This is a genomic window from Streptomyces sp. NPDC001406, from assembly GCF_042895285.1.
Classification (GTDB): domain Bacteria; phylum Actinomycetota; class Actinomycetes; order Streptomycetales; family Streptomycetaceae; genus Streptomyces.
On sequence record NZ_JBIAWG010000012.1, the window covers coordinates 281,817 to 339,487 of the forward strand.

General features: G+C 72.2%; 44 protein-coding genes and 1 pseudogene (2 of these 45 cut by a window edge). 20 read left to right on the forward strand and 25 right to left on the reverse strand.

Annotated features, from left to right (window positions below):
• The 4 genes from ACFY1J_RS29060 to ACFY1J_RS29075 form a co-directional block, all read right to left on the reverse strand.
• On the reverse strand, positions 1-384 hold the 5' end (the start) of the coding sequence (locus tag ACFY1J_RS29060) for an RNA polymerase sigma-70 factor (protein ID WP_390708202.1). Its footprint begins 561 nt before the window's first position; the window shows 384 of its 945 coding nt (coding positions 1-384); the start codon lies at positions 382-384; the stop codon falls past the left edge of the window.
• Between the two features lie 96 nt (positions 385-480).
• Positions 481-2,754 carry a transglycosylase domain-containing protein gene (locus ACFY1J_RS29065; RefSeq protein ID WP_390732251.1) on the reverse strand — a complete coding sequence of 758 codons (2,274 nt, stop codon included), beginning with the start codon at positions 2,752-2,754 and terminating at the stop codon, positions 481-483.
• A 20-nt stretch (positions 2,755-2,774) separates the two neighbouring features.
• The gene (locus tag ACFY1J_RS29070) at positions 2,775-5,054 is read right to left on the reverse strand and encodes a bifunctional polysaccharide deacetylase/glycosyltransferase family 2 protein (RefSeq protein ID WP_390708204.1); all 2,280 of its coding nucleotides are present in this window, start codon (positions 5,052-5,054) and stop codon (positions 2,775-2,777) included.
• 14 nt (positions 5,055-5,068) lie between these two features.
• Complete coding sequence (locus ACFY1J_RS29075) at positions 5,069-5,809, reverse strand: hypothetical protein (protein WP_390732252.1); 741 nt, start codon at positions 5,807-5,809, stop codon at positions 5,069-5,071.
• 584 nt (positions 5,810-6,393) lie between these two features.
• Here ACFY1J_RS29075 and ACFY1J_RS29080 point away from each other — a divergent pair.
• Positions 6,394-7,026: an RNA polymerase sigma factor gene (locus ACFY1J_RS29080; RefSeq protein WP_390708206.1), complete on the forward strand. Its 633-nt coding sequence runs from the start codon at positions 6,394-6,396 to the stop codon at positions 7,024-7,026.
• A gap of 87 nt (positions 7,027-7,113) precedes the next feature.
• Positions 7,114-7,908 (forward strand): hypothetical protein, encoded by a 795-nt coding sequence (locus ACFY1J_RS29085; protein ID WP_390732253.1) that lies wholly within the window; start codon positions 7,114-7,116, stop codon positions 7,906-7,908.
• A gap of 48 nt (positions 7,909-7,956) precedes the next feature.
• Here ACFY1J_RS29085 and ACFY1J_RS29090 read toward each other — a convergent pair.
• Positions 7,957-8,324, reverse strand: a pseudogene (locus ACFY1J_RS29090) (phosphate ABC transporter ATP-binding protein); the annotation flags it as partial.
• Between the two features lie 72 nt (positions 8,325-8,396).
• Complete coding sequence (locus ACFY1J_RS29095; protein WP_390732254.1) at positions 8,397-9,446, reverse strand: chitinase; 1,050 nt, start codon at positions 9,444-9,446, stop codon at positions 8,397-8,399.
• A 337-nt stretch (positions 9,447-9,783) separates the two neighbouring features.
• Between ACFY1J_RS29095 and ACFY1J_RS29100 the strand changes: the two genes are divergently transcribed.
• Positions 9,784-11,802: a cell wall-binding repeat-containing protein gene (locus ACFY1J_RS29100; RefSeq protein WP_390732255.1), complete on the forward strand. Its 2,019-nt coding sequence runs from the start codon at positions 9,784-9,786 to the stop codon at positions 11,800-11,802.
• A 30-nt stretch (positions 11,803-11,832) separates the two neighbouring features.
• Here the strand turns inward: ACFY1J_RS29100 and ACFY1J_RS29105 are convergent, their stop codons facing one another.
• Together ACFY1J_RS29105 and ACFY1J_RS29110 are read right to left on the reverse strand one after the other, a co-directional pair.
• On the reverse strand, positions 11,833-13,251 hold the full coding sequence (locus tag ACFY1J_RS29105) for an MFS transporter (protein ID WP_390708210.1): 1,419 nt from the start codon (positions 13,249-13,251) through the stop codon (positions 11,833-11,835).
• Complete coding sequence (locus ACFY1J_RS29110; RefSeq protein WP_390732256.1) at positions 13,244-15,154, reverse strand: glycoside hydrolase family 15 protein; 1,911 nt, start codon at positions 15,152-15,154, stop codon at positions 13,244-13,246. The genes ACFY1J_RS29105 and ACFY1J_RS29110 overlap by 8 nt, the downstream gene beginning before the upstream one ends.
• Positions 15,155-15,429: 275 nt before the next feature.
• Here ACFY1J_RS29110 and ACFY1J_RS29115 point away from each other — a divergent pair, with 275 nt between their 5' ends.
• A complete protein-coding gene (locus tag ACFY1J_RS29115) occupies positions 15,430-16,473 on the forward strand; it encodes an alcohol dehydrogenase catalytic domain-containing protein (RefSeq protein ID WP_390708212.1) in 1,044 nt (347 codons plus the stop codon).
• Positions 16,474-17,135: 662 nt separating this feature from the next.
• Here the strand turns inward: ACFY1J_RS29115 and ACFY1J_RS29120 are convergent.
• Both ACFY1J_RS29120 and ACFY1J_RS29125 read right to left on the reverse strand, forming a co-directional pair.
• On the reverse strand, positions 17,136-20,012 hold the full coding sequence (locus ACFY1J_RS29120; RefSeq protein ID WP_390732257.1) for a SpoIIE family protein phosphatase: 2,877 nt from the start codon (positions 20,010-20,012) through the stop codon (positions 17,136-17,138).
• 8 nt (positions 20,013-20,020) lie between these two features.
• Complete coding sequence (locus tag ACFY1J_RS29125) at positions 20,021-20,356, reverse strand: hypothetical protein (RefSeq protein WP_390732258.1); 336 nt, start codon at positions 20,354-20,356, stop codon at positions 20,021-20,023.
• A 52-nt stretch (positions 20,357-20,408) separates the two neighbouring features.
• Between ACFY1J_RS29125 and ACFY1J_RS29130 the strand changes: the two genes are divergently transcribed.
• A complete protein-coding gene (locus ACFY1J_RS29130; RefSeq protein ID WP_390708215.1) occupies positions 20,409-20,666 on the forward strand; it encodes an acetyl-CoA synthetase in 258 nt (85 codons plus the stop codon).
• 51 nt (positions 20,667-20,717) lie between these two features.
• Here the strand turns inward: ACFY1J_RS29130 and ACFY1J_RS29135 are convergent, their stop codons facing one another.
• From ACFY1J_RS29135 to ACFY1J_RS29150, 4 genes are all read right to left on the reverse strand, one after another.
• The gene (locus ACFY1J_RS29135) at positions 20,718-23,360 is read right to left on the reverse strand and encodes a glycosyl hydrolase (RefSeq protein ID WP_390732259.1); all 2,643 of its coding nucleotides are present in this window, start codon (positions 23,358-23,360) and stop codon (positions 20,718-20,720) included.
• Between the two features lie 930 nt (positions 23,361-24,290).
• Positions 24,291-25,226, reverse strand: coding sequence for an MIP/aquaporin family protein (locus tag ACFY1J_RS29140; protein WP_390708217.1), 936 nt, complete (start codon positions 25,224-25,226; stop codon positions 24,291-24,293).
• A gap of 142 nt (positions 25,227-25,368) precedes the next feature.
• Complete coding sequence (locus ACFY1J_RS29145) at positions 25,369-26,034, reverse strand: SDR family NAD(P)-dependent oxidoreductase (protein WP_390708218.1); 666 nt, start codon at positions 26,032-26,034, stop codon at positions 25,369-25,371.
• Positions 26,035-26,109: 75 nt separating this feature from the next.
• A complete protein-coding gene (locus ACFY1J_RS29150; protein WP_390708219.1) occupies positions 26,110-26,808 on the reverse strand; it encodes a DUF4328 domain-containing protein in 699 nt (232 codons plus the stop codon).
• A gap of 228 nt (positions 26,809-27,036) precedes the next feature.
• Here ACFY1J_RS29150 and ACFY1J_RS29155 point away from each other — a divergent pair, with 228 nt between their 5' ends.
• A complete protein-coding gene (locus ACFY1J_RS29155; RefSeq protein WP_390732260.1) occupies positions 27,037-28,005 on the forward strand; it encodes a polyphosphate kinase 2 family protein in 969 nt (322 codons plus the stop codon).
• 58 nt (positions 28,006-28,063) lie between these two features.
• Positions 28,064-30,793: a cation-translocating P-type ATPase gene (locus tag ACFY1J_RS29160; protein WP_390732261.1), complete on the forward strand. Its 2,730-nt coding sequence runs from the start codon at positions 28,064-28,066 to the stop codon at positions 30,791-30,793.
• Positions 30,794-30,949: 156 nt separating this feature from the next.
• Here ACFY1J_RS29160 and ACFY1J_RS29165 read toward each other — a convergent pair whose 3' ends face one another.
• Together ACFY1J_RS29165 and ACFY1J_RS29170 are read right to left on the reverse strand one after the other, a co-directional pair.
• Positions 30,950-32,263 carry a diacylglycerol/lipid kinase family protein gene (locus tag ACFY1J_RS29165; RefSeq protein WP_390732262.1) on the reverse strand — a complete coding sequence of 438 codons (1,314 nt, stop codon included), beginning with the start codon at positions 32,261-32,263 and terminating at the stop codon, positions 30,950-30,952.
• Positions 32,264-32,270: 7 nt separating this feature from the next.
• Positions 32,271-32,645 carry an SHOCT domain-containing protein gene (locus ACFY1J_RS29170; protein ID WP_390708542.1) on the reverse strand — a complete coding sequence of 125 codons (375 nt, stop codon included), beginning with the start codon at positions 32,643-32,645 and terminating at the stop codon, positions 32,271-32,273.
• A 262-nt stretch (positions 32,646-32,907) separates the two neighbouring features.
• Between ACFY1J_RS29170 and ACFY1J_RS29175 the strand changes: the two genes are divergently transcribed.
• Positions 32,908-33,423, forward strand: a complete 516-nt coding sequence (locus ACFY1J_RS29175) for a hypothetical protein (RefSeq protein WP_390708543.1) — start codon at positions 32,908-32,910, stop codon at positions 33,421-33,423.
• A gap of 42 nt (positions 33,424-33,465) precedes the next feature.
• On the opposite strand, the gene ACFY1J_RS29180 is transcribed toward ACFY1J_RS29175, so the two are convergent.
• Positions 33,466-34,152 carry a DUF6445 family protein gene (locus ACFY1J_RS29180; protein ID WP_390708223.1) on the reverse strand — a complete coding sequence of 229 codons (687 nt, stop codon included), beginning with the start codon at positions 34,150-34,152 and terminating at the stop codon, positions 33,466-33,468.
• 202 nt (positions 34,153-34,354) lie between these two features.
• Between ACFY1J_RS29180 and ACFY1J_RS29185 the strand changes: the two genes are divergently transcribed.
• On the forward strand, positions 34,355-35,107 hold the full coding sequence (locus ACFY1J_RS29185; protein ID WP_390708544.1) for a DUF4142 domain-containing protein: 753 nt from the start codon (positions 34,355-34,357) through the stop codon (positions 35,105-35,107).
• Here the strand turns inward: ACFY1J_RS29185 and ACFY1J_RS29190 are convergent.
• Positions 35,104-36,753: a glycoside hydrolase family 13 protein gene (locus ACFY1J_RS29190; protein ID WP_390732263.1), complete on the reverse strand. Its 1,650-nt coding sequence runs from the start codon at positions 36,751-36,753 to the stop codon at positions 35,104-35,106. The two genes, ACFY1J_RS29185 and ACFY1J_RS29190, sit on opposite strands and share 4 nt — an antisense overlap.
• 280 nt (positions 36,754-37,033) lie before the next feature.
• On the opposite strand from ACFY1J_RS29190, the gene ACFY1J_RS29195 reads away from it, so the two are divergent.
• The gene (locus ACFY1J_RS29195) at positions 37,034-37,954 is read left to right on the forward strand and encodes an LAETG motif-containing sortase-dependent surface protein (protein WP_390732264.1); all 921 of its coding nucleotides are present in this window, start codon (positions 37,034-37,036) and stop codon (positions 37,952-37,954) included.
• 63 nt (positions 37,955-38,017) lie between these two features.
• Positions 38,018-38,254 carry a hypothetical protein gene (locus ACFY1J_RS29200; RefSeq protein WP_390708226.1) on the forward strand — a complete coding sequence of 79 codons (237 nt, stop codon included), beginning with the start codon at positions 38,018-38,020 and terminating at the stop codon, positions 38,252-38,254.
• A gap of 7 nt (positions 38,255-38,261) precedes the next feature.
• Here ACFY1J_RS29200 and ACFY1J_RS29205 read toward each other — a convergent pair whose 3' ends face one another.
• Positions 38,262-39,230 carry a nucleoside hydrolase gene (locus tag ACFY1J_RS29205; RefSeq protein WP_390708227.1) on the reverse strand — a complete coding sequence of 323 codons (969 nt, stop codon included), beginning with the start codon at positions 39,228-39,230 and terminating at the stop codon, positions 38,262-38,264.
• 60 nt (positions 39,231-39,290) lie between these two features.
• A complete protein-coding gene (gene thrS / locus ACFY1J_RS29210; protein WP_390732265.1) occupies positions 39,291-40,505 on the reverse strand; it encodes a threonine--tRNA ligase in 1,215 nt (404 codons plus the stop codon).
• A 312-nt stretch (positions 40,506-40,817) separates the two neighbouring features.
• Here thrS and ACFY1J_RS29215 point away from each other — a divergent pair, with 312 nt between their 5' ends.
• Positions 40,818-41,594 carry a hypothetical protein gene (locus ACFY1J_RS29215; RefSeq protein ID WP_390732266.1) on the forward strand — a complete coding sequence of 259 codons (777 nt, stop codon included), beginning with the start codon at positions 40,818-40,820 and terminating at the stop codon, positions 41,592-41,594.
• An 8-nt stretch (positions 41,595-41,602) separates the two neighbouring features.
• Here ACFY1J_RS29215 and ACFY1J_RS29220 read toward each other — a convergent pair whose 3' ends face one another.
• Positions 41,603-42,337 carry a GAF and ANTAR domain-containing protein gene (locus tag ACFY1J_RS29220; RefSeq protein WP_390732267.1) on the reverse strand — a complete coding sequence of 245 codons (735 nt, stop codon included), beginning with the start codon at positions 42,335-42,337 and terminating at the stop codon, positions 41,603-41,605.
• Between the two features lie 262 nt (positions 42,338-42,599).
• The gene (locus tag ACFY1J_RS29225; RefSeq protein ID WP_390708547.1) at positions 42,600-43,943 is read right to left on the reverse strand and encodes a tetratricopeptide repeat protein; all 1,344 of its coding nucleotides are present in this window, start codon (positions 43,941-43,943) and stop codon (positions 42,600-42,602) included.
• A gap of 156 nt (positions 43,944-44,099) precedes the next feature.
• On the opposite strand from ACFY1J_RS29225, the gene ACFY1J_RS29230 reads away from it, so the two are divergent.
• The 3 genes from ACFY1J_RS29230 (at position 44,100) to ACFY1J_RS29240 (ending at position 47,665) form a co-directional block, all read left to right on the forward strand.
• Positions 44,100-44,255 carry a hypothetical protein gene (locus tag ACFY1J_RS29230; protein ID WP_390708229.1) on the forward strand — a complete coding sequence of 52 codons (156 nt, stop codon included), beginning with the start codon at positions 44,100-44,102 and terminating at the stop codon, positions 44,253-44,255.
• A 73-nt stretch (positions 44,256-44,328) separates the two neighbouring features.
• Positions 44,329-45,570: an amidohydrolase gene (locus ACFY1J_RS29235; protein WP_390708230.1), complete on the forward strand. Its 1,242-nt coding sequence runs from the start codon at positions 44,329-44,331 to the stop codon at positions 45,568-45,570.
• Between the two features lie 127 nt (positions 45,571-45,697).
• On the forward strand, positions 45,698-47,665 hold the full coding sequence (locus tag ACFY1J_RS29240; RefSeq protein WP_390708231.1) for a YncE family protein: 1,968 nt from the start codon (positions 45,698-45,700) through the stop codon (positions 47,663-47,665).
• Positions 47,666-47,705: 40 nt separating this feature from the next.
• Here the strand turns inward: ACFY1J_RS29240 and ACFY1J_RS29245 are convergent, their stop codons facing one another.
• Together ACFY1J_RS29245 and ACFY1J_RS29250 are read right to left on the reverse strand one after the other, a co-directional pair.
• Positions 47,706-48,761 carry a hypothetical protein gene (locus tag ACFY1J_RS29245; protein ID WP_390732268.1) on the reverse strand — a complete coding sequence of 352 codons (1,056 nt, stop codon included), beginning with the start codon at positions 48,759-48,761 and terminating at the stop codon, positions 47,706-47,708.
• A gap of 86 nt (positions 48,762-48,847) precedes the next feature.
• Positions 48,848-50,041, reverse strand: a complete 1,194-nt coding sequence (locus tag ACFY1J_RS29250) for a PP2C family protein-serine/threonine phosphatase (protein WP_390708233.1) — start codon at positions 50,039-50,041, stop codon at positions 48,848-48,850.
• An 80-nt stretch (positions 50,042-50,121) separates the two neighbouring features.
• Between ACFY1J_RS29250 and ACFY1J_RS29255 the strand changes: the two genes are divergently transcribed.
• The 3 genes from ACFY1J_RS29255 (at position 50,122) to ACFY1J_RS29265 (ending at position 52,853) form a co-directional block, all read left to right on the forward strand.
• The gene (locus tag ACFY1J_RS29255; protein ID WP_390708234.1) at positions 50,122-50,568 is read left to right on the forward strand and encodes a hypothetical protein; all 447 of its coding nucleotides are present in this window, start codon (positions 50,122-50,124) and stop codon (positions 50,566-50,568) included.
• A 318-nt stretch (positions 50,569-50,886) separates the two neighbouring features.
• Positions 50,887-51,810 carry a hypothetical protein gene (locus ACFY1J_RS29260; protein ID WP_390708235.1) on the forward strand — a complete coding sequence of 308 codons (924 nt, stop codon included), beginning with the start codon at positions 50,887-50,889 and terminating at the stop codon, positions 51,808-51,810.
• 116 nt (positions 51,811-51,926) lie between these two features.
• Positions 51,927-52,853 (forward strand): endonuclease/exonuclease/phosphatase family protein, encoded by a 927-nt coding sequence (locus tag ACFY1J_RS29265; protein ID WP_390708548.1) that lies wholly within the window; start codon positions 51,927-51,929, stop codon positions 52,851-52,853.
• Positions 52,854-52,937: 84 nt separating this feature from the next.
• Here the strand turns inward: ACFY1J_RS29265 and ACFY1J_RS29270 are convergent, their stop codons facing one another.
• Positions 52,938-55,010 carry a PhoX family protein gene (locus ACFY1J_RS29270; protein WP_390732269.1) on the reverse strand — a complete coding sequence of 691 codons (2,073 nt, stop codon included), beginning with the start codon at positions 55,008-55,010 and terminating at the stop codon, positions 52,938-52,940.
• 217 nt (positions 55,011-55,227) lie between these two features.
• On the opposite strand from ACFY1J_RS29270, the gene ACFY1J_RS29275 reads away from it, so the two are divergent.
• Both ACFY1J_RS29275 and metG read left to right on the forward strand, forming a co-directional pair.
• A complete protein-coding gene (locus ACFY1J_RS29275; RefSeq protein ID WP_390732270.1) occupies positions 55,228-56,916 on the forward strand; it encodes a VWA domain-containing protein in 1,689 nt (562 codons plus the stop codon).
• Between the two features lie 150 nt (positions 56,917-57,066).
• On the forward strand, positions 57,067-57,671 hold the beginning of the coding sequence (gene metG / locus ACFY1J_RS29280) for a methionine--tRNA ligase (protein WP_390708238.1). 1,111 nt of this gene lie beyond the right edge of the window; 605 of the gene's 1,716 nt are visible here — the first part of the coding sequence; its start codon is at positions 57,067-57,069; its stop codon lies beyond the right edge, outside the window.

Consider the following 57,671-nt stretch of genomic DNA (forward strand, 5'->3'; position numbering starts at 1 on the left):
CACGTACACCGCCCGCTCGCCCGGGGTCAGGCGCTCCAGCAGGGCGAGGACCGCGTACGAGACCGACTCGCGCTGTTCGGCGGTGTCGGCCGGGCCGAGCATCGGGTCCCCGGCGAGCAGCGGCTCGGGGAGCCACTGGCCCACATAGGTCTCGCGCCGCGCGCGGGCCGAGGTGAGCTGGTTGAGGCACAGGTTGGTGAGCACCTTCGTCAGCCAGGCCTCGGGGACCTCGATGCGGTCGACGTCGGCGCCCTGCCAGCGCAGGAACGTCTCCTGCACGGCGTCCTCGGCCTCGCTCGCGGAGCCGAGGAGACGGTAGGCGATGGCCTCCAGGCGGGGCCTGGAGGCCTCGAACCGGTCCACGTCGTTCATGGTCAGGGCCATGGCCCGGATCCTAGCCCGCGCGATGCGCGTCGGCCGCTGGATTGCGGCCCCGCGCCGGACTGCGGCACGCCCATCTCTGTCTGTCGGCCGCCTGTGTCAACGGCACCTGTGGCCATGGCACTTGGGACCTGGTGTCGGGGCGCCCGGAGTGGAGCCGGCCGTGGGGGTTCCCTGCTTGCCGCCGTTCTTGGCGCCCCGTTTGTCGTGGGGTGTGGACGGGGACGGCTTGGCGGCGCCGGGCTCGTCGGCGCCGCGGCCGAGGGAGGCGGGCACGGGGAAGGGGGTGTCGGGCAGGCCGGTGAGGGCGTCGCGCATGTACTGGGTCCAGATCGAGGTGGGGATGTCCCCGCCGAACACCTTCTCCAGGCCGCCGACGCCCGCCATGGACAGCAGTTGCGGGTGCTTCGGGTCCTCTCGGAAGAGGACGACGGAGGTGGCGAGCTGGGGGGTGTAGCCGATGAACCAGGCTGAGCGGTAGTCGTCGGTGGTTCCGGTCTTGCCCGCCGCGGTCCTGCCGAGGGCCTGGGCCCGGGTGCCGGTGCCCCGGGCTATGACGCCCCGGAGTACGTCGGTCACGTTGTCGGCGATCGCCTTGGGCAGGGCCCGTGCGGGGGCGGGGGCCGTGAAGCCGGGCCGGACGGAGCCGTTGTGGGTCACCTTGGTCACCGAGTACGGGGTGGCCTGCTCACCGGAGGCGGCGAAGGTCGCGTAGACGCCCGCCATGCGAATGGCGCTCGGTGTCGAGGTGCCGATGTAGAAGCCGGCGCTGGGGGCGGCGAGGCTGCCCGGACGCAGGCCCAGGGCCTGGGCCGTGCTCGCCACGTTCTCGGGGCCGACGTCCTCTCCCAGTTGCACGTACGGCGTGTTGACCGACTGCTCCATCGCCTTGCGCAAGGTGATGTAGCCCCAGCGGTCGCGGGTGTCGTTGCGCTGGTGGAGCAGGCCGGTGGGGTCCTTGTCGTCGGTGACGTAGTTGCCCTGCTGGTCCTTGATCTTGATGCCGTCGTCGCCGTTGAACCTGCTGGCCGGGGTGATCGGCTCCGGGGGCTTGCCGGGTCGCAGTACGGCTCCGTGCTGGAGTGCGGCGGCGAGGACGACGGGCTTGAACGTCGAGCCCACCGGGACGCCGGAGGTGTCGGCGTTGTCCGAGAAGTGGGAGTGGTCGAAGCCGGGGCCGCCGTAGACGGCGAGGATCTTGCCGGTTCTGGGTTCCACCGACGCGGCTCCCACCTGGACGTCCCGGTCGACCGATCGGTGGGTGGGGTCGAGGCGTTCCCGGCGGGTCCGTGCGACGGAGCGTTCCAGTGCCGCCGTCTTCTTCCGGTCGAAGGTGGTGTGGATCTGGTAGCCGCCCCGGCTCAGGCTGCCGTCGGTGACGGTCGGGTCGTGCTGCTGGACATACGCCCTGGCCAGCTGGACCAGATAGCCGGTCTGGCCGGTGAGCCCCGCGCCCGGCGCCCACTTCCTCGGCATCGGGAATCCGGCGGCGGCGTACTTGGCCCGCTGCGCCGCTGTCAGCTTGCCGGTGTCCACCATCCGGTCGAGCACCCAGGACCAGCGCGCCACCGCCTGCCGTTTCGCCGCGGGGTCGGAGTCCACGTGCTGGAAGAGGCTCGGCTCGTTGACCGCCGCGGCGAGGAAGGCTCCCTGGCTCACGTCGAGCTTCTCCACCGGAAGGTTGTAGTACGCGCGGGCCGCGGCCTGCACGCCGTTGGCCTGACGGCCGAAGAAGCAGCTGTTCAGATACCCCTGGAGGATCTGCTCCTTGGTCATGGAGGCGCCGATCTTGGTCGAGATCAGCAGCTCCTTGAACTTGCGCGAGACCGTCTGCGACTGATCCAGGTAGGTGTTCTTCACGAACTGCTGGGTGATCGTCGATCCGGACTGCACGGAGCCGCCCCCGGCCATGTGGACGACGGCGCGCAGGATGCCCTGCGGATCGATGCCCGGGTCGGTGTAGAAGGAGGCGTTCTCCGCGGCGATGAAGTCCCACTGCACCGCCGCGGGTACCTGCGCGAGGGTGACGTTCTGGCGGTTGACGCTGCCGTCGGTCGCCAGGACCGTACCGTCCGACCAGTAGTAGACGTTGTTCTGCAGCAGCGTCGTGGGGTTGGGGTCGGGGATGGTGACCGTGGCGTAGGCATAGCCGACGAGCGCAGCGGTGCTGCCGAAGAAGAGCAGGAAGAGCGCCAGCACTTGGCGCCACGACGGCAGCCAGCGGCGCGGGCCCTGCTTGCCGCGGCGCGGGTAGTCGAGCCAACGTTTCTTCTGCGGTGGCCTCCTCCGGGCGCCGCGTGACGTCGCCTGCTCACCCGCGGCACGGAGGCCGGCGGTGGAGCGCTGCGGCGGTCGTCGCCGGTGTCCGCTCATGGGCTCGGATCACTGTCCCTTCAGTACCACTGGGTGGCGTCGTGCGGTGCGGGCTGCGGATGGGAGGTGTACGGCGCCGGATACGCGGAGTCGGCGTACGGCGCCGGATAGGCGGAGTCGGCGTACGGCGCCGGAGGCGAAGGGGCCTCTGTGGCCGCCGGCGCCCGCAGGCTGCCGTACCGCTCCATGCGCTGCCATCTCAGCCGTGAGCCGGACACGGCGGTGAAGACGGACTGGATCACCACGAGGTACATCAGTTGGCGGTAGACGAACTGCTGCAACGGCAGGCTCCACAGCGGCCCCGGGCGTTCTCCGTCCATGCGGAACGCGTACAACCCCATCAGCAGTTGCAGCAGCAGGAAGGCGAGCCACAGCCCGATGATCCGGACCGGGTCGAGGAAGACCAGGCCGTACAGGGCGAAGACGTCCACGGCGGGTGCGAGAAGCGGCACCAGAACCTGGAAGAGCAGTAGATAGACCAGGCCCCGGCGGCCCAGTTTGCCGGCGGCGCCGCGCTGCACGAGCGCGCCGCGGTGCTTCCACATCGCCTGCAGGGTGCCGTAGCACCAGCGGTATCGCTGCCGCCACAGGGCGTTCAGGGTCGCGGGTGCCTCGGTCCAGGCCCTCGCGTCCTCCTCGTACACCACGCGCCAGCCGGCGCGGCACAGCGCCATCGTGAGGTCGGTGTCCTCGGCGAGGGTGACGTCGCTGACGCCGCCGAGCCCGAGGAGTGCCCGGCGGCGGAACGCGCCTACGGCGCCGGGTACGGTCGGCATGCATTCGGCGAGGTCGAACAGGCGGCGGTCGAGGTTGAACCCGACCACGTACTCGATGTGCTGCCAACGGCCCAGCAGGCCGCCGCGGTTGACGACCTTGGCATTTCCCGAGACGGCGCCCACACGGGCGTCGGCGAAGGGCTGCACGATCGTGCGGACGGTGTCGCGTTCGAAGACGGTGTCGCCGTCGACCATGACCACCAGGTCGAAGGAGGCGGCGGCGAGCCCGGTGTTGAGCGCGGCGGGCTTGCCCGCGTTCCGCTGCCGGATCACCCGCACCGGCAGGCGGAGCGACTCCACCAGGTCGGCGGTGCCGTCGGTCGAACCGTCGTCGACCACGATGATCTCGACCGGATGGTCCGAGGCGAGCAGGGAGCGCACGGCTGCCTCGATCCCGGCGCTCTCGTTGTAGGCGGGGACGATGACACTGACCGGCTCGGTCACCGGCGGTCCCCAGGACCCGCCGCGGCCCTTGGCCCGCAGCCGCCGGTGCCGGCGGGCCGCGAACAGCACGACCGCCGCGCGCAGCACACTGAGCGCCCCGGCCGCGTACATCAGCACGCCCAGCAGCCATACGGCCCAGTCGCCGGCCTGCAGCGCCTTGATGAGAGCAATTCCCTGAAGATGTTCACCGAGCCCGGCGGGCTGGACAGGTCCGGCCATGCCGACCGCGGCACCGACCGTCGCGAACCGGAAGCCGTGTGCCTTGAGCCGTGGGATCAGGGCACTGAGCGCCGCGACGGTCTGCGCTCGGTCACCGCCGCCGTCGTGCATCAGCACGACCTGCCCGGCGTGGCCGTGCGGGGTCGCGTTGGCGAGGATGCGGTCCGCTCCGGGACGCTGCCAGTCCTCGGCGTCCTGGGTGGAGAGCACCGTGACGTAGCCCGCTTCGTCGGCCTGCTGGAGGACGGACCAGTCTGCGTCGTCCAGCGCGCCGTTCTTCGAGGAGTACGGCGGTCTCAACAGCGCGGTGGTGACGCCCGCGGCACCGGCCACCGCCAGCTGCGTCTCGCGCAGTTCCAGCGAGCGCTGCCACGGGGCGAGCCGGGCCAGGTCGGGATGCGTGAACGTGTGGATGCCGATCTGGTGGCCCTCGGCGACCATCCGGCGGACCAGCTCCGGGTGGTCCACGACCTCCGTGCCGACGACGAAGAAGGTCGCGTGCACATGGTTGCGGCGCAGCACGTCCAGGATGCGCGGAGTCCAGACGGGGTCGGGGCCGTCGTCGAAGGTGAGGGCCACGGTGTCGGCCTTCAGCCGTGCGGTGTGCGCGGAGGTGGCGGCGTTCGCGATCACGGGACCGCCGTGGGTCACCCTGCTGGGCACCGCCTCGTTCCGGCCTCGTTGGCCGGTCACGCTGTCCGACGTGATTCCGAACATGTGGTGGGTGTAACCCTGCAGCAGAAGGGCCGTCGACAGAGTCACCACGAGCACGCTCAGCAGCAGCCAGTGGGCGCGGGGTGTGATCTGGCGGGTGCGGCTGCGGCGGCGGGCAGGAGCGTTGCGGCGTCGGCGGTCGGTCACGTCGGGGCCTTGGATCACTTCACGGGCTTGTGGGACGTGCCGAGGGCGCGTCCCTTGGAGGCGGGGGTTGCGGCGGGAGCGGTCGAGGCGGGGGACGGGGAGGTGATCCGGGTGGGCCCGGACGTGGCCGCGGGCACGGTGGAGGCCGTCGACCCATCGGCGGAGGCGGGGGTCTGCCGCGCCGCAGGGCGGGTCTTCTGCGCCGCGGCGGGAGTCGTGCGCTCCTCGGAGTGTCCGGTGCCGGACGCGGAGTCGGTTGCGGTGGCGTGGGGGGTGGTCCGGTGCGCGGAGTCCGGCTGCGGGACGAACGGAGAGCTGATGCTGGGGCCGCCCAGCAGCGCGCTGATCAGCAGGGCGACGTATCCGCCGGCGGGGATCACCAGCAGCCGGGCGGCGCGGAGCACGCGGCGCTGGCGGCGCCCCGAGGAGTCGACGAAGACCGGCCGCGCCGGCTCGCTCTCCGGTGCGGCCGGTTCCGGAACGGGGTGGCCGGGCATGCCGAAATCCGGAGGTGTCGCGGTGAAGACGTCACCGTGGGGGGCGTCCCACACTGCCGTGACGAGGGGGGCCGGTCCCGTCGTCCGGAAGCGATCCGTCGGGTGCGACCACTGCCCGGACTGCACCGGGTACGAGGGGAGCATGGCCGTGTCGGTGACGGTGCCGCCGCTGCCCCGGTGACCGGGGGCATACGCGTATCCGGCGCCGCCGTACGGATCTTCGCCGTACGCTGCCCCGCTTTCGTCCGTCCAATGCACGGGTCGTGCCCCCTGTCCTGGCCGACCGGCATGGTCGTCCGCATGGAAAGAGCGCGCTCGGCCGGAAGTGTTACACCTCGACCGCACAGAAAGGACAAATGAGATGAAAGGTCGCGCGATACGTGCAATTCAGACACAAACGCCGCAAGTCAACGGCGACTTCACCACTGCACCACCGTGGTCGACCAGGACGCGCATCGTGCGCGGAGCGGCCGGGCCCCCGTGCAGTGGGCGAGGCCCCGGCCGCTCCGTCCCTCTCGGCGCCGTTCACGGGGGGAGAGGCGAGCGGCGCCGGGAGAGGCCGAGGGGCAGTGTTTCGTGCCACCCATCCAGCGGCTGGTCGCCCTCGGCGTGCGCGGGTACCGAACCCGGCACTCACCCAGCGCACGGCCTGCGCGAGGCGTCACATGGCCGGGGCAGTGCCGGTCGGCCGGGACGGCGCTGCACTGATGAGAAAGCGAAGAACTCCTGATGCGTTGTGACACTTCCGTGACGACAGACGCTGGTCATCATGGAGCCGTCGTGCGACCGGAGCACGGCGGATGGTACGGAATCGCTACGGACCGGTGCGAACGAGGACAGCCTTGGGCCAGGTACGGCAACCCCGCCGCGTACAGTCGCGCGACGGGGAACTGAGCGTTGCAGTCGCGCGGGCCCAGGACGGTGACGAGACCGCTTTCACGGTCGTCTACCGGATCGTGCAGCCGGGCCTGCTCGGCTATCTGCGCGGCATTGTCGGCGACGACGCCGAGGACGTGGCCTCCGACGCCTGGCTGGAGATATCCCGCGACATCGGACGCTTCAAGGGCGACGGCGCCGGGTTCCGCGGCTGGACCGCGACGATCGCCCGGCACCGCGCGCTGGACCATCTGCGGCGGCAGCGGGTACGGCCCCGGTCGGGCGGTACCGAACAGGACGTACTCGACCTGCCGGGTCCGCACAGCACATCCGAGCAGGCCCTGGAATCCCTCTCCACCGAGTGGGCCCTCGAACTGGTCCAGGGGCTGCCGCGGGACCAGGCCGAGGCCGTTCTCCTGCGGGTCGTCGTCGGTCTGGACGGTCCCGCCAGCGCACGCGTGCTCGGCAAGCGCCCGGGAGCGGTGCGCACCGCCGCCCACCGCGGCCTCAAACGCCTCGCCCAGCAGCTGGGCGTCGGCGGCGAGGCGGAGGAGGGTGTGACGGATGAGGCCACCTGGACGCTGGGGAAGTCGAAATGACAACGAAGGCGACAGCGGGCGAGCGGACAGGCATCAGGCCCGGTCCGCCGAACGATCGAGACCTGTCGGACAGGAACGGAAACGCACATGGGTGAACGGCTGAGCGGCGACGGAGTTCCGGGCCGCCGACGTGTGCACCCCGGCGGCGCCGTCTCCGAACCGTGGGACGCATACGACTCCGCCACGCTGGAAGCGGTGCTGGCCGCCGCCATACGCGCGGACGACCTCAAGCCCGAGGCCGAGCAGCGCGCCCTGGCCGCCTTCCGGGCCGCCCACGCAGAGGGCGCGCACCGGGCCCGTACCCGCCGCCGGGACGACTGGCGGCTGCCCGAGGCACGGCGTGCCCGGCGCCCCCTGAGGATCACGTTCGGCGCGGTGTTCGCCAGTCTCACCCTGGGCGGTGTCGCGGTCGCGGCCATCGGCTCCGTCGGCTCGTCCACGGACGGTGCCGACGGCCGCGGGACCGCGCACCCGTCGGCGGTCGCCCCGGACCGGCCGGGAGGCGCGGCCTCGTCCGGGTCCTCCGGTGGCCCCGGGAAGGCGGGCCGCCCCGCCACCGCCAAGGACACCGAAGCGCATTGCCGGGCCTATGAGCAGGTCGAGGATCGTGGCCAGGTCCTGGACGCGACGGCCTGGAAGCAGCTCATCGAGGCCGCCGGCGGCAAGTCCAAGGTCGCCTCGTACTGCGCCGAGCAGTTGGCGCGGGCGACGGCCACGCCCGGCAGGACGACGGGCACCGGCAAGTCGCACGAGGGTGCCGCGAACTCCGGCAACGGCACGACGGGCAACACCGGCACCTCCGGCAACAACTCCGGCGGCACGGACAGCGCGACCGGCAACGGCCAGACGAGCAGCGGCAAGGGCAGCGGGAAGCACAAGTAGCGCCCCCGCCCGCCCCCGACAAGTAGCTCCCCGCCCGCCCCGCGCGGCTCAGCCGAAGCGGCCCTCCACATAGTCCGCCGTGCGCGGATCGGACGGGGTGGAGAACATCATGGACGTCGAGCCGTGTTCCACGATGGCGCCCGGGGTGCCCTGTTCGGCCAGGAAGAACGCGCACTGGTCGGAGATGCGCGCGGCCTGCTGCATGTTGTGGGTGACGATCACGATCGTCACCTCGTGGGCCAGCTCGCGGATCGTCTGCTCGATGCGGAGCGTGGAGGTCGGGTCCAGGGCGGAGCAGGGCTCGTCCATCAGCAGGACCTTGGGCGTACGGCCAGGGAGCGGGCGATGCACAGGCGTTGCTGCTGGCCGCCGGAGAGTGCAGCGGTCATGGCCGGGGCACGGCTGTCGCACTGGTTGCCCCGTACATCCAGCGCAACAGCGTGCTCGACCATCACAGGGCGGTCCGGCAGGGGCCGGGGGCCCGGCCGTCAGTGGCCGGCGCCGCCGCGGGTGAACGGCTCGAAGGTGTGGCTGAAGTACCAGGTGTCCTGGGCGATTCCGGAGCAGGAGTTGGCGCCGGCAGTGCCGACACAGCCGCCGTTGTCGCGCTGGAGCGCCCAGAAGGAGAGGGTGTCGATGCCCCGGGCGACGGCCCACTTCTCGACCGCTACCGCGTCCTGGGTGGTGAAGGTCTCCTCGGGGCCGTAGTCGTCGATGCCGGGCATCTCGGTGACACCGACCGTGCCCCACAGCCGCGCCGGGCTCTTCTTCGGGTGGAGCGCGGCCAGTTGGTGGTACAGGCCGGTGGCGGCGCTCACGGTGTCGGCCGCCATGTCGTGGGTGGCGCCGTCCCAGTAGTCGAAGGTCATGATGTTGACGACGTCCACCCGGGCGCCGTTGTCGATGGCGTTGCGCAGCAGGGCCACTCCGCTCGGGGCGAGTCCGGTGGCCGTGGTCGGCAGGGTGTAGGAGAACTGGAGCCGGTGGCCGGTGCGTTCGGCCCAGCGCTCGGCCTTGGCGACGGCCTTGTTGCGGCGGTCGATCGCGGCGGTGTTCTCGATGGAGTCGGCCTCGATGTCGAGGTCGATGCGCGTGATGCCGTAGGTCTTGACGAGGCTTTCGTACACCGCGGCGATGGCGTCGACGCTGGTGCAGCTGTCGGCCAGTTCGGTGCCGGTGGTGTCGGCGCTGTATCCGCCGAAGGACGGGATGACGTTGCCGCCGCGGGCCTGGATGGCCGCGATGTCGCTCCCGAAGCTCGCCTCGGCGATCGGCTGAGCCGTGTCGCCGTTCCAGTACGGGGTGCACGAACCCGCCGCGGCCGTCTGGAGGAAGGCCATCGTGAGGTACTTGTTGCCGGACTCGGCGGCGAGCGCGGCCGGGCTCTCACCGGTCCATGCCTCGAAGTAGGGCGCGGCGACATGTGCGGGCATGGGCCTGGCGGCGTGCGGGGGCAGGTGCGAGGACAGCGGCGACGACGCCTGTGCGCCGCCTCCCCCGAGGGCAACCAGCGCGGTCGACAGGGCAGTTACGGTCACACCGGACAACAGGGTACAAAGGCGGCCAGATCGTCTCATTGACGCTCCCAGGGCGAACGGGGCCAAGAGCAGGCGTGGATGGTGGAAGGACCGGGAGAACAGCGACCATGGTTGGACTAGACCAATCGACTGTCAAGGTTCTTTACAATTAACTGACCCGGCAACCCCTCGCCGCGTCGCGCCGGTTCACCCGCCCCGGGAATCGGGCGCCCCCGCCTTCACACCCGTCATGGCCTGGCACTAAGGTTTCGCCGCTGCCGCGCGGACGGCTCGTCGATGCCGTCCGTTCACCTCGGGGGAGAGGCCCGGCAGCCGTCCATTCACTTGTGGGGGCACATTGAACACGCGTACGCGCCGCAGACTCGCGGCGCTCACCGGCGCCACCGCGCTCGCCGCGGGGCTCCTCGCCACGGTTCCGGGACCGGCGGCGGCCGACTCCGGCAGCTGGCCCGCCACCGACGGGAAGCTGCTGTACACCGACGGCGGCGGCTGGATGCACTCCATCAACGCTGACGGGTCCTGGTGGTCCTCGTTCAGCACGTCCGGAAACCAGGGCGCCTGGTCCGCCGACGGCAGCCAGATCGCGTTCGTGAACGGCGACTACATCGGCACGGCATGGGCCGACTCGGAGGACATCGGCAACCGCATCGCCATGCCGTCGGGCAGCGGCTGGCATCCGCACGATCCGACCTTCTGGTACGGCGGCGGCGACATCGTCTTCACGGCCGGTGGCCGGCTGCGGGTGACCGCGGCCGACGGCACCCGCACGCCCAAGGCCCTGTTCGGCACCGACGTCGACGGCTGCGACTCCCAGCCGAGCGGCGCCGTGAACGGCATGCTCGCCTTCGTACGGACGGGAACGAGTTGCGCCACCACCGGCACCCCGGCCGTCTGGATCTACGACGGCCGTTCCGGCGCGTTCACCAAGGTGGCCGACGACGCGAGCGAGCCGAGCATCTCCCCCGACGGCCAGTCGGTGGCCTTCACCCGGTCGGTCGACGGACACAAGCAGCTCTTCACGGTCAAGACCGACGGCACCGGGCTGACCCAGCTCACCACGGACGCGACCGACCACAACCGTCCCGCCTGGTCGCCACAGGGCGACCGGATCGCGTACGACATCTACGTCTCCGGCAATCCGGACGTCCCCCAGGGCCCGCAGGTGTGGATCCACGACCTCGGCACGGGCACGGAGACGCAGGTTCCCACGGCCGACGGCGCCAACGTCGCCTGGCAGCCGCTCCGTAACAACGCGATCTCCCGTGTCTACGGCTCCGACTCCTACGACACGAACATCGCGTCGTCCAAGTGGACCTGGAACACGGTCGCTACGAGCACGCCCGGCCTGAAGAACGCCAACGCGGCCGTGCTCATCAGTAAGTCGGACTCGGCGTACGCCACCACCGCGACCTCCCTGGCCGGCAAGAAGCGAGGGCCGGTGCTGATGACCTCCGGCACGGGCCTGGACTCCTCGGTGCAGACGGAGCTCAAGCGCATGCTGCCGAAGGGCAAGACGGTCTACCTGATCGGCGGGAGCACGATCCTCAACAGCACGGTGGCGTCAAAGGTGACCTCGCTCGGATACGTGGCCAAGCGGCTGTCCGGCACCTCGCGCTACTCCACCTCGGTGGCCGTGGCCAAGGCGGTCACCAGCGCGCCGAAGTACATCTTCCTGGCGACCGGCACCGACTACCACAACGCCCTCGCGGCCGGCTCCGCCGCCGGTTCCCTGGGCAGTTCCGGGACCGCGGTCGTCCTGCTGACCGAGGGGTCGACCATGACCTCGTCGGTCTACGGCTACCTGGACAGGTTCAGCCCGAGCACGACGAAGATCATCACGGTCGGGGTCGACTCCGAGTCGGCGCTGGCCAAGGCGTACCAGGCCCGCAAGATGCCGCACTGGCCCAGCTCGTACCGCTACTACCGGGTCGCGGGCGGCACGCCGCAGTCCAACGCCAGCAGGCTCGCCCAGTTCTGGTGGTCGCTGCCGTCGGACGCCGCGGTGGCCGCCTCGAACAGCTGGCGCGGCGGTGTCTCCGCGTCGTCGGCGATGACCACCTACGGTCCGCTGCTGTGGACCGACCCCACCTCGCTGCCGTACGACACCAAGCGCTACCTGATGTGGATGTCGTCGAGCCTGAACCACGTGGCCGTCTTCGGCGGAACGTCGTCGGTCGACGCCTCCCTCATCCCCAAGCTCGGCGCGGCCATCGGCGTGGGCACGAACTACGTCTACACGCCGTACTACAAGGGGCTCGCGCCGGTGTCCCCCACCGCCCAGCCCCTGTCCGGGCCCACCACCGGCTCCACCCCCAGCCCGAACCTCGCACCGCTCCAGGTGACGGCCACGAAGTAGCCGAGCTTCGCTCGCAGGGGCAGGCCCGGGTCAGCCGACCCGGGCCTGCCCCTTGGGGCCTTCCGAGCCGCGACGGTCGGCAGGGCGGGGCAGCAGGGCCGCCGCTGTGAGGCCGCCGAGGCCTGCCACGCCCAGGGCGATCATCGCGGCGGCGTAGGCGCCGGTGGTGAGGCCGGAGACCAGGATCGTGCCGGCGATGGCCGTGCCGAAGGAGGAGCCGAGATTGGAGACGCTGCGGGACAGGCCGGAGATCTCTCCCTGCTGCTCCTCGGGGAAGCTCGACTGGACGACGTTCACCGACGGCGTCAGCATCAGGCCCAGGCCGAGGCCGATCAGGAGGAGTCCGGGGGCGAAGGCCCACGGGTTGGTGAAGCTGCCGGCCAGGGCGATCAGTACGGCGATGCCGGCGAGGGTGGTGACGAAGCCGGTCATGATGAGCGTCCGCTGCGGTCGCCGCTTCGCGAGGCCCTCGGCGCACAGCGAGGTGACCAGCAGCCCGAGCGTGGCCGCCGTGAAGATCACCCCGGTCCGGATGGCGTCGTAGCCGCGCACGACCTGGAGGTAGGCGGCCACCGTGAACGACGAGCCCATCAGCAGCAGCCACTGGACGTTCTGGGTGACGAGCCCGAGGTTGGAGGTGCGGTCGCGGAACAGGGACAGCGACAGCAGCGGCTCCTCGCCCGCCGCCTCCTTGGCCCGTACGGAGCGGAAGAACCACCACAGCACGAGCGCGCCGAGGACCAGCAGGCCCAGCATCAGCCACACGTTGTTGTCCGCGGCCAGGATGCCCATGACGATCAGGACCAGGCCGACGGCGGAGAGCACCGCCCCGCCGGTGTCGAAGGGCCGGGCCGGATCGGGCGGCAGCGGGTCCTCGATATGCCGGCTCAGGACGACGATCACCACGATGACCAGCGCCTGGAACACGAACGCCGCCCGCCAGCTGATCCCCGTGGTGATGAGCCCGCCGATCAGCGGGCCCGCAGCCGCGCCGATGCCGCCCAGCGCCATGATCACGCCGAACGCGTGGGCACGGGAGGTCAGATCCGGGTGCAGGAGCGTCGTGAGGATGTAGACGGGCGGGATGAGCAGGGCCGTGCCGACACCCTCCAGGATCGAGTTGCCGAGGATCAGAACGCCCAGCCCCGGCGCGGCCGCGCTCAGCAGCGCGCCCACCCCGTACACGACCAGGCCCACCAGGAGGCACCGTTTGCGGCCGTAGCGGTCGGTCAGCTTGCCGCCGGGAATCATCAGTGCCGCCATGACCAGCAGGAAGATCGTGATGGCCACCTGCACGCCCTGCACGGTGGTGTCCAGGTCCCTGCTGATGTCGTTGATCATCACGTTCATGTTGGAGCCGGCGAAACTGCAGATGAACTGAGCCAGCGCCAGCGGGGCGAGAATGCGCCGACCCGGCGAGGCCTGTTTCGGGCCGTCCGTGTCATCCACCGGTGTCACCCCCGCCCGCGGGCGCGACCGGTACCGCGAAGCCCTGGGCCACCGGAAGGTCGTAACGGCTTCCCGGCCGTGTCTCCGCCTGGCTCAGCTGCTCGTCCAGGGCCATCGCGGCGGTGACCAGCGCGAGGTGGGTGAACGCCTGCGGGAAGTTGCCGAGTTGCTCGCCCGAGGGGCCGATCTCCTCCGCGAACAGGCCGACATGGTTGGCGTAGGTGAGCATCTTGTCGAAGGCGTACCGGGCCTGGGAGAGCCGGCCGGCGCGGGCCAGGGCCTCGACGTAGAAGAAGCTGCACAGGTTGAAGGTCCCCTCGGAGCCCCGCAGCCCGTCGGGCGAGGCGGCGGGGTTGTAGCGGTAGACCAGGCTGTCGCTCACCAGCTCCTCGCCCATGGCGTCCAGGGTGGTGAGCCAGGCCGGATCCCGCGGGGAGATGAAGCCGACCCGGGGCATGAGCAGCAGCGAGGCGTCCAGCACGTCGGTGTCGTAGTGCTGCACGAAGGCCTGCCGCTTCTCGTGCCAGCCGCGCTCCACGATCTGCTCGAAGACCTGGTCGCGCACCTCGGTCCAGCGGCGGACGTCGGCCGGGCGGGAGCCGGTGACGGCCGCGTGGATGCAGCGGTCGAACGCGACCCAGGTCATCAGCCGGCTGTAGGTGAAGTCCTGCCGGCCGCCGCGGGTTTCCCAGATGCCCTCGTCGGGCCGGTCCCAGTGGTCGGCGAGCCAGTCCACCACCCGGCTGATGGCCCGCCAGCCGCGGATCGCCCCGATGTCCCTGCCGATCACCAGGGCACCGCAGGCCTCGCCGTAGATGTCGAGCTGCAGCTGGTCGGCCGCCGCGTTGCCGGCCCGCACCGGCCGGGAGCCCATGTAGCCCTCCAGGTGGTCGAGGGTCTCCTCGGTCAGACGGGGGTCGCCGTCGACCCGGTACATGATCTGCAGGGGATCGCCGGAGGCGGTGCCGCCGGCTTCGATACGGTCGCGCAGCCAGCGGCGGTAGGCGTGCGCCTCCTCCTCGAAGCCGAGGTCGATCAGGGACCGGACGGAGAGCGAGGCGTCCCGCACCCAGGTGTAGCGGTAGTCCCAGTTGCGTTCACCGCCGACCTGCTCGGGCAGTCCCATGGTGGCCGCGGCGATGGGCGCCCCCGTGGGCGCGTACGTCAGCAGCTTCAGCGTGATCGCCGAACGGTTCACCATGTCCTGCCAGCGTCCGCGGTAGGTGCACGCCCGCAGCCACTTCAGCCAGAAGGCCCGGCAGGCCTCCACCTCCTCGACGATGCCGCCCAGGGACGGCCGGGGCGGAACGGTGCCGCCGCTCACGGTGCTGGTCAGCACCATGGCGGTCGCCTCGCCGGCCGCCAGCGTGAAGTGGGCGGTGACGTCGTCCCCGTCGGCCCGGAGGGCGACCCCGGTGGTGGACTGGAGGTGCAGGTCGGTTCCCGGGCCGCGGATGACCGCGGTGTGGTCGTCGTCCAGGGTGAGGGTGTGCGGGGCACGTCCGTAGTCGAAGCGCGGCCGGCAGGCGAAGCTGAAGGGCAGGCTGCCGCGGACGACGCGCGCGATCCTCACCAGGCGGTGCCGGTCCGTCGGTGCCATGGACTCGATCGGCATCATCACGTCGGCCACCTCGCCGACGCCTCCGGGCGCCATGAACCGGGTGACCAGGATCGCCGTGTCGGGCAGATACAGCTGCCGTACCGTCAGTCCGTTCCCCTCCGGGAGGTCGACGGCGAGACGGCAGTGGCCGCCGCGCTCGCTGTCCAGGAGCGAGGCGAAGACACTGGGCGAGTCGAAGCGCGGCGTGCACCACCAGTCGACGGTGCCGCCGGACGACACCAGGGCCGCCGTCTGGAGATCGCCGACCATTCCGTGCTCTGCGATGGGCGGATACCGGTCCACGGAGCCTCCTCGGTCGCGCCGCCGCGCCCGGACAGGCGCCGTCCCGGCCTTGCCCGTCCATCGTTCGGCCGCCGTGGCGCGCCTGCCTCACCCGCCGGGGGTGAGCGGCGGGCGGCACGCGCGCGTGCGAGGAGGCCGCGCCCTGCTTATCGTCGGACGTGCAGACCACGGAAATCCGCCCGGGCCGGCTCGCGGCCGAAGGAGCCCCGAGGCCGAAGGAGCCGGTACGTGTGGCGGCCCGCCCCAGGCTCCGCGCCGTGACGAAGGGTTAGCTCATGTCTGCGTCCAGCACTTCCTACACCGGCCCGCTGCGCGCCGCGCAGGTCACCGTGCCCGGCGGCACACCGGAACTGGTCGAGGTCGCCCCGCGAGAGGCCGGAGCGGGGTCCGTGCGGATCACCATCGAGGCGTGCGGTGTGTGCCACTCCGACCTGCTGATCAGCTCGGGCATGCTGCCCGGGACCACTTTCCCGGTGACGCCCGGTCACGAGATCGCCGGGCGGATCGACGCCGTGGGCGAGGGCGTGGCCGGATGGCACACCGGTGACCGGGTGGCGGTGGGCTGGTACGGCGGCAGCTGCGGATACTGCGACGCCTGCCGCGACGGCGACGCCGTGCTGTGCCCTCGGCTGTCGGTCCCCGGCGTCGCCTACCCCGGCGGCTACGCCGACTCCATCGTCGTGCCCGCCGTCGCCCTCGCGGCGATCCCGGACCAGCTGACCGCCGTCGAGGCCGCGCCGCTGGCCTGTGCGGGCGTGACCGTCTTCAACGCCCTGCGCAACACGGCCGCCCGCCCCGGCGACGTCGTCGCGATCCTGGGCCTGGGCGGTCTCGGTCACCTGGGCGTCCAGTTCGCCCAGAAGATGGGCTTCGACACGGTCGCCATCGCCCGTGGCCAGGAGAAGCGGGACCTGGCGCACAAGCTCGGCGCCGCCCACTACATCGACAGCACCGCGGGCGAGGTCTCCCAGGCCCTGGAGGCGCTCGGCGGGGCCAAGGTGGTCCTGGCCACCGTCACCAACGCCGACGCGATGTCCGCCACCATCGACGGGCTGGGCCGCCGCGGCGAACTCGTGATGGTCGGCGTCTCCCCCGACCGCCTCGACGTCACCCCCCTCCAGCTCCTGAACAACTCCCGCAAGGTCTACGCACACGCCTCCGGCGCCGCCGTGGACATCCAGGACACCCTGCGCTTCGCCGCCCAGACCGGAGTACGAGCCTGGGTCGAGGAGGTCCCCCTGGAGGACACCGCGGCCGCGGTAGCCAAGATGACCGAGGGCAGGGCCCGCTTCCGAATGGTCCTCACCACCGACCGCTGAGCCCACCGGGCACCGCGGCGAGGTTGCGCCGCCGTCGAACCCCTCGCAGACAGCGCCCGCCGGGCGGCGGGGCCGCCCAGGTGGCGGCCGGGGTGCTGGCCGCGGTCACGGATCCCCCACCGGCCGCAGCGGCGGGCAGGGCCCGGACCCGCTCCCGGACGATCTCACCACCGCCCGTGGAGCCCACCTGCCCGGCGGGCCAGGCAGCGCGGCCGTCGAACACCACGCCAAGGCAGCACACGGGCACGAATCAGCCGCAACGGCAGGCAGGCCCGGACCCACATCCGGACGATCTCACCACCAACCACGGAGCCCACCCACCCGGCGGACCAGGCAGCACGGCCGTCGAACACCACGCCAAGGCAGCACACGGGCACGAATCAGCCGCAACGGCAGGCAGGCCCGGACCCACATCCGGACGATCTCACCACCAACCACGGAGCCCACCCACCCGGCGGACCAGGCAGCACGGCCGTCGAACACCACGCCAAGGCAGCACACGGGCACGAATCAGCCGCAACGGCAGGCAGGCCCGGACCCTCCCGGACGATCCTCGCCGCCGGCCACGGAGCCCACCCGGGGGCCACGGCGAAGTGTGTTGCCCTCGAAGGCCTCGCGGATCAGCCGCATCCGGACAGGGCCCGTCAGCGTGACGGATGTCCTCACCACCGGCCGCTGAGCCCACCCGCGGGGTGCGGCAGCGGCTGTTCGGTCCAGATCACCTTTCCCTCGGTCGTGGACCGGGTCCCCCAGCGTTCCGTGAGACGGGCTACCAGGAACAGGCCGCGGCCGCCCTCGTCCTCGCTCCTGGCCCGGCGCAGCCGGGGTGACGTGGCGCTGCCGTCGAAGACCTCGCAGATCAGGGCGCGGTCGCGGATCAGCCGTAGGCGGAGGGGGCCGGTGGCGTGCCGGATGGCGTTGGTGACCAGTTCGCTGGCGACGAGTTCGGTGGTGAAGGCCAGTTCGTCCAGGCCCCAGGCGGCGAGCTGCTCGGTGACCGCGGCGCGGGCGCGGGAGACGACCGCCGGGTCGCTGGGCAGGTCCCACTGGGCGATCCGGTCGGCGCCCAGGGCGTGCGTGCGGGCGACGAGCAGGGCCACGTCGTCGCTCGGCCGGGCCGGGAGCAGCGCGTCGAGCACCGCCTCGCAGGTGTCCTCCGGCGGCCGGCCGGCCGCGGCCAGGACGGTACGGAGCTGGTCCAGGCCGGTGTCCACGTCCCGCCGGCGGTCCTCGATCAGGCCGTCGGTGTAGAGCACCAGCTGGCTGCCCTCGGCCAGCTCCAGCTCGGCCGTCTCGAAGGGCATCCCGCCCAGGCCGAGGGGAAGTCCGGGCGGCAGGTCGACGAAGTCCACCGTGCCGTCGGGTCCGACGACCGCCGGGACCGGGTGCCCGGCGCGGGTGAGGGTGCACTGCCGGGACACCGGGTCGTACACCGCGAACAGACAGGTCGCGCCGGCGATCCCGGAGTCCGGTGCGTTCTCGCCCGTGCCCCAGCCCTCGCCCCGGTCCAGCCCGCCGACCAGGTCGTCGAGGTGGGTGAGCAGCTCGTCCGGCGGCAGGTCCAGCGAGCAGAAGTTGTGCACGGCGGTGCGCAGCCGGCCCATCGTGGCGGCGGCGTGCAGACCGTGGCCGACCACGTCGCCGACCACCAGCGCCACCCGGGCGCCGGACAGCGGGATGACGTCGAACCAGTCGCCGCCGACCCCGGCCTGCGCGGGCAGATAGCGGTAGGCGACCTCGACGGCGCTCTGCTCGGGCCGCCCCCGGGGCAGCAGGCTGCGCTGCAGGGCGAGCGCGGTGGTGTGCTCGCGCGTGAAGCGGCGGGCGTTGTCGATGCAGATCGCCGCGCGGGCGGCCAGTTCCTGGGCCAGGGACAGATCGTCGTCCTCGAAGGGCGCGGGCCGCTCGGCGCGGTAGAAGCTCACCACCCCGAGGGTCGTGCCACGGGCCCGCAGCGGCACGGTGATGAGCGAGTGGATCCCGGCCGCGAGCACCCGCTCCAGCCGGGCCGGGTCCTGGGCGATCCAGCCGCCGGCCGTGGCCAGCACGGGTTCGAGCACCGACTGGCGGGTCTCCAGGCCGCGGGCCTGCGGGGTGGTCGGGACATAGCGCACCGTGTCGCCGACGCCGTACAGATGCGAGTCCTCGTGCAGGGCGCTCAGGGCGACCCGGCGCAGCGGGGCGTTCGCGCCGAGGGGGCCCGGCTCCTCGCCGCGCAGCACCGCGTCCGGCAGGTCCACGGCGGTGAAGTCGGCGAAGCGCGGGACGGTGACCTCCGCCAGCTCCTCCGCGGTGCGGGTGACGTTCAGGGTGGTGCCGATCCGGACGCCGGCGTCGTGCAGCAGCTCCAGGCGCCTGCGGGCCAGGACGGCGAGCCGGCCGACGCCGGACTCGCCGAGGAGCAGCAGCCAGCCGTCGGCGTCGGTGCCGTCCTCGTCGCCGGTGGCCCGGGTGGGGGCCGGGCGGACCGGCGGGGCCGAGGCGAGCGGCGGTACGACGGCGGGGACGACGGCCCGTATCGCGGAACGCGCGGGGACCGCCACGGCTGCCGGTGCGGGCGCCGAGGGCTGCACGTGGCGCAGCCGCGGGCCGCCGAGGACCCGGGCCTCCACGACCGCGCCCGTCTCGCCGGTCGCCGACCTGACCTGACGGCGCAGCAGGGTGGCGGTCCGGCCGTCGGAGAGCTGGACCTCCTCGACGGTGTCCTGCGGAGAGGCGATGAGTTCCTCGGCCTTCTCCCGCAGCACGGCCAGGTCGAGCCGGCCGATCTCGCCGCCGTTGTGGCCGGCCACCCGCGCCGACGGGGGCGGGGGCTCGCCCGCCGCGGGCAGTCCGCCGGCGCCGGCCAGCCGGTACGCGGCCAGCAGGGCCTGTTCCCGTTCGGCGGCCTGGCCGAGCAGCCGCGCCTCGATGTCGTGGGCGGCGTCCCGGGCCAGCGCCACCATGGCGGGGTCACCGTCGCCGCGCAGACAGGTGAGGTCGAGCACCGCCTCGACATGGCCGCTGAGCGGGTTGCGGACGGGCGCGCCCGCGCAGGCGAACGGCAGCAGGCAGTCGGCGAAGTGCTCACGGCCGGCGACGAAGACCGGGCCCCGCTCCGCCAGCGCGGTACCGACGCCATTGGTGCCCGCGGCCTGCTCGGAGACGTCGAAACCGGGAGCGAAGTGGACCTCGTCGAGGCGTGCGCGCAGCCGCGGGTCACCGCCGTAGCGCCGGATCAGGCGGGCCTGCCCGTCGCACAGTACGACCATCATGTTCACGTCGGCGAGCGAGTCGGCGAGCTTCCTCAGCACCGGGTCGGCGGCCTGCAGCAGCGGGTCGTCCAGTGCCAGATCCGATGTGTAGGGGAGCAGCAGCCGGTGCGGCTCCAGCCCAATGGACCTGCACCGTTTCCAGGAGTCCAGGACCGGACTGCGGACGTCCACGTCCACTCGTTCACCGGCCAGGAAACGCTCGTGGGCATCGACGAGCCCGCCGATGTCGTCCCAGGCGATGGACAACGGAATCACTTCCCTCACCAACCAGCCTAGTCCAAGCATGAACTGCATCACATGCGCCGGGGCATGCTGGAGTCCGGACGAGCGGGCCGGGAGGGCCGGGAGGTAGGAGGTACAGGCATGCGGTGGTGGGCCGGGGCATGGTTGGTGGCCGGGGTGGTCGCCTTGGCGGCGTGCGGCGGGCCGGGGGGCGGGGGGTCCGACGGGGGATCGTCCGGCGGACCCTCCACAGGGCCCTCCGGAACGGGGAGCGGCTCGGCATCACCGACGTCCAGTGCGCCGAACCGGACGACCGCGCCCCCGTCCGGACCCGCGTCCGCGTCATCGCCCTCGACCGCGCCCTCCGCCTCGGCGGGCGGCTGTGCCGCCGGGCGCACCCAGGTCACCGTCGCACCCGGTGACGCGCCCGTACGGCGGCTGTGCGCACGGCCCGGGACGGTGGTGTCCCTCGTCCTCGAACCCCGTGCGGACGACAAGCGATGGACGGCCGTACGCAGCTCCGCGCCCGCCTTCGTGCTGCCGTCCGGCTGGCATCTGGACCCGGACGGCACCGCCCGGGCCTCGCTGCGCTGCGCGGGCACCCGGGGCGGTACGGCCAAGGTGACCGTCTCGGCGAAGGCGCCGGACGTGGCGGGCGCGCCCGCCGTCGCCTTCACGCTGGACGTGAGCGTGGTGCCGTACCCGCGGGAGGGGTGACCCCGGCCCCCGGAAACCGGGCTGCGGCCGGAACCACCCCTCCGCGTCACGTCAGTCGCAGTCGCTGACCTTGATGGTGTAGATGCCACGGCCGTGGGTGGCCGCGTACAGCGTGCGGCCGTCCGGGCTCAGCTTCAGCTGGAGCACGGCGACGGCCGGGAGCCGGCCCACGCGCTGCCAGGTCGTACGGCCCGGCGCGCGGTAGACGACACCGAGGTCGGTGGCCACGACGAGGCCGCCGTTCGCCGTGACGACCGCGGAGTTGGTCGGCACGTCGGGCAGGTTCGCCGAGACGTCCTTCCAGGTGGTGCCGCCGTCCTTGGACTCGAAGACATGGCCGACGCCCGCGCCGGGTCCCTCGGTCCAGTGCCGGGAGAAGCCGTTGACCGCGAGGTACACATGGTCGGCGTTCTTCGGGTCGACGGCGAAGCCGCTGAGGTAGCGGTTGGGTACGGTCCCGTCCACCGGCAGGGTGATGTCGTGCCAGCCGGTGCCGTCCTCGTTGCCGACGGCGATGCCCCGGGCGAAGCCCTGGTTGTTGCAGGGGCCGCACCAGGCCACGTACACCTTGCCGCCCGAGGCCGCGACGGCGGTCGCGGCGCGGCCGGCGCCGAGGTCGTGCAGGCTGGTCCACTCCGAGCCGCTGCGGATGGCGTAGCCATGGGTCTGCACCCACACATGGCGGCCGCCCGCGATCCAGGTCGAGCTGTCCGACATGTCGGCCGCGAGCGGGGCGATGAAGCGGGCCTCGCTGGTGGCGCTGTCGGCCGGGGCGACGTTGTACGACGTGACCTTGCTCGGGTCGGTCATCCAACTGCCGTCGTTCACCGCGCAGTTCTGGGTGATCTGGATGGCCAGGTAGACGTACTCCTCGGCGATGTTGCAGCCGTTGGCGGGGTCGGTGAGGGTGTCACCACCGTCGCCGCCGAAGTTGGAGCCCATCACCTTGTCGTTGCCGCGCAGGACGGACTGGCCGTTGTCCTGCAGTCCGCCGGTGACCGAGACTCCGCCGTAGGTCAGGTCCTTGCCGATACCCACCGAGTAGTACTGGAGGGTGTCGATGGTGCCGTCGTTGAGCGAGGTCCAGTCGGTGGCGTGGCCGGAGGAGTCCTGGGAGCCGGTGACCGGGCGCCGGTAGACGCCGCCGTCGTTGCCCACGTACACGAAGCTCTTGCCGTGGTAGCGGCCGATCGCGACGCCGTGCTGGTCGGGGTGGGTGGTCTGGTTGCAGTCACCGGTCTGCTTGGCGGGGTCGATGCTCCAGCAGGGGAAGCCGAAGTTCCAGTACGGGCCGACCGCCGACCAGGTGCTGCCGCCGTCCTTGGTCTCGTGGACCTCTTCGAGCCCCGCGTACACGTGCTGCGGGTCGCTCGGGTCGACGGTGAGGAACTGGTTGTACCAGGCCTGGACGCCCGGCATGTAGCCGCTGCTGGTGAGCGCCGAGCCGTCCGCCGCGAGGCCCTTGTAGTCGGCGATCTTCGCCCAAGGACCGGTCGGGGAACCGGACTTGGAGACGAAGATGCCCTCAAGGCCGCTGTCCGGGTTGGTGTTGAGCTGCTCCGGCGACTGGTCGATGGCGTAGTAGCGGGAGCCGTCGGCGGAACGGGCGAAGGTGACGTTGCCGACGCCCTCCGGGTCGGCCGGCAGATCACCGAGGCCGCTGGTGATCCGCGTCCAGGCGCCGTTCACCTTGGTGTAGAAGCCGTTGTAGGCGTCACCGCTGCGCCAGCCGACGGCCAGGACCACCTTGGAGGGGTCCTTCGGGTCGATCGCGATGTCGTTGGCGATGTTCTTGTACGCGGCGGAGGAGTCGTTCGCCTTCGAACCACCCGGCAGATAGTCGGGGTTGGGCGCGAACTCCAGTTCCCAGGCGCCGGTGAGCTTCTTCGTGGAGTGGCTCCACACACCCCTGCTGGTCGCCGCCCACACCTTGCCGGCGCCGAAGCGCAGCTGGTGGACGGTGGCGCTCTCCAGTTCGTCGCCGCCGACCCGGCTGCGCATCGAGAAGCTCCCGTGGTGCGGGTGGGTCAGGACGTAGACGCCGCTGCCCAGGTAGGCGTCCGCGTTGGTCGTCGCCTCGCCGGTGCCCAGCCACAGCCGCCCGGACCCGTCGAGCGCGAGGGCGCCGGTGGACTGCGAGGACAGCCGGTCGCTGATGGGCTGCCAGTGCCCGCCGCCGGTGTGCGACCGCCACACTCCGCCGCCGGCGCTTCCGGCGTAGACGTATCCGTCGTTGTCGGCGGCCATCGCGGCCATCCGGCCGGTGACATTGCCCGCGCCGCCGCTGGAGTTGGAGTCGTAGTCGCGGTAGCGGGGGTCGTCGGAGTTGTAGGGCAGGTCGGTGACGTGGTGCCAACGTCCGCCGGTGCCGGGCAGTTCGCCCAGAGTGTTCCAGGCGGCTCCGTAGGCGCCCGGGGCGACGATGCCGGGCGAGGTGCGGGCCTCGGCGTACTGGTCGGCGCCCTCGGCTATCTCGTCGGCCTCGTTCCCGTCGTCCTCGTCGGCGGCCTTCGCCTTGTGGGTGATGCCGCCTGCCGAGTGCGTTCGTTCGGCGGCGAGCCGGGCGAGGGCGCGGGCGCCGAAGGGGGTGCTGTTCTTGCCGGGTGCGGCACTTGCGGGCAGTGACACCAGTGCGGCGGAGACGGTGAGGGCGCAGATCGTGAGCCTGCGTCTCCTGCGGGTGCGTGATGACAACGGATCCTCCCATGCGGGGCATTGATGCAGCCGTCGCAGGAGACCCGACCACGCAGGGGAGAAAACGTCCGACACTTGGCCAGAACTTGACCAGAACCTGTCACCGATGACGTTGCGGTCACGCCTGTCCTCGCAAGGGAGTTGGGGTGGGGCAGGGTACGGGGGGAGGCGGACCGAGGTCAGAGGGCGCCCGGCCGAGCGCGGCCCGGGCCGCGAAGGCGCCCTGGGAGCCGGCATGGTGAGCGGCACCGGCGTCGGTGCCAGAGCGCTCCGCGGCGAAGGGCGTGCATTCCGCCGACCGGACGACTGAGCTCAGCACGGACGCCCCAGCCGGGGCAGAGCGAGGGCGCCGCCAACCGGTCGGTACGACGCGGGCGCGAGCCCGTACAGCTCGTCGACGTGCCCGCCCGCATGGCTGAGGCGACCCGAAGTCCCGGCGGCCCGGCGGCCCGGCGGCCTCCGCGCCCAGGTGCGGGCGGCGGCGCACCGGGCCGTCGCCGGGCTGGTCGCCGCGCTCGGTTACGGCGACTTCACGGTCACCGAGGTGGCGGCGCGGGCGGGTGCGGCCGACTCCGGCATCCGCCGCCGGGGCACCGTCAAAGTCCTGACCTCCCGGATCCGACCGGCGCGTTCGGCCGGGGACCGGAGCCCTTCGGGCCCGCTCACGGCGCGGGCCCGCAGGCCGCCCGCGAGTGTGCCGGTGTCGGGGATGGGTGACCCGGCGGTCGGCCGGGGGTGGGTCACCTCCGTTGCTCGACCGTGCCCGCACCCGCGACGAGTACCCGCCCGAAGCCCCCGAGTTGGTCGGCCGCGTCCTCGCCCCGCTCTGCGTCCGCACCCTCTTCGGCACGGGCTCGACCGGCTGCCGGCGCACAGCGGGGCGTGAGCGGGGGGCGGCCGGAACCACCGGTCACCCCGCACCCAGTGGTGTCACTCCTCGATGGTGGGACGCGTGCGGCCCGGCTCCGGGAGTTCGCCCAGCTTCGCTCGGGCGTGCAGTACGTCGCTGATGAACAGGTCGTACACCAGGACCCCGATCACGCCGCCGATCAGCGGCCCGACTATGGGGATCCAGAAGTAGTTGCTGAACCACGCCCCGTCCCCCGGGAAGGCGTAACCGTCCCATCCGGCGAACCAGGTGAGCAGACGCGGTCCGAAGTCACGGGCCGGGTTGATGGCGTATCCGGCGTTCGCCCCGTAGGACATGCCGACGGCGGCGACGGCGAAGCCGATCACCAGCGGGCCGAGATTCGCCTGCACCGCCGTGTTGCGCAGGTCGATGACCGCCACGACGAACATGACCAGGAAGGCGGTACCGACGATCTGGTCGATCAGCGGCCCCCAGACACCGCCGTGGAAGTACGGCGCCGGAAAGGTGGCGAAGATCGAGAACGTGGCGAGCGTCTTCCCGCCCACATGCGGATCCTTCGAGGCCGTGTCGTACGCGTTGATCGCGTCGTGGTAGACGCCCAGCACCAGCGCCGCCCCGGCGAGCGCGCCGAGGACCTGCGACAGCCAGTACGGGAGGACCTTGATCCAGGGGAACTTGCGGCGCACGGCGAACGCCAGCGTCACCGCCGGGTTGATGTGCGCTCCGCTGACGCCGCCGGCCACGTAGATGCCGAAGACCACGGCCAGGGCCCAGCCCCAGGTGATCAGCAGCCAGTCACCCGCCGCCAGGAAGATCGTCGTGGGTGTCGCGGCACGGCCCGAGCCGGGCAACGCCGCGACCGCCATCGCCACGACACCGCAACCGAACGAAATGAGGACGAAGGTCCCCAGGAACTCTGCCAGGCACTCGCCCAGCAGGCCTCCGCGGCGCCTGAGCCGCGAGGGCTTTATCAGGGGAGGGATCTCAACAGCCATCTCGACCCCCTTCAGAGGGTGCGCTCCGGTGTGTTCCGGTGCATTCCGGATGTACCACCATCGTTGCGCACGAATTGATTTCCGACACTGCGGAGCAGTCACCGACAGATCGAACAAGTGATCGAGAAGGAAGGTGGCCGGGTCAGCTGTCGAGGTCGTCGGCGTAGTGCCGGAAGCCGTGCCGGTCCCGGTGCATGCCCCACAGGGTCTCCGCGAGCACGGCGGGGTCCTTGCGCGGGTGTCCCCGCACGATCGAGCCGGGGACGACGAGTTGGGCGACGTGGATGCCCTCCGCCGCGAGCCGGTCGTGCAGCAGATGGCCGTAGGCACTCTCGGCGGCGAACGCGATGGAGGTGCCCGCGCGCTCCGGGTGCGGGACGACGGCGCTGCCGCCGTTGACGAACAGGATCGTGCCGCGGCCCAGGGCCCGCATGCCCGGCAGCACCTGCTGGACGGCGACGACGGGGCCGTACACCGAGAACTCGACCGGCCCGAGCAGATCCTGGTGCGTGGTCTCCAGCACCGGCCGCATGAAGTCCCGCTGCGGCACCGGGCTGTACTGCAGCACCTCGACCGGCCCGACCTCCTCGCCCGCCGCGGCGAGGGCCGCAGCCAGCGCCTCCGGGTCGCGCACGTCGGCGACGAACCCGCGCGCGGTGATCCCCTCGGCGCCCAGTTCGCCCACGAGGGCGTCCAGCCGGGCCCGGTCGCGGGCGACGAGCGCGACGCCGTACCCCTCACGCCCGAACCGGCGCGCGACGGCCGCACCCAGTCCGGGACCGGCCCCGACGATGGCAATGGTGCTCATGACGCGTGACCGTACTGCCTTCCCGGGGACGCCGCACCCGTAGGCCGAGCCGGGGTCACGCCCCCCGGACCCGTCTCAGGCGGCCGGGGCGGGTGCGACCGGCCCGGCGGTGTCCGCAGCCCCGCGCTCCAGCTGTGCGGCGGTCACCGCGCGTACGACGAACACGGCGGCCACGGCCGCGCCCACCACCGCCGCGTCGGACGCCAGCAGGGGCCACAGCTCCGTGTACGCCCGCTCGATGACCTTGTCCTTCGAGTCCTCGTACAACAGCCCGACCCCGCTGAGCAGGCCGACGAGCCACAGCACCCACCAGACGTTCAGGACCAGCGGCGCCGGCTTGCCCCCGGTGCTCCGCTCGTAGACGTCCGCGACCAGTCCGCGGGGCACCCACAGATTCATGATGGGCACGATCCAGCCCAGGTAGACCCAGATATCGAGGTGGCGCGCCGGGCGGCCGGAGAGGATCCGGGCGTTGTCCCGGACCCGCCACAGCCACGACAGGAACACGAAGGCGCAGATCAGCGCGACAACCCCGCCGGCCGTGACGACGAAGTGGTACGAGTCCTCCAGCGCCGTCAGCGGGCGATGGTTGCCGTCGCCCTGGTCCGGCGGCCCGGAGGCGGGCTCCCCCGCCACGGCGAGCCGGATCTCCCACACCGCCCGGACCACCCAGGCGGCACCGGCGAGCAGAAGAGCGCCGACGGCAACCTGGGCGGCACCTTGGACCGGCCGCAGGACGGGGGGTTGCGGGGACTGCGTTATGTGGTCGTTCACCCGCGCATCCTGCCGCATGGAACGGGACCCGAGCCAGGCGACATGCCCATGACCGGCCAGCACGGTCGGACCGCCTTCGTACGGCGCCGAACCACCCGTCGCGGGTGAGGCCGCCCCCCGTTCGGCCGAGGGACGCTGCCCGTGCGCGGCCCCGGTGTCGGCGGCTCCGCGCGGCCCGCGCGGTCTGCATGGCCTGCATGGCCTGCATGGCGGAAGGGACGGTGGACGATGGCCGACGAGCGAGCCGAGCGCATCGCGGACTTCATAGAGCCCCTGCGGGTCCCGCCCGGCACCAAGGTGCATCTGGCGGAGGACTTCGACCCCGGCTACAAGACGGCGGGCGCCCGCAAGAACAAGGAGGGCGTCGAGCTGCTCCGCAACGGCATCGAACTGCTCTCCGAGTACCAGCAGCGGCTGGCCGCCCAGGACACCTACGGGGTCCTCATGTGCCTGCAGGCGCTGGACGCGGCCGGCAAGGACGGGACGATCCGCCATGTGATGAGCGGCGTCAATCCACAGGGTGTGCGCGTCACCAGTTTCAAGGTGCCCTCGGCCGAGGAGCTCGACCACGACTACCTGTGGCGCTACAACCGCCATCTGCCGGGGCGCGGCGAGATCGGGATCTTCAACCGCTCCCACTACGAAGAGGTCCTCGTCGTACGAGTGCATCCCGAGAACCTCCACCGGCAGAAGCTGCCGGAGGCGGCCCGGCGCGGAGACGTGTGGGAGCGGCGGTACCGGGAGATCAACGACTGGGAGCGCTATCTCACCGACAACGGCTTCAGGGTCGTGAAGATGTTCCTGAACATGTCGAAGGAGGAGCAGCGCATCCGCTTCCTCAAGCGCATCGACGTGCCCGAGCGGAACTGGAAGTTCTCGCCCGCCGACGCCCGGGAGCGGGCCCGCTGGGACGACTACCAGCGGGTGTTCTCCGAGATGCTGTCCGCCACCAGCACACGCTGGGCGCCCTGGTACGTCATACCGGCCGACCACAAGTGGTTCGCGCGTGTCTGCGCCGCCGCGGTGCTGGCGCACACCCTGATCGGCATCGATCCCCGGTACCCGCAGGTCAGCGATGAGACGCGGCACGAACTGGCCGTGGTGAAGCGGGAGCTGGAGCACGAGGCGCCCAAGGGTGCCGCCGCCGACCCGTACGCCGCCTCGGTCTCGTCCGGGGGATCCGGCAAGAAGGGCTGAAAGAGGCTGAACGAGGCTGAACGAAGCTGGAAGAAGGGCTGAGAGGAGGCCCCGCGCCATGACCGCGCAGACGGATGCCCCGCACGAAGGGGCGACGCAGGACCGGGCGTGGTACGCGCGCCCGCCACAGGAGGTCGCCGCCGCGTTCGGGGTGGATCCGGCCGTGGGACTGTCCTCGGCGCGGGCGGCCGAACTCCTGGCGCAGAACGGCCCGAACGCGCTCCCGGAGGAGAAACCCGTGCCGGGCTGGCGCCGCTATCTGGCCCAGTACCGCAGCTACATGCAGCTGGTCCTGGTCGCCGCCGCCGTGGTGTCCTTCCTGATCGCGGAGTGGAACACGGGCATCCTGCTGCTCGTGCTGACGGTCCTCAACGCGGTCGTCGGCATGCGGCAGGAGGGCAAGGCCGAGAGCGCCATGAACGCGCTCAAGTCGATGCTGCAGGCGACCGCCCGGGTGCGCAGGGACGCGGCGGAATCGGAGATCCCGGCCGAGGAGGTCGTCGTCGGCGACGTCGTGCTCCTCGCCGCGGGGGACGAGGTCCCCGCCGACGGCCGGATCGTCGCGGCCAGCGCCCTGCAGATCGACGAGTCGGCGCTGACGGGCGAGAGCGTGCCGGTCGCCAAGGACCCGTCGACCCTGGCCGGCGGCGATCTGGCACCGGGCGACCGCACGAACATGGCGTTCATGAACACGCCGGTCACGCACGGCAGCGCGACGGTGATCGTCACGGACACCGGCGCCGGCACCGAACTCGGCCGTATCTCCGGGATGCTGTCGGCGACGCCCCGCGAGGCCTCGCCGCTGGACCGGGAGCTCAACCGGCTCACCCTGTGGATCACGGGGGCGGCCGGGCTGACGATGATCGTGATGTTCGTCCTGGGGCGCGGCCGCGGCGAGGCGTGGGACGCGCTCTTCGTGAGCGCCGTCTCGCTGGCCATCGCCGCCATTCCGGAGGCCCTGCCCACGGTGACCCAGACCATCCTGTCGATCGGCGGGGTCGACCTGGCCGAGCGTCAGGCGATCGTGAAGGACCTGCCGTCGGTGCAGTCGCTGGGGTTCACCTCGGCCATCAACTCCGACAAGACCGGCACCCTCACCATGAACCAGATGACGGTCGTCGAGGTCCTCGACCCCGGCGACCGCTACACCGTCTCCGGCACCGGGTACGGCCTGGAGGGCAGGATCCACCACGCCGTCGGCAGCAACCCGGGCCTGGAGGACGCGATCCTGCCGTATGTGCTGGCCAGCGACGCGGGGCTGGTGGACGGCGCGGTGGTCGGCGACCCCACCGAGGGCGCCCTGCTGGTGCTCGGGCACAAGGCCGGGCTGGACATCGACGCCACCCGGGCGCGGCTGCCCCGGCTGGCCACGCTGCCGTTCGACCCCTCGTACAAGCTGATGGCCACCTTCCACTCGGCCATGGACGCGGCGGGCCGTCCGGTCGTGCGGTGCTTCGTGAAGGGGGCGGCGCCCGCGGTCATGGCCCGGGCCGCCACCGCGCTGCGGGACGGTACGAGCGTCCCCTGGGACGAGGAGCTGCGGCAGCGGGCGCAGACGCATGTCGAGCGCATGGGCGGCGAGGGCCTGCGGGTGATGGCCGCCGCGCGCCGCGACCTCGACCCCGACGCCTTCGATCCCGACGGCGACCTGCTCGCCCATGTCACGGACCTGCAGATGACGAGCCTGGTCGGCATGGTCGACCCGCCCCGCAAGGAGTCGCGGGCCGCGGTGGCCGACGCGCAGTCGGCACACATCCGGGTACGGATGGTGACCGGGGACGACGTCGTGACGGGTGCCGCCATCGCGCGACAACTGGGCATCGAGGGCGAGGCCGTGCTGGGCGCCGACTTCGCCGCGCTGCCGGAGAGCGAGCGGCTCGCCCGGATCGACGGGATCGGGGTGGTCGGCCGGGTCGCGCCCGAGCACAAGGTGCTGCTCGCCGACACGCTCAAGAAGAAGGGCGACGTGGTGGCCATGACCGGGGACGGCGTCAACGACGCCCCGGCCATCAAGGCGGCCGACATCGGCATCGCCATGGGCTCCGGAACCGAGGTGGCCAAGAACGCCGGGCGGATGGTGCTGGCCGACGACAACTTCGCCACGATCGTCTTCGCGGTGGAGCAGGGCCGCAAGATCTACGACAACCTCACCAAGTACATCCGCTTCGTCCTGGTGCTCCTGGTCGTGTTCGTGCTGACGTTCCTCGGCGCGACCCTGTTCGACATCGCGGCGGGTGAACCCTTCTCCCCGGCCCAGGTGCTGTGGATCCACTTCTTCGTCAACGCCGCCTTCGGCTTCGCGCTCGGCTTCGACCGGCAGAGCCCGGGGCTCATGGAGCGCCGGCCGCGGCCGCGCGGCGAGCCCGTGCTGACCAGGGGCGTGATGATCACGGTCGGGCTGTCCGGGCTGGTGATCACGATCGGTCTGCTGGCCCTGATCAAGCTGGGCGAGTCGCACTACGGCAGCACCGCCGTCGGCCAGTCGATCGCGTTCACCTCCTTCGCGCTCTGTCTGATCGTGGCCGCGCTGGAGTGCCGCAGCGAGACGGAGACCGTCCTGACCACCGCGAGCTTCGACAGCAAACAGATGAACTGGGCCATGCTCGTGGAACTCGCGCTCGCGGTGCTGGTCACGCAGATGGACGGCTTCCAGCGGCTCCTCGGGACGACCCAGATCACCGCACGGCAGTTCGGCTGGGCCCTGATACCCCCGCTGGCACTGCTGATCCTGTGGGAACTGGGCAAGCTCATGGCCAGGCGCGTCGGCAGGACCACCACACCGGCATAGGCGCCACTCCCCACTCCCCACTCAGGCACGGCACCCCGCTCGCAGCGCCGACCGCAGGACCGCCGCCAGCCGGCGCTCCCCGTCAACACCGGCCGGAACCGTGGGCACGGCCACCTCGACCACCACCTCCCTCGGCGACCACTCCCCGCTCCCCGCTCATGCACGACACCCCGCTCGCAGCGCCAGCCGTAGCACCCGGCGCCAGTCGGCCGTCGGTCTGCTTGCCGGGGCGCCGGGGCGGCGGCGCGGTACCCGTACTCGCAGCGCCCCGGGGACGATCCGGCACACGACGGGTGCGGGCAGCATGGTGTGCTCCCCGTCCACGCCGACCGGGACGGTGGGGGTCGTCGCCTCGACCACCACCTCCCTCGCGGTCAGTCGCGTCAGGCCCGGCGAGCGCGCGCCGCCCACCAGCCGTGCCGCCTGAGCCGTACTGCCGATCCGTACGCACACCACGCCCAGCAGCCCGGAGTCCAGGGACTCCCTGCGGCCCGGGCGGGAGGCGTCGGCGACGCGCCGGTAGGGGTTGTTGCTGACGAGCAGCGCCTGCAGGCCGTCGAGGTGCCGCTTTCCCGACCGCATTCCGAGCCGGGGCGCCTCGTCGCCGGTGAGGAGGTCGGGCAGGGTGCGCAGGACCGTGCGCAGTTTCCGGTTCCGGTAGGCGGGCTCGCCCACCACGGCGGCGTACGTGCCGAAGGAGGCGTTGTTGACGAACACCCGGTCGGCGGCGAACCCGAGGTCGACCCGGAGTTCCTCGCCGTCGGTCAGCGCCTCCAGGGAGGCGGCCGGATCCTCGCGGTCGAGGCCGAGGTCGAGGGCGAAGTGGTTGCGGGTACCGGCCGGAATCACCACGAAGGGCAGGTCGTGGTCGGCCGCGACCTCCGCCACCAGGGCCTGTGTGCCGTCCCCGCCGGCCACGCCCAGCAGGTCCGCGCCATCCGCCACCGCGCGCCGGGCCAGCTCCGCCACGTCCGGGTGGAGCGAGGGGTCCAGCAGGACGACCCGGGAGCCCGCCGCCCGGGCCCGCTCGGCCAGATGGAAGCGGGCCACCTTGCCGCCGCCGGCGTTCGGGTTCATCAGGAGCCACGCATGGCGCGGCGGCTCGGCGGGGCCCGTGTCACGGTGGCGCCCGCAGGCCGCTCCCGAGGGCGTCAGGGCGATCCGCGCGGCCGTGACCGCGAGTATCCACAGGCCCAGGGACAGGGAGGCCTCCCAGATCAGCCCGTGCGCGGCGAACAGGGCCAGGACCGCGAGCGGGGCGGCCACCGCCAGCAGCATCCCCGCGGCCCGTACGACGCCGGTGTGCGCGAGGGCCCACCACAGCCCGGCGGCGGTGAGGGCCAGCCCCGCGAGGCCGGCCAGCGCCCACAGCACGCTCTTCAGCCCGGCCGCCAGCAGCGGAACCAGTACGCCGGCCGCCAGGGCGAGCAGGGCCAGCCGAGCCCATCCGGTGTTCCGGCCGCCGCTCACGTTCGTTTCATCTCGGGGAACGGCCGCTCAGCACCATTTCCTTGGCCCGGCGGAACTCGTCCTCCGTGATGTCACCGTGGTTGCGCAGTTCGGACAGCTTGGCGAGCTCGTCCGAGCTGCTGGGCCGGCTCTGCAAGGCCGTCGTCTCACGGACGTACGAGTCGAAGGCCTCCTGCCGCTTGCGCGCCTCGGCGAGTTCGCGCTGACCCATGCCCTTGCCGCGGGCGACGACATAGACCAGGACGCCGAGGAAGGGCAGCGCGATGGCGAACACCAGCCAGCCCGCCTTCGCCCAGCCGCTCAGGGAGTCGTCCCGGAACACGTCCACGATCACCTTGAAGAGCAGGACGAACCACATCACCAGCAGGACGAACCACAGCATCGTCCAGAACGCGCTCAGCAGCGGATAGTCGTACGCGAGGTACACCGTGTCCACGTCTTCCCTCCGGGTTTCCCGCCGCCCCGGGCTGTCACCCGGCCGCGGCTGTCTGCTGCCCTCAGCCTGCGCACGGCAGGTGCGTCATGGCCTCACCCGAACCGGGTGAGGACGGGGCAGCGGGCATTGCGCCGTACGGCTGACGTCGACATGCGGCGGCGCCGATCCGGATCTTGACTGGGAGGGACAGCCTGGCCGAGTGACACCGATGGAGGCGTACGTGATGGCGGGTTATCGAACGGGTGCGGCGCTGGTGCTGGCGGCGGCGTTGGGTACGGCACTGAGCGGCTGCTCCGACAACGGCAACGCGTCGTCCACCGCGAGCAAGGCGGCGTCGGCCGCCGTCAGCAAGGCGGCGTCGGCCGCGTCCTCGCTCGCCTCGAAGGGCCAGGACGTGGTCGCGTCGGCGTCCGCGGAGGCCCGGCGGCGGCTCGCCGAGGTGAAGAACGGTGTCAACGCCAAGGACGAGGTGAAGCTCGGCACGCCCGCCACCGCCTCCGACGGCCGCACCACGGTGGAGGTCACGGCGAACAACACGGCGGACTCCGCCAAGTCCTTCGCCGTCCAGGTCAGTTTCAAGGACACGGGCGGCAACCTCCTCGACACGATGGTCGTCACCATCACGGACGTGGCGGCGGGCAAGACCGGGACGGGGACGGCCCGCAGCACGCACAATCTCTCGGGCGAGGTGAAGGCGGAGGTGGGGACGGCCCTGCGCTACTGACGGCCCCCGACCCGGATCAGGCCATCCGCTCAAGCCATCCGCTCAGGCCATCCAGAAGAAGACGGCGGTCATCCGCTTCTCCTCCAGCGTCCTGCCGGAGTAACCGGTCGCGCTGTGCACGAGGTTGGCGTTGTAGAGGAGCAGCCGGTTGTACTTGTGCGGAACCCGTACGTCCTCCTCGAACGCGTCGGGCGCGACGAACCGCGTCCCCAGGGCCTCGACGAGGTTGTTGTGCGGGGCCTGGACGACGTTGCCGCCGAGGCGTCCGCCGGGCATCGACTGCCGGTAGAAACTGGTCCCGCAGTCCTTGGGCACACCGGGGTTGAGATACAGCACGGCGGCATACCGGCACAGCGCACGCGAGTCGGTGTGCGGCCGGGGCTCGCTCTCGCCCTCGCCCACCACCTGCACGCAATTGTGGTTGAGGGTCCCGCCGCCGGGCGCCTGCTGCACCCACAGTTCCTTGGCGCCGGTGGCCTTCTTCACCAGCCGCTCCACCCGGCCCAGTTCGGCGGGTTCGAGCCCGGGCATGGTGCGCAGTCCCGGCCAGGTCTCCGATGTGTACGGATACCCCTTGACCCAGTCGTCCTTGCCGAGACACCGCTCCCGCACGGCGTCCACATCGGGCAGCACGTCGTCCAGCACCCAGTAGTCACGGCCCTTGGTGGGCTTGCGATAGGGCAGGACGGGAAGAGAGGCGGGAACTCTCGGGGGAGGTTGTGGGGGCATGCGGCGAATCTAGGGCGGGGGTTCACCAGGACTCTCCCGCAAGAGGGTCAACATTCCGTCAACCGGGGCCGGTTCACACCCGGGCAGAGTTTTTGCCAAATCAAAAGACTCCCGGCCCTTCGTGATCCGTACTGCTGATGGGGATCCACGACCGGCAGGAGGCACGGTGCGCTTTTCGCGGAACGCGACGGGAACTCTCTTCGTGGGCGGTGCCCTGAGCCTGACCCTGGGGGCGCTCCTCTACCCGAGCATGCTGGGGGTGAGCAAGGTCTCCAGTTCGCCGGACCTCGTCATCGCCCAGACGCAGTGGGGGCCGTTGACCGAGGGCGACCGGGACTTCGTGGTCAAGGTGCGCGCGGCCGGTCTGTGGGAGTACCCGGTCGGTCAGATCGGGCTGCAGAAGGGCACCACGAAGGCGGTCATCACCGCGAGCCAGCACCTGGTCGACGGGCATGCCGCGCTGGACGCCACCTGCCGCAAGATCGCGCCCATGCTGAACATCACGCTGCCCAACATCGCGAGTCCGCAGCAGGAGGGCTTCGTCACCCAGCTGAAGTCCGAGAGCGGCAAGAAGTTCGACTCCGACTTCGCCAACATCCTGCGGATGACGCACGGTTCGATCTTCAACACCGTGGCGAAGATCCGGTCCACCACCAAGAACACGCTCGTGCGCGCCCTGGCCGACCAGGCCAACGACACCGTGCTCGACCACATCACGGTGATGGAGAAGACCGGCCTGGTCGACTTCGACCAGACCGTCTTCCAGCAGACCACCCCGCCGAAGCTGCCCGACTCCGACCTCACGCCGCCGCCCCCGCCCGCCGGGCAGCCGCAGGTCGTGCTCACCCCGCCGCCGAACGCCACCTCCACCCCGGTGGACATCGACGGTCTCGCCGGTGGCGGCGGTGCCGGTGCCGGCGGCGCCACCCCCAGTCCCAGCCCCACGGTGCGCTAGCCGACGCCCAGCCAGACCGTCGTGTCCGGGTCCAGCCGCCCCTCGCGCAGGGGCGCGCTGGTCAGCAGCACCTCCCCGGGCGGGAGCGGGACCGGCGCGGCGGACAGATTGGTGACACAGCGCCAGGCCTCCGTACGGGTGAAGTCCAGGACCCCGGCGGCAGCCTCGGGCGCCCAGGTCAGCGTCTCGCCCTCCTGAAGCTTCCGGCGCAGGCGCAGGGCCGTGCGGTAGAGCTCCAGGGTCGAGCCCTCCGTACCGGACTGCGCCTGCACGGCGTACGACGAGAAGGACGCCGGCTGCGGCAGCCAGGCCCCGCCCGGCCCGAAGCCGTACGACGGCCCGGTCCTGGTCCACGGCAGCGGCACCCGGCAGCCGTCCCGGCCCTTGCGGACGCGGCCCGTCTGCTCCCAGACGGGGTCCTGGAGAACGGGGGCGGGCAGGTCCGCCACCTCGGGCAGGCCCAGTTCCTCGCCCTGGTAGAGGTACGAGGATCCGGGCAGCGCCAGCATGAGCAGCGTCGCCGCCCGGGCCCGGCGCAGGCCCGCCGCCTCGTCGGTCCGCGGTGCCTGGCCGCCGGAGAGCAGCCAGGCGTTCTCGTCCGTGCCGGGCGGCAGGATCAGCCAGGAGGCGTGGCGCACCACGTCGTGGTTGGACAGGACCCAGGTGGCGCAGGCCCCGGCGGTGCGGGCCGTGGCCAGTGAGGCGCCGATCGCCTCGCGCAGCGCGTCCGCGTCCCAGCCCGTCTGCAGATACTCGAAGTTGAAGGCCTGGCCCAGTTCGTCCGGCCGGGCGTACAGCGCGCGCCGGGCGTCCGGGACCCAGGCCTCGGCGACCGCCGTGCGGGGCGGGGAGTAGGCGTCGAGGACCTTGCGCCAGTCCCGGTAGATCTCGTGGACCTCGTCGCGGTCCCAGTACGGGTGCGTGCCGGGCGCCACCCGGTCCAGGGCCTCCTCGCCCGTCGCGCCCACGTCGCCGACGTCCCGCAGCGGGTCGGTGAGGTCCTTGGCCAGACCGTGCGCCACGTCGACGCGGAAGCCGTCGACGCCCCGGTCGCACCAGAAGCGCAGGGTGGTGCGGAAGTCGGCGCGGACCTCCTCGTTGTCCCAGTCGAGGTCGGGCTGTTCGGGGGCGAAGAGGTGGAGGTACCAGTCGCCGTCGGCAACTCGGCGCCAGGCGCTGCCGCCGAAGACCGACTGCCAGTCGGTGGGCGGGAGTTCGCCGTGCGTGCCGCGGCCGGGGCGGAAGACGTAGCGGTCGCGGGCCGGGGAGCCGGGGCCCGCGCGCAGGGCCTCCTGGAACCAGGGGTGCAGATGCGAGGTGTGGTTGGGGACGAGGTCGACGATCACCTTGAGGCCCAGGCGGTGGGCCTCGGCGACCATGGCGTCGAAGTCGTCCAGGGTGCCCAGGCGCGGGTCCACGTCGCGGTGGTCGGCGACGTCGTAGCCGCCGTCGGCGAGTTCGGAGGGGTAGAAGGGGCTGAGCCACAGGGCGTCGACGCCGAGGGCGGCCAGGTGGTTCAGGCGCTGGGTGACGCCCTTGATGTCGCCCAGCCCGTCGCCGTCCGCGTCGGCGAAGCTGCGTGGATAGACCTGGTAGATGACGGCCTGCCGCCACCAGTCGGGGTTCCTGGGGGAAAGGTCGGTCACTCGGGCTCCTTCCGGAAGGACGGCGAGAGAAGGACGAGAGAAGCGAGAGAAGGACGAGAGGAGACTGTCCACATTGCCGGGAAAGCGAACCTTCGTGCCTGCCGGAGCGGATCATTCCCGATGCGGCGGAGTTGTGACGACGACACCAACTCCCCCTGCATCGGCGCAGGTTGACAGGTTTAAACCGCGGGAACCACCATGTGCTCACGCTGTGCCGCATGTGACCAATGGGGCCGGTGTTTCCTTGCCGCTCTCTTCGAGCTCCTGAGATGGGATACGTATGTCCATAGCCAGACGTGTCACCGCGCGCCGCCTGCTGGGGACGGGCGCCGCGTCGCTCGCCCTCTGCGCGGCCTCCGTCGCCGCCGCATCCGGCGCCTGGGCCCAGGGCACGCCCGGCGGTGACGGCTGGAAGTCCGGCGGCACCTACCGGCCCGGCACGGGCGCGGGCACGGAGACAGGCACCGACCGCTGCGAGTTCTCGCTCGACGGCAGCGCCTTCTACGACTCGGTCAAGGTCGACGACCAGAACCTGAAGCCCACCGAGGACGGCAAGGTCCACATCAAGGTCCGCGCCGCCGGTAACGCCACCACCTGCACCGCGTCGCTGGCCTCCTATCTCGCCCACGGCTCCTCCTTCGCCACCTCCGGCGAGCAGGTCTTCGTGGACTTCGACTCGGTGACGGTCAAGCCCGGCCAGACCGACTCCCTCGACATCGCGGTGCCGGACGCGGGCTGCTTCGCCCAGATCGACCTGTACCGCGGCGCGGTGAAGTTCGACGGCAAGGCGGACGCGAACGACGGCTTCGAGCACGGCGATCTGCCCACGGGCCCGGACCACCCGGTCATCAAGGACAAGCTGATCGCGGCCTGGAACGGCGGCACCAAGGACTGCACGACGACCGAGTCGCAGCCCCCGGCCACCCCCACCCCGTCCGCCCCGGAGTCCGGACAGCCCTCGACCCCGGCCGAGGAGTCGACACCGCCCGCGACGGACACCCCGTCGACCCAGCCCCCCGCCCCGAGCGCCTCCGAGTCGGCCCCCGCCCCGGCCCCCACGCCGAACGGCGGCGGCGGTGACCTCGCGAAGACCGGTGGCGGCAGTTCCAGCGGCATCATCGCGGGCAGTGCAGCGGTGCTCCTCGCGGGCGGCGCCGCAATCGTCTTCGCAACGAAGCGCCGCCGCACGGCCCGCTCCTGAACCACCCCCGAAACGACGCCCCGGAGACCCCCGCTCCGGGGCGTTCGGCCGTACGGTGGCCCTATGACCGGCAGTGCGAAAGACGTCGTCGAGGCCGCGTTCTTCGACCGGTGCTTCCCGACGGCCGGCCGGCTCAGGGAACAGCGGCTGCTGCGGGTCACCCCGGCCGACGACGAACTGGTCTTCGTCTACTACGAGTACGAGCTGAAGAGCGGCGCCCGGCACCGCAACGTCGAGGCGATCACGGTGCGGGGCGGCCTCGTCCGGGAGGTGCAGGTGTTCTTCGGCGGCGAGGTGTGACCGTCCGCTAGGCCCGCTCCACCGTCTCCAGGTAGAGCTTCACATAGCGCTCCACGTCCACGTCCAACGCCACGTCCACCAGGGGCTGTTCGCGAACGCCGTGGTGGATCTCGGACTCCCCGGGGCGCGGCCGGCGGTCGACGATCGTCTGGCCGCGGGTCGGGCCGGGGGCGAGGGAGACCTCGACCGGCAGCGGGCGGGTGGCGATGCCGGCCGGGTCGGCGACCGCGCACACGGCGCCCGCGTCACCGAGCCCGCCCGCCGGGTCGTCGCCGTCCGGGTCGGGGGCGGAGGGGCGGTGGGCCAGCAGCTCACCGGCGAGCCGGGTGCCCGGTTCCGCGCTCGCCCGCAGCCGCCGCACCTCGGCGCCCGGGACCACGACCCGGGTGAACACGTCGAGCCCGTACATGGTGATCGGCACCCCCGCGGTGAGCAGGATCGCGGCCGCCTCCGGGTCGTGCCAGACGTTGAACTCGGCGACCGGCGTGGCGTTCCCGGTGGCCACCGCGCCGCCCATGAACACGATCCGCTCGATGTTGCCGGTCACCTCCGGGTGGGTGCGCAGGAGCAGCGCGATGTTCGTCAGGGGCGCGGTCGGGATCAGGGTCACCGGGCGCGGCGAGCCGAGGATCTCGCGGCGCAGCAGGGTCACCGCGTCCACGTCGGCCGGGGCACGGGTGGGCGCGGGCAGCCCGAGGTCGCCCATCCCGTCCTCCCCGTGCACATGCCGGGCCGAGCGGGCCGGTTCGATCAGCGGCCGCGCGGCCCCGCGGGCGACGGGGACGTCATCGGCGCCCGCCTGCTCCAGCACGGTCAGGGTGTTGCGGACCACCCCGTCCACGTTCGTGTTCCCTGCGACACAGGTGACGGCGCGCAGGTCCAGGCCGGGGTGGCGGACGGCGAACAGCAGGGCCAGGGCGTCGTCGACGCCGGTGTCGCAGTCGATGATCACGGGGATGGTCGTCCGGTCGGTCACGGCGGGGGCTCCTTCTCTGGTCCCTCGTGCCTCTTCCCTCGCCCCGACCCTATGCGGGGTTCAGTCCCACAGCGCGGTCCCGCGGGCCCCGACCCGGGCGGCGATCCGGTCCAGGAGCTCGGCGACGGGCAGGGTTCCCGGGCGGCGGCCGTCCCGCAGCCGCAGGGCCGCCGCGTTGCCGTCGGCCTCGCGCGCGCCGATCACGGCCTGGTACGGGACCAGGCGCGCCGCCCGGATCCGGGCGCCGAGGCTGCCCTGCCCGGGAGCGGCGAGCTCGGCCCGCAGCCCCCGCGCGACGGCTTCCCGCACCAAGGCCTCGGCGCGCGCGTACTGCTCGTCCGCGACCGGCAGCACCACCAGCTGCACGGGCGCCAGCCAGGCCGGGAAGGCCCCGCCGTGCTCCTCTACGAGGTGCGCGACGGCCCGCTCGACGCTGCCGATGACGCTGCGGTGCACCATCACCGGCCGGTGCTTCGCCCCGTCGGGACCGATGTAGTGCAGGTCGAAGCGCTCGGGCTGGTGGAAGTCGATCTGGACGGTGGAGAGGGTGGACTCACGGCCCGCGGGGTCGGCGATCTGCACGTCGATCTTGGGGCCGTAGAAGGCGGCCTCGCCCTCCGCCTCCTCGTAGTCCACGCCGGACTCGGCCAGGACCTCCTTCAGCAGCGCGGTGGCCCGCTGCCACAGTGCCGGGTCGGCGACGTACTTGCCGCCCTCGCCCGGGAGGGAGAGACGGTACCGGGCGGCGCGGATGCCGAGGTCGGCGTAGGCGCGGGCGATCAGCTCCAGAGCGGCGCGGGCCTCCTGGACCGCCTGGTCCAGGGTGCAGAAGATGTGCGCGTCGTTGAGCTGGATCGCGCGGACCCGGGTGAGCCCGCCGAGCACGCCGGACAACTCGGAGCGGTACATGCCGCCCAGCTCGGCGATGCGCAGGGGCAGTTCGCGGTAGCTGTGGGAGCGGGAGCGGTAGATCAGGGCGTGGTGGGGGCACAGGCTGGGGCGCAGGACGACCTGCTCGGAGCCCAGCTCCATCGGCGGGAACATGTCGTCGCTGTAGTGGTCCCAGTGCCCGGAGATCTCGTACAGCTCCCGTTTCCCGAGCACGGGCGAGTACACGTGCCGGTACCCGGCCGCGCGTTCCGCGTCCCGGACGTACTCCTCCAGGGTGTGGCGTACGACGGCGCCGTCGGGCAGCCAGTAGGGCAGCCCGGCGCCCATCAGCGGGTCGGTGTCGAACAGGTCGAGCTCTCGGCCGAGCCGGCGGTGGTCGTGCACGGTGGTCTCCTCGGTGCGGGAGGCGAACACCCCGTGAGCACGGCAAAGCCCCGGGGCACTCGCCCCGGGGCTTCGGACTGGGTCAGCTGTCAGCGCGCCGGGACACTCTCCGGCGTCGTCGTGCGGAAGGGGTACGACAGGGCGCGCTGCATGGGCCGAAGCTAACAGGGCGCGGACGCACGGTCGATCGGTTTTCCGCACCGGCCGCCTCGCCTCACCCGGACGGCTCGTCGCGCTGGTGGCCGGGGCCGAGGGGTGGTGCCGTGAGATCACACACGTACCCGGTCCCCGGCACGCTCAGGAGGCCCCGCCATGTCCGTCCGCCCGGCCCGTCGCCTCGCCGCCTCCGTGTTCGCCGTCGGTGTGCTGGTCACGGCCTCCGGCTGTCTGGCAGGCCAGCCGGAGAAGGCGGCCCGGCGGGCGGCCCCCGCCGCCTCCGCCGCCGGACAGCTCTCCCCGTCCGCCGGCCCCGCGCTCACGGCGGCCCAGGCGAGGTCGGCCCTGATCACGGAGGCGGATCTGGGGGTGCCGTGGGGGCCGACCCAGGGGGCCGCCACCTGGCGGGACACGCTGCTGAAGGCGGCCACCACGGCCCCGCAGTGCCAGCAGTTGCTCGACGCCCTGTACGCCGACGAGTTGCTCGGCCAGTCGGCGGGGGCGTACGCCGTGACGGCCCTCGACGACGGTGACGACCAGGCCCAGCTGCGCTACCAGGTGGCCGGCGACCGCCGGGCCGACGTGGACCGCGCGCTGGCCTGGCTGAGGACGCTGCCGCAGACGTGCGCGCAGTTCTCGGCGGCCACCACCGGCGCGGGGCCCCAGACCGTCCAGGTCTACGAGGCCCGGCTGCCGCAGGTCGGGGACGACCGGCAGGGTCTGCGGGTGACGCTGACCGGGCAGACCGTCGACGACGAGGGCGAGGCCGTCACCCTCACCGTGGACGTCGCGGTCGCGCGCGTCGGCGACGACGCGATCGTCCTCACCGAGGGCTCTTTGGGCACCCCGCCCTCCGATGCCGTCGCCCAGGCCCTCGAACTCGGCAGCCGGCGTCTCGCCCAGGTCCGGGAACAGGGACGCGCGCAGGCCTGACCCGGCGCTCAGTCGGCGTACAGGCTCCCGCGGTGCCCGACCAGGTCGTGCGCCACGTCGAGCACCGTACGGCCGCGCGCGAACGCGTATCCGCGCAGCCGGTCGAGCGCCTCGTCCGCGGGGACCCGTAGTTGGGCCATGACCATGCCGACGGCCCGGTGGATCTGGTCGTGGTCCGCCGTCAGACCGCTCAGCCCGCCCCCGCCGGGCGGGTCGGCGCCCTCCTCCGCACCCTCCTGCGCGCGGGGCAGGGCAACGAGGGCGGAGGTCAGGACGCCCGCCAGAACCAGCGCGGTGTGCAGATCGCCGCCGTCCAGACCGCCGGGTTCGGCGCCGTACAGGTCGAGGGTGCCCACGCAGACCGGCTCCACGCCCAGCGGTATCGACGTGACCGCCCGTACCCCGGCGGCCGTCGCCTGATGGGCGAAGACCGGCCAGCGCAGCACGGCCGGGACGGCCGTGAGGTCGGGGGCGAGTACCGGCGCGGCGATCCCGGCGGCATACAGGCACGGGCCGTCGCCCAGCGTGGTCTGCAGCTCGGCCATGCCCGCCGCCGCCTCGTCGCTGGCCCCGATCCGGAGGGGCAGCCCGCCGACGCACAGCGACACGCTCGCGCCGGTGACCGGCAGCAGTTCCACCGCCAGGGCGCACACCCGCCCGGGCGCGGCCCAGGGCGCCGTGCCCCGCAGCCGTTCGACGATCGCCTCGTCGACCCGCTGCACATGCACCGCCTCCTTCAGCATCGGCACAGCCCGACGAGCCCGGGCGGGCGACGCTCCCGTCGGAAGGGGCCTACCGACTACCCACCACACCGTGGCCGAAACAACCCCCGCACGCTCACAAGGGAGGCTGCGCAGGCGCCGGACCGAGCGTCGTGGTGCCCGGGGCCGTCCGGTGCCCCAGTCCCGTCCCGTACGCGTCCAATGCGGCCTCCACGCGCCGGTACAACGCAGCAGTTCACCGAGCCGCCGACACAACGCCATGCCCGAAAACAACCCCCCACCCTCACAAAGGCGGCTGCGCCGGCGCCGGACCGAGCGTCGTGGTGCCCGGGGCCGTCCGGTGCCCCAGTCCCGTCCGGTACGCGTCCAGCGCGGCCTCCACGCGGCCGGTGCGGCGCAGCAGGTCACCGAGCAGGCGGCACAGGTCGGCGAGGTCGCCGGCGGCGCCCGCCCGTTCCAGGAGGCTCAGGGCGCGGACGTAGTGCTCCTCGGCCGCCTCCGTCTCGCGGGCGTCCTCGGCGATGATGCCGAGCAGCCGGTGCGCGGCGGCGGAGTGCACGGCACCGCGCTCGGAGGACAGGTCCCCCAGCACCCCGTGCAGCAGTTCGGCGGCCTCGTCGGACTTTCCGCGCCGGTGCAGTACGTCGGCGAGTTCGACGGCGACCTGGCTGCTGTAGAGGGCGGCGCGGGTGGCCGAGAGCATGGTCATGGCCTCCCGCAACTCGCCCTCGGCGCGCTCCAGTTCGCCGTCCTGGGCATACACGTACCCGCGCATCCAGTGGCAGTTGGCGAGTTCGGTGCGCAGTTGCAGCTGGCGGTACAGCTCGGCCGCCTTGGCCAGCGAGGCGTCGGCCTCGGCGACCCGGCCCTCGGCGAGCAGGGTGCGGGCGACGGAGCGGTGCATCCGGGCGATCAGCGCGGGGTCGGCGACGTGCGGGGCGAGGGCCAGCGCGAACTCGGCGGCCTGGGCGGCGCGGGCATGGGCGCCCATGTCCATGTAGGGGCCGATGACGCTGGCGTACAGGAGCAGCAGGGCGTCGGGGTCGTGCAGACCGCCGCGGTTGAGCTCGTCGAGCGTGGACTCCAGCAGGTAGACGGCGTACCGGAGTTCACCCGCGAGGTAGTGCGAGACGGCCCGCCCGCGCAGCGCGGGCACCCGGACCGGCAGCGGTTCCCCGGCCATCTGCTCCTCGGCCCGCTCGAAGTGCCCCCGGGCCCCGGCCAGGTCTCCGGTGTCCAGCGCACACTCACCGAGCCCGAGCAGCGCGGTGGCCTGCTCCAGCGGGAGCGCGTGCGTCTGCGCCTCCGCGAACAGGACGGCGTACTGCGCGGCCGCCTCCTCGGCCTCCCCGGTGGCCAGGGTGCGCTGTGCCTCGGTGAGCCGCAGCCGCAGATCGGTGGCGAGGTGGGCGGGCCGCCCGATGGCCAGTTCCTCGAAGGCGACCCCGAGCCGCCCGGCGATGTGCCGCAGCGCGTCGTCGGAGGCGCGCACCCGCCCCGCCTCCAGGGTGGAGATATAGGCGGGCGTGTAAGCGGGCTCGGCCAACTGCCGCTGCGTCAGCCCCCGTTTTGTGCGCAGCTGCTGCACCCGCCGCCCGATGATCTCCGGATCATCCCGCTCCTGCACCGCAAACTCCCCCCAACTCCCCCAGTGCCCCTTGCCGTTGGGCTCCATCAGCCCCTAGGTTAAACCGCGCATTAAGCATGCTTAACACGTCGCTGTTGTTGCGAGGTTGCCGTGCACGAACGCTACGGACGCCCCTCCACGCTCCCCCCTTCCCGCATGCGCTCGATCGGGGAGACCCCCACCGCCAGGGGCCTGGCCGCCGCCGTGGTGGCGGTGGTCGCCCTGATCACGGCGGCGAACGCCGGCCCGGCCCGGGCGGCCGACGCCCGCCCGGTCCAGCAGACCGTACAGACAGCCGAGACGGCTCGATAGAGCCGCTCCATGACTGGTACAGCGCGCGTCTCCGCGGGCCGTCGGCCGGCCGCCCGGGGCCTACGCTGACCTCGTGACCTCTCCCGCCGCTCGTACCGCGCTGGACCTCACCGCCGATCTCCCGGTCCCGGACCTGGAGGGCTTCTACCGGGATCTGCACCGGCATCCCGAGCTGTCCCTGCGCGAGCACCGCACCGCCGGGAAGCTGGCCGGGCGGCTGCGGGCGGCCGGGTTCGAGACGGCCGAGGGGGTCGGCGGGACCGGTGTCGCCGGGGTGCTGCGCAACGGGGACGGGCCGGTGGTGCTGCTGCGCGCCGACATGGACGCGCTGCCGGTCAAGGAGGAGACCGGGCTGCCGTACGCCTCGCGGACGGACGGCCTGATGCACGCCTGCGGACACGATCTGCACGTCACCTGGCTCGCCGGGGCGGCCGCCGCGCTGGCCGCCGGGCGGGAGACCTGGTCGGGCACGCTGCTGGCGGTCGGGCAGCCCGCCGAGGAGACCGGGCAGGGCGCGCGGCGCATGGTCGAGGACGGGCTGTACGAGCGGTTCCCGCGCCCCGATGTGCTGCTGGGGCAGCACGCGGCGCCGGGACCTGCCGGGCTGTACCCGCACGCGCCGGGGCTGATCATGTCCGCCTCGACGGACGTCGACATCGTCGTGCACGGCAGGGGCGGACACGGTTCGCGGCCCGAGTCGACGGTGGACCCGGTGGTGACGGCGGCGTATCTGGTCACGCGGCTGCAGAGCGTCGTCTCCCGTGAACTCGCCGCCCGTGAGCCGGCCGTGCTGACCGTGGGCCGTATCGAGGCGGGCACACGGCACAACATCATCCCGTCCGAGGCGCGCATCGCCCTGAATCTGCGCACCCAGTCCGAGGCGGTGCGGGAGCGGATGCTCGCCGCGATCCGGCGTATCGCGCGGGGCGAGTGCCTGGCCGCCGACTGCCCGCGCGAGCCGGAGGTGACGGTCGACGCCACCTTCCCGGTGATGGTCAACGACGCGGACACCGACCGCCGGGTGGCCGCCGTGCACGGCGAGGTCTTCGGCGCCGGGACCGTCTTCGACCCGGGTGCGGCCATGGGCAGCGAGGACTTCCCGCAGCTGGCGGTGGGCTCGATCCCGTACTCCTACTGGTTCGTGACGACCACTCCGGCCGAGGTGTGGCAGCAGGCGCCCGGCGACGAGCTGATGGAGAAGGTCCAGCAGGTGCCGAGCAACCACAGCCCGCACTTCGCGCCCGACCTCGCCACCGTGGCACCGGGCGTGCGGACGCTCGTCTCGGGGGCGCTCGCCCTTTTGTCAGTGGCATGACCTAGTGTTCCCCACCTAGTCTTCTCGCATCCGCCACACATAGCTCACAGGGGACACACACAACAGCCGTGTTCCGTGGCGTCCGGTTTTCTCCATTCGTACCCGGGGGGTTCGAATCAGCGTGCGTATGCGCACTCTCACGGCTGCCACCACCCTGGCGGTCCTCTTCAGCTCGGCGGCGCTGGCCGCCACGCCGGCGTTCGCCGACACCGGCAAGATCCTGCCGATCAAGCAGTCCGGCGACATCGTGGTGGACGGGGTCCACCAGCAGGTCTTCATCAGCGATCCGAGCAACGGCAAGATCGTCGTCACGGACTACGCCGGCAACGTCGTCAAGCAGCTCACCACCGATCTGTCCGGCGTCACCGGCCTGGAGCTGTCCGCCGACTCCGGCACGCTGTACGCGGCCGTGCAGGACCTGGACGCGATCGCCGTCATCGACACCGCGACCGACACCGAGTCCACCCGGTACCCGGTGGGCGACAAGCCGCGCAGCGTCGCCCTCGCCGGCGGCAAGCTCTGGTTCGGCTACGGCGGCTCCACCGAGGGCAACATCGGCTCCGTCGACCTGGCGAGCGAGACGCACGAGGTCACCCTCGGCCAGGACAACAGCTGGTACGCGGCGCCGCTCCTGGACGCGGCACCGGGCTCCGACACCCTGGTCGCGGGCGCCCTCGGCCAGAGCCCGGCCGAGATCGCCTCCTACGACGTCTCCTCGGGCACCGCCTCGAAGCTGGCGTCCACCCGTGAGGCCGGCAGCAACCTCGGCGACCTCCAGGTCACCCCCGACGGCAAGGACGTCGTGGTGGCCAGCGGTGCGCCCTACTACCACCAGGTGTTCAAGACCGCCGACCTCAACGAGGACGGCAAGTACACGAGCACCGCCTACCCGAACTCGGTCGCCATCGCCCCCAACGGGACCGTCGCCGGCGGCAGCTTCGCCTGGTACGACCCGGACGTCTACGTCTTCCGGCCGGGCAGCAGCGAGGCGGTGCGCACCTACGACTTCCCCAACACCGGGAACACCACCGGTGCCGACACCCTCGCCCCGGGCGGCCTGGCCTGGGCACCGGACGCCTCCCGCCTGTTCGCGGTGACCTCCAACAGCGAGGGCGTGTACTCGCTGCGCGAGTTCGACGCCCCGGCCAAGGCGGCCACCACCCTCACGGTGAACGCCCCGGCGTCGGCCCCGCGCGCCAAGCAGCTCACCGTCACCGGCAAGGCGACCTCGACGATCGCGCTCCCCGCGGGCGCCCAGCTGACGGTCACCCGCACCGACCTGGAGTCCCCGAACGGCAAGGCCCTCACCCCGGTGACGGTCAAGGCCGACGGCACCTACTCCTTCACCGACACCCCGCCGGCCGGCGGCAAGGTGAAGTACACGGTGGCGTACGCGGGCGACGCCGACCACGCCGCCGCGAAGGCCTCCGACACCGTCGACGTCTCGCGGGCCAAGCCGACGCTGACAGTCGACAACAACGGCAAGGTGTACTCGTACGGCGCCGACGTGAAGTTCACGGCGCACCTCGGGTCGACGTACAAGAACCGCACCGTGGAGATCTGGGCCGACCCGTTCGGCTCGGACAAGCCCAACAAGCTGGTGAAGAAGGGCACGGTCAACTCCAGCGGCAACCTGTCGGTCACCCTGGACCTGAAGCGGGACACCAAGGTCACGGCGAAGTTCACGGGCGACGCCCGCTACCAGCCGCGCTCCGTGTCCAGCACGGTCGGCGCCAAGGTGAAGGTGTCCATGTCGGTCAGCCGGCAGTACAAGACGAAGAGCACGTGGGGCCACACGTACTACTTCTTCCACAAGACCAAGAACCCGCTGTTCACGACCACGATGACGTACTTCCCGGGCCGTCAGCAGCGGCTGCAGTTCCAGGTCTACTACCAGGGCACCTGGTACGACGCCGGCTCGCAGTACTTCCCGCTGGGCTCGGACGGCGTGTCCAAGGTGGAGCTGGGCGGCAACCACGGCGAGGACGTCGGCTGGCGCTTCAGGGCCCGCTCCTCCTACCTCAACAGCAGCTCCGGTGACACCGTGAACTCCACGACGCACGGCGCCTGGAAGTACTTCACGTTCACCAGCTGAGCCACCGGCCGAGGCACCGGCCGACCGACCGGCCGGGGTCTCACTGGGTCTGGAGCTGACGCAGCTGCTGCTGGACATGGTCCAGCGCACCCTGCTTCCGCCCCGGCACCCTGAGCCTCAACTCCGCGAGCGCGGGCCCGAGTTCACGGGCCCGCGCTCTGTCGTCGATACGCCCCCACTGGTGGTGCGCCCGGTCCGCGGCCGCCTCAACGGCGGGCGCGTCCGCGGCCTGTCCGGCGGCCAGCCGGGCGGTGGCGACCGTCAGCCAGGTACGGCAGCTGCGCGCCGCGTCCCCCGCGAACATCGCGAGATCCGCGCGGACTTCGGCCCAGTGCAGCGCGTCCTCGGAACCGGGCCCGTGCGCGCGCACCGCGGCCTGCTCCCACTGCGCGGCGAGCCCGTCGGCCTCCGCGTGCCGCCCGGCCTCCACGGCGGCGGCGATGGCCGCGTGCGGATCGCCGCTGTGCGGCACCCGCGCGGTCAGCAGGACGTTCGTGGCGGCCTCCGCCCCCAGCCGGCTGACCGCCTGCTGGTGCAACTGCTCCAGCGGCGGCCGGTGTCCACTGCGCAGGATCGTCGCCACCGCCTTCATGTACGACGGCAGGCCGGCGCCGCGGCGGGACGGCGGCGGTGCGATGCGACCGTAGACGGCGTTGTTGCGGCCGGAGTCCAGCGGATGGGCGGTCAGGTGCTCCCAGGTCTCGGCGTCCGCGTGCAGATCGACGACCAGGGTCGTGGCGCCGTTCGGGCGCAGCCGCAGCTCCTCGCGGATCCAGTGCCAGGGGAAGGCCGTGTAGCGGACGGTCGCCGGGGTGGTACGGGCCAGCGCCAGATGGGGCAGGCGCTGACGGCGGTCCAGCTGGAGCTGGCCGGCGACGAAGACGGTCAGCGGACCGGGGGCGGCCGCGGCGGCGCGCAGCCGGGTCAGAACGGCCTGCGGCTCCAGCGGGTCGGCGAGTTCGACCACGTTGGCGGTGTCCGCGCCGGAGAGCACGGCGGGGGCGACGGCCGCGAGGACGGGGAGCACGCAGGCCGCGTCCACCAGTTGCCCACGGCCCATCGGCGAGGCCGCGAGCAGCAGCACGGTTCCGGGCATCGTCCCCCCTGTCGTCGGTCCGCGGTCGTCGGTCCCGGTGATCGGTCAGAGCAGCACCGTAACCGCTGCGGCTGCAAAGGGGGGCGTCAGGACGGCAATCGTCCTCCCAACGCGGTTCCTTGGAGCCGGCGGACCGCGAAGATCGTGGTGTCGTCGCCCAGATGACCGCCGCTGTGGCGCAGGACGCCGTCGCGCACCCGGCCGACCAGGCGCCGCGGGTCGATGACGTCCGGGTCGGCGGCGACGGCGCGGGTGACCTGGTCGGTGAGGGTGTAGTACGCACCGTGGCCGTCCCGGGCCTCCGTCACGCCGTCCGTGGTGATCAGCAGCGTCGCGTCCGAGGCGAGGGGGACACGGGCCGGGGGAGACGGGCCGTCGGTGGGAACGAGGTCGTTCATGCCCAGCGGGAGGCGGTCGCCGGGCGGCAGGGGGCGTACGCCGTCGCGGCCGACCGCGAGCGGGGGTTCGTGCCCGAAGTTGACGACCTCGACCGTGCCGGGCCGGTCGTCCGAGAAGCCGAGCAGCACTGCGGTGGCGAAGCGGTCGGCGTCATCGCGGCCGAGGGCGGTCGTGTGGCTGCGGTGGCGGAGCATACGGATCTCCAGGCGGGCGGCGACGGTCACCAGGTCCGGTTCGTGGTACGCGGCCTCCCGGAAGGTGCCGAGCAGCGCGGCCGCGGTCTCCACCGCGCCCAGACCCTTGCCCTGCACGTCCCCGACGAGGACGCGGGCGCCGTACGGGCCGGGCTGGATGTCGTAGAAGTCGCCGCCCACCCGGGCGTCGGTGTCCGCGGAGAGGTAGACCGCCGCGTGCTCCAGCCCCGCCCAGTCCGGCGGCAGCGGACGCAGCACGGTACGGCGGGTGGTCTCGGCGACGTCCCGCATGTGCAGCATGCGCCGCTCGCCGCGCAGCCGTATCGCACAGGCCAGCGTGGCCAGGACACCACCGACGGCGACCAGGATGAAGTCGGGCAGGCCCGCGTGGTACTGGTTCGAATAGGCGCTGTTCATCACGACGTACACCACGACCGAGACCACCGCGAACGCGGCCGTGGTCCACACCCCGCAGATCGCGGCGGCGATACCGGGCACCAGGACGATCCAGGAGGTGATCCGGAACCGCTCGCCGGTGTAGAAGTCGATCACCGCGATGCCGATGAGCAGCAGCAGCGGCGCCAGCCAGGCGACGCTTCTCCCATGGATCCGCAGCAATTGCTGCCGCCGCAGGTCCGGGTCGTCGGTCACGCGCCTCAGCCAAACACGCCATGCTCCCGGCCGCATCCGGACCCCTTTTCCGACTTGCCAGGCGGTCCCCCCAGGTGTGCTCTGGAAGGCGGGGGCGAGGAGAGAGGAGTGCTCTCATGGCTCATGCGGCACCCGCGACCGGTGCGGTGACCCGGCGCGGCGCACCACCCGACGTCTTCAGCGAGCGGACCCATGCGATCGCCAGGTGGGTGACGCCCGCGGTACTGGGGCTCATCTACGGGTACTGGGCCGCGGCCAACACCCGTTACGGCGGCCCCATCACCGGCTGGAACCTGCTGTTCGGCTTCGTGACCGCGATCGTGTTCTTCGCCGTGTACATGGGTCTGCAGGCGCTGGCCCCGCGGCTGCCGCGCGAGGTGCACGCGGTGCTGTGGAGCGCCTTCGCGAGCATCGCGGCCGGCTTCCTGTTCAGCCTGAGCGGCCGCGGTCACACCGCGCTGGAGTCCGCGATCCTGGGCCTGGCGATCGGTGCGCTCGTGTTCGTCACGCTGTTCTATCGCTACTACACGCACGAGGACGCGGCGGGACACCGGATCCGCTGATCCGTGGGGCACGTGTGGGCCCCGGCCGGACTGCCGGGGCCCACGCGCTCCCCTGTTCCCTCCTCACCGGCCGCCGAGCAGGCTCCAGATGCTCGACGGCGTCCAGGCGGTGGTCCACGCGAGTGCCGGGCCGAAGCCCGTCCCTCCCCACCACCAGGAAACACCCGATTGGGTGATCCCTCCACCGGAGGGCATGGTCGCCGCCCCGCCGAAGGGACCGTCGGGGCGACCCCCGTTCGGTTGGACCCGTTGCCCCAAATGCCCCCGAATGCGGGCGCACCGCTCGCGCTCCCGGCCCCCAGGCCCTTGCCTGAAAGCGTGCCCCCACGCCTCAGGAGCGCCCTGTCGGCGGCGCTGATCGCCCTGTCCTGCCTCCTCGTGCCGTTCGGCGTGCTGGCGGCCTGGGCGGCGTACACGCTCGCCGACACCAGCCGGTACGTCACGACGATGGCGCCCCTCGCCACCGACCCGGACGTGCGGGACGCCGTGGCGGACACGGTGGGGGCCGGAATCATGCGCGAGGTCGACGACCGGTTCGACACACGCCGGATGCGCGGCACGGTCGGCCCCTTCGTGCACGACGCGGTGCGCTCCTTCACCCAGACCCGGGCCTTCCGTCTGGCCTGGGACGCGGGCAACCGGGCCACGCACGACGCCGTCCTGCGGGCGCTGCGCGACGAGAACGGCGGGGGCGAGAGCGCCGTGTTCGTCGATCTGGCCCCCGTCACCGCCCAGGTCAAGGAGCAACTCGCCCAGGACCATGTGCCGCTCGCGGCCCGCATCCCCGTCGAGCACACCGCGGTCGCCGTGCTCCCGGCGGGCCGACTGACCCCGTTCCGGAAGGGTTTCCACGTGCTCGAAGTCGCCGGCTTCTGGCTCCCCGTCGCCTCCGTGGTCCTCGCCGTCGCCGGGATCGCGCTCGCCGTCCGCCGCCGCCGCGCGATCGTCGCCACCGGCCTGGGGACGGCCCTGGGCGGCGCCCTGCTCGCCCTCGCCCTCGCCGTCGGCCGCGGTCTCACCCTCGCCGACCTGCCCGCCGACGTCCCCCACGCGGCCGCGGGCGCCGTCTACGACGCGCTCACGGCCACCCTGCGCACGGTGTCCTGGCTGCTGGTGGGCCTCGGCCTGACGGTGGCGCTGACCGCCTGGCTCACCCGGTACGTGCGCGCGGTGCGCCTGGTACGACGCCGCCGCGCGGCCGCGACAGCAGCCACCCCGGCTCCCACCCGCGCCGAGGTGTGACGCGTACCCTCGGCCTCGTGACCTACCAGCCCTTCCGGGGTTCCGGGACAAGGCCGTTCGGTCCGAACGGGGAGTACGGGGACGACCACCCCCGGCGAGCGGGGCGAGGGCTCCGCGTGTGGTGTGCCGCCCTGCTGCTGGCCGGCGTGAGCGCGGTCGTCGGCTGCCGCTTGGCCGACACCGACGGTGTCACCCCCGTACCGCAGCTACTGGCCTTCCTGCCCTGGCTCCTGCTCCCCACCGGTGTGGCGCTGCTGTGCGCGCTGCTCGCGCGGTGGTGGACGGGGCTGGTGTGGGGGGTGGCCGCCCTCGCACTGCTGGCGTGGTTCATCGAGCCGTACGGAAAGAGCACGGAGCCCACCGGCGCGCCCCTGGCCCGGCTGCGGGTGCTGACCTCGAACGTCGAGTTCGGGCGGGCGACCGGCGCCCTCGCCCCCGAGATCCGACGGCTGCGTCCCGACGTGGTGTTCGTCGAGGAGTGCGAGTACACCTGCCGGGCCACCCTGGAGCGGGACTTCGGCGGCACCTACCCCCACCGGCAGGCGGTCGAGGCGGACGGCTCGACGGGCTCACTGCTACTCAGCCGCTACCCGCTCGAAGGCACCGACGGCGTCCGCGGCACGATGGGCATGCCCGGGGCCGTCGCCGACGTCCAGGGACACCAGGTGCGCCTGCAACTCGCCCACCCCATGCCCCCGTTGCCCGGACAGCTCGGCGTCTGGCGCCGTGAGCTGGGCCGGTTGCGCGACTTCGCCGAGGCCGACGACGACACCCCGACGGTGCTGGCCGGCGACTTCAACGCCTCCCAGGACCACGCCGCCTTCCGCCGCATCCTCGACGCCGGCCTGTACGACGCCGCCCGCCTCGCCGGACACGACCGCACCCCCAGCTGGCCCGCCCGCACCTCCCCGGTCCTCGGCGCCCAGATCGACCACGTCCTGGTGTCCCGGGACTTCTCCGCGGCCGACGCCCGCTTCGTCGGCCTGACCGGCACCGACCACCGGGCGCTGGTCGTCGACATCACGCTGCACCAGCGGAAATGACCCGGAGCCGGCTGCGGTGAGGCGGAGCCGACGAACGCACCTCACCCCACCGCACGCACGTATGCGTCGTCGACGCGAAGGGTCTCAGACCCCGATGTCCTCCCCGTCCGCACGCCACACGGCGACCACGGCCGGGCGGACGATCTTCCCGGGCCCGTCGGGCCAGGTGCTGGCCGGCTTCTCCACCGACGCCCCGTCGAGCTCGCCCGGGTGCTGCACCGCGACGAGCACCCGGCGCTCCTGCACGAGCGGACCGCAGGTCTCGGCGCCCGTCGGCACGGTCAGGAACTGCTTGAGCTCACCGCGCCGCTCGCCGCGCGTGGCGACGCCGAACAGTCCGTCGTGCGAGCCGAGCTGGTTGCCGTCGGTGGAGATCCACAGGTTGCCGTGCGGGTCGAAGGCCACGTTGTCCGGGCAGGAGATCGGGCTGACCCGGTCCTTGGGAAAGCCCGCGAAGTAGGTGGCGGGGTCGGCCGGGTCACCGGCGACCAGGAACAGGGACCATCCGAAGCTCTTCGCGTCGGCCCGGTTGCGGTGCTCGGTGAGCTCCAGGATGTGCCCGTGCTTGTTGCTGTTGCGCGGGTTGGCCTCGTCGGCGGCCGCGGAGCCCGCCTTGCCCCGGTTGGTGTTGTTGGTGAGGACGACGTACACCTTGCCGGTGCGCGGCGAGGGCTGGATGTCCTCGGGACGGTCCATCTTGGTGGCGCCCACCTTGTCGCCGGCGAGGCGCGTGAACACGAAGACCTCCTCCGCGGTCATCCCGTCCACGTGCGAGACGGCCTCGTGGGCGGTGGCGGTGGCCAGCGGGATCCAGGTGCCGCCGCCGTCGAACTCGCCGTCGGCGGGCAGCTTTCCGCTGCCGTCGATCTCGGCCACCGGCGAGTCACCGGTGAGCTTGGCGACGTAGAGCGTGCCCTCGTCGAGCAGCGAGAGGTTGTGCTCGCGCACGGCGCGGCTGCTGCCGTTGCGCATCCGCTTGCTGCCGACGAACTTGTAGAAGTAGTCGAACCGCTCGTCGTCCCCGGAGTACACGACGGGCCGTCCGTCGTCGGTGAGCCGGACGGTGGCGGCCTCGTGCTTGAACCGGCCGAGGGCGGTGTGCTTGCGGGGCGTGGACTCCGGGTCGTACGGGTCGAGCTCGACGACGTAGCCGAACCGGTGCGCCTCGTTGGGCTCCTGCGCCAGGTCGAAGCGCTTGTCGAAACGCTCCCACTTGCGCTCGGTGGCCCCGGTGCCGATGCCGTACCGCTTGTCGGTGGCGCGGCTGCCGCCCGCGAAGTACTGGTTGAAGTTCTCCTCGCCGTGCAGGGTGGTGCCCCACGGGGTGGTGCCGCCGGAGCAGTTGTTGAGCGTGCCGAGGACCTTGGTGCCGGTCGGGTCGGCGGAGGTCTTCAGCAGCGCGGAGCCCGCGGCGGGGCCGGTGACCCGGAACTCGGTGGTGGCGGTGACGCGCCGGTTGAGCCGGTGCCGCGGTACGGCGGTGAGGGCACCGGTCTTGCGGTCCTCCTCCACCACGACGGCGCCCAGCCCGTGGGCGGCCCAGGCGATCTCCACCTGCTGACGGGTGGGGTTGGCGGGGTCGTACCCCCGGAACATCAGCACTTCGTCGGTGTACTCGTGGTTGGCGACGAGCAGCTGCCGGTGCCGCTCACCGGGCAGCGGGAGCAGCGCCAGGAAGTCGTTGTTGTACCCGAACTGCCCGGCCTGGGCGGCCGCGGTCTGGTTCTCCGGGTCGAAGGCGGGCGCGCCGCGCAGGATGGGCTCGCCCCAGCGGATGACGACGTTCTGCCGGTAGCCGTCCGGGACGACGACGGCGTCGGTGGTGTTGGGGGCGACGGGGCTGTACCGCAGCCCGCGCGCACCGTTCGCGCCGTTCCTGCCGTACGTGGCGGAGGTGTCCGTCGCGGCCGCGGCGGGCCGGGCCCCGGCCACCGCGACACCGCCGGCGGTGGCGGCCACCGTGACGACGGCGGCGGCGCGCAGGGCGCTGCGGCGGCTGAGGGTGCCGGCGATGACATCGCCGACGTAGTCGTTGGAGCTGGTGTTGGGAGCCTCGTGGAAGCAGGCGTCACCACACCGGAAGCGACAGGTGAGGGCGGATCGCCCACCTGGGTGCGAGCCGGACGGAGTTCCGACGATCGGCAGCAGCTTGCGCACTTTACTCTCCCCTTGCGTGCCCTTGGTGTGAGCGTGACGTTAGGGGCGCGTATGTGCGGGCGGACAGCCGCCGGATGAACGAACGGTGAACCCGGGGGAGCGGGGGTCCTCGGCGCAAACCTGACCCTCCCCAAGATCACCCCCAAGGGCCGCTAACCTTACGTGTCCGTCCTGGCCAGGGATTGACGGGCATCAACTCACGCGAAGGGTTGCGCACATGGGCATTCTCACTCTCCTGCGGAACGCATTCGGCCGGTCACGCAAGACGCGTACCGCCGAGGCAGAGGGTGCGGAACGAGTTCCTTCGCAGGAGCAGGAACCGCAGGTCACGCCCCCTACCCCGCAGGTCCCCGAGCCCCGCACGTCCGACTCGGACGAGCACGAACTGGTCTCGGCGGCCTTCAACAACATCACGGTCCCGAAGCAGCCGACGCCGACGGAGGCGGAGGTGGAGCGGACGGCGGAGCCTGCGGCTGAGCCCGAGCCGGTGGCCGAGGCCGAGCCGGTGGCCGAGGCCGAGACGGAACCCGAGCCCGCGGCCGAGCCCGAGCCGGTGGCCGAGGCCAAGGTCGAGGCCGAGGCGGAGCCCGCGGCTGAGCCCGAGCCGGTGGCCGAGGCCGAGACGGAACCCGAGCCCGCGGCTGAGCCAGAGGCCGAGGTCGAGGCGGAGCCCGCTGCTGCGGCCGAGCCGGTGGCTGAAGCCGAGGTCGAGGCTGAGCCCGAGCCCACGGCTGCGGCCGAGGTTGAGCCTGAGCCGGTGGCCGAGGCCGAGCCCGTCGTGGAGCCCGAGCCGACCGTCGAGGCCGAGCCGGATCCGGTCGCCGAGGCGGAACCCGTCGTGGAACCTGAGCCGGTGGCGGCCGCCGAGCCGGAGCCCGAGGCCGTCGTCGAGCCGACGCCGGAGGCCACCCCCGAGCCCGTCGTGGAGCCGGTGGCCGAGGTCGAGGCTGTAGTGGAGCCCGAGCCCGAGCCGGTGGTCGCCGAGGCCGACGCACCCGCAGCCGCCGACGGCGAGGACGCCCCGCAGGGGCCACCCGCACTCGACGACGAGACCCGCACGGGCGGTGCGGGTGGGAACGACCCGGCCGAAGGCGAAGCCGAGGCGGTTGCCGCCGCGGCCGACGCATCCGAGGCCGCCGACGGCGAGGACGCCCCGCAGGGGCCACCCGCACTCGACGACGAGACCCGCACGGGCGGTGCGGGTGGGAACGACTCCGCCGAAGGCGAAGCCGAGGCGGCCGCACCCGCACTCACCCTCGCCCGCCTGAAGGCCGACGCCCCAAGCCTCGCCACCGCCTACAGCGCAGCCACAGACACCCTCAAGAACACCAACCTCACCGGCACCCGAGCGAAGCTCTACCTCGTGCTCGACCGCTCCGCCTCCATGCGCGCGTACTACAAGGACGGCTCCGCCCAGGCCCTCGCCGAGCAGACCCTCGCCCTCGCCGCCCACCTCGACCCCGAGGCCACGGTCCACGTCGTCTTCTTCTCCACGGAAGTGGACGGCACCACCGACCTCACCCTCGCCGCCCACGAGAACAAGATCGACGAGGTCCACGCCGGCCTCGGCCGCATGGGCCGCACCAGCTACCACGCCGCCGTGGAAGCCGTACTCGCCCACCACGACAAGGAAAACGACGCCACGGCCCCCGCCCTGGTCGTCTTCCAGACGGACGGCGCCCCCGACGCCAAGACCCCCGCCACCCAGTCCCTCACGGCCGCCGCGAAGACCCACCCCGCCGTCTTCTTCTCCTTCGTCGCCTTCGGTGAGCACGACAACAAGGCCTTCGACTACCTCCGCAAGCTGAAGACGGACAACACGTCGTTCTTCCACGCTGGCCCGACCCCCCGTGAGCTCACGGACACGGAGCTGTACGAGGGCGTACTGGCGAACTGGCGCCCGTAACTCCCCGTGCACGCCCCATAACCGAACAGCCACACCCACCCCATGCCGCCCGCTTCTCACCCCGTAAAACGGGAAGCGGGCGGCATACACATGTCGGCTACGATTTCAAGGTTCGTACACACAGCGACCGCGACCTGGGAGCAGCCCCCGATGGCTCGACACCTCATCACCAGCGCCCTTCCGTACATCAACGGGATCAAGCACCTGGGCAACATGGTGGGGTCCATGCTCCCGGCGGACGTGTACTCCCGGTACCTCCGCCGGCGCGGGCACGACGTGCTCTACATCTGCGCGACGGACGAGCACGGCACCCCCGCCGAGCTGGCCGCGAAGGAGGCGGGCCTCTCCGTCGCCGAGTTCTGCGCCCAGGCGCACGACGCCCAGAAGGCGGTCTACGACGGCTTCGCGCTGGCCTTCGACTACTTCGGCCGCAGCTCGTCCCCCGAGAACGTCGAGATCACCCAGCACTTCGCCCGCCGCCTCAACGAGAACGGCTTCATCGAAGAGCGCGCGATCCGCCAGGTCTACTCGCCCACCGACGGCCGCTTCCTCCCGGACCGCTACGTCGAGGGCACCTGCCCCCACTGCGGCTACGACAAGGCCCGCGGCGACCAGTGCGAGAACTGCACCCGCGTCCTCGACCCCACCGACCTGATCAACCCGCGCTCGGCGATCTCCGGCTCCACGGACCTGGAGGTCCGCGAGACCAAGCACCTCTTCCTGCTCCAGTCGAAGCTCCAGCACGAGGTCATGGA

Bases quoted from the DNA above. Each gene is read 5' to 3' on its own strand.
- ACFY1J_RS29140 (WP_390708217.1), bottom strand. From the start codon at position 25,226: ATGGCTGTTGAGATCCCTCCCCTGATAAAGCCCTCGCGGCTCAGGCGC.
- ACFY1J_RS29085 (WP_390732253.1), top strand. From the start codon at position 7,114: ATGGGTGAACGGCTGAGCGGCGACGGAGTTCCGGGCCGCCGACGTGTG.
- ACFY1J_RS29255 (WP_390708234.1), top strand. From the start codon at position 50,122: ATGGCTCATGCGGCACCCGCGACCGGTGCGGTGACCCGGCGCGGCGCA.
- ACFY1J_RS29215 (WP_390732266.1), top strand. From the start codon at position 40,818: ATGTCCGTCCGCCCGGCCCGTCGCCTCGCCGCCTCCGTGTTCGCCGTC.
- ACFY1J_RS29230 (WP_390708229.1), top strand. From the start codon at position 44,100: ATGCGCTCGATCGGGGAGACCCCCACCGCCAGGGGCCTGGCCGCCGCC.
- ACFY1J_RS29180 (WP_390708223.1), bottom strand. From the start codon at position 34,152: ATGCCCCCACAACCTCCCCCGAGAGTTCCCGCCTCTCTTCCCGTCCTG.
- ACFY1J_RS29065 (WP_390732251.1), bottom strand. From the start codon at position 2,754: ATGAGCGGACACCGGCGACGACCGCCGCAGCGCTCCACCGCCGGCCTC.
- ACFY1J_RS29145 (WP_390708218.1), bottom strand. From the start codon at position 26,034: ATGAGCACCATTGCCATCGTCGGGGCCGGTCCCGGACTGGGTGCGGCC.
- ACFY1J_RS29245 (WP_390732268.1), bottom strand. From the start codon at position 48,761: ATGCCCGGAACCGTGCTGCTGCTCGCGGCCTCGCCGATGGGCCGTGGG.
- ACFY1J_RS29175 (WP_390708543.1), top strand. From the start codon at position 32,908: ATGGAGGCGTACGTGATGGCGGGTTATCGAACGGGTGCGGCGCTGGTG.
- ACFY1J_RS29200 (WP_390708226.1), top strand. From the start codon at position 38,018: ATGACCGGCAGTGCGAAAGACGTCGTCGAGGCCGCGTTCTTCGACCGG.
- ACFY1J_RS29115 (WP_390708212.1), top strand. From the start codon at position 15,430: ATGTCTGCGTCCAGCACTTCCTACACCGGCCCGCTGCGCGCCGCGCAG.
- ACFY1J_RS29120 (WP_390732257.1), bottom strand. From the start codon at position 20,012: ATGCTTGGACTAGGCTGGTTGGTGAGGGAAGTGATTCCGTTGTCCATC.
- ACFY1J_RS29275 (WP_390732270.1), top strand. From the start codon at position 55,228: ATGGGCATTCTCACTCTCCTGCGGAACGCATTCGGCCGGTCACGCAAG.
- ACFY1J_RS29250 (WP_390708233.1), bottom strand. From the start codon at position 50,041: ATGCGGCCGGGAGCATGGCGTGTTTGGCTGAGGCGCGTGACCGACGAC.
- ACFY1J_RS29160 (WP_390732261.1), top strand. From the start codon at position 28,064: ATGACCGCGCAGACGGATGCCCCGCACGAAGGGGCGACGCAGGACCGG.
- ACFY1J_RS29155 (WP_390732260.1), top strand. From the start codon at position 27,037: ATGGCCGACGAGCGAGCCGAGCGCATCGCGGACTTCATAGAGCCCCTG.
- ACFY1J_RS29240 (WP_390708231.1), top strand. From the start codon at position 45,698: ATGCGCACTCTCACGGCTGCCACCACCCTGGCGGTCCTCTTCAGCTCG.
- ACFY1J_RS29195 (WP_390732264.1), top strand. From the start codon at position 37,034: ATGTCCATAGCCAGACGTGTCACCGCGCGCCGCCTGCTGGGGACGGGC.
- ACFY1J_RS29220 (WP_390732267.1), bottom strand. From the start codon at position 42,337: ATGCTGAAGGAGGCGGTGCATGTGCAGCGGGTCGACGAGGCGATCGTC.
- ACFY1J_RS29170 (WP_390708542.1), bottom strand. From the start codon at position 32,645: ATGCTGTGGTTCGTCCTGCTGGTGATGTGGTTCGTCCTGCTCTTCAAG.